Origin of the sequence: Klebsiella electrica (genome assembly GCF_006711645.1) — a bacterium.
In the GTDB taxonomy this organism is placed as follows: Bacteria; Pseudomonadota; Gammaproteobacteria; order Enterobacterales; family Enterobacteriaceae; genus Klebsiella; species Klebsiella electrica.
This window is the reverse complement of the sequence record NZ_CP041247.1, coordinates 1,035,004-1,091,943: the sequence shown is the minus strand read 5'-3', so window position 1 is coordinate 1,091,943 and position 56,940 is coordinate 1,035,004. Positions and strand designations below refer to the sequence as shown.

Annotated in this window: 57 protein-coding genes and 5 tRNA genes (2 of these 62 cut by a window edge); 33 read left to right on the top strand and 29 right to left on the bottom strand. The window is 56.9% G+C overall.

The features are described 5' to 3' along the window. The 6 genes in view from ddpX to Electrica_RS05250 are tightly spaced (at most 54 nt apart) and all read left to right on the top strand, a layout consistent with a single transcriptional unit that may run on beyond the window. On the top strand, window positions 1-573 hold the 3' portion of the coding sequence (gene ddpX / locus Electrica_RS05275) for a D-alanyl-D-alanine dipeptidase (RefSeq protein WP_100685836.1). 12 nt of this gene lie to the left of the window's left edge; the window shows 573 of its 585 coding nt (coding positions 13-585); the start codon falls outside the window, past its left edge; it ends in the stop codon at window positions 571-573. A gap of 2 nt (window positions 574-575) precedes the next feature. Then, window positions 576-2,132, top strand: coding sequence for an ABC transporter substrate-binding protein (locus Electrica_RS05270; protein WP_407081251.1), 1,557 nt, complete (start codon window positions 576-578; stop codon window positions 2,130-2,132). Window positions 2,133-2,186: 54 nt separating this feature from the next. Then, window positions 2,187-3,206 (top strand): ABC transporter permease, encoded by a 1,020-nt coding sequence (locus Electrica_RS05265; protein WP_131048891.1) that lies wholly within the window; start codon window positions 2,187-2,189, stop codon window positions 3,204-3,206. Continuing rightward, complete coding sequence (gene ddpC, locus Electrica_RS05260; RefSeq protein WP_141963786.1) at window positions 3,207-4,103, top strand: D,D-dipeptide ABC transporter permease; 897 nt, start codon at window positions 3,207-3,209, stop codon at window positions 4,101-4,103. Further along, window positions 4,100-5,086 (top strand): ABC transporter ATP-binding protein, encoded by a 987-nt coding sequence (locus Electrica_RS05255; RefSeq protein WP_141963784.1) that lies wholly within the window; start codon window positions 4,100-4,102, stop codon window positions 5,084-5,086. The genes ddpC and Electrica_RS05255 overlap by 4 nt, the downstream gene beginning before the upstream one ends. Then, on the top strand, window positions 5,079-6,044 hold the full coding sequence (locus Electrica_RS05250; RefSeq protein ID WP_141963782.1) for an ABC transporter ATP-binding protein: 966 nt from the start codon (window positions 5,079-5,081) through the stop codon (window positions 6,042-6,044). The genes Electrica_RS05255 and Electrica_RS05250 overlap by 8 nt, the downstream gene beginning before the upstream one ends. Here the strand turns inward: Electrica_RS05250 and Electrica_RS05245 are convergent. The 5 genes from Electrica_RS05245 to exaC all read right to left on the bottom strand — a co-directional run bounded on the left by Electrica_RS05245 (window position 6,041) and on the right by exaC (window position 13,361). Beyond that, window positions 6,041-7,147, bottom strand: coding sequence for a fimbrial protein (locus tag Electrica_RS05245; protein WP_141963780.1), 1,107 nt, complete (start codon window positions 7,145-7,147; stop codon window positions 6,041-6,043). The genes Electrica_RS05250 and Electrica_RS05245 overlap by 4 nt on opposite strands. 17 nt (window positions 7,148-7,164) lie before the next feature. Then, on the bottom strand, window positions 7,165-9,624 hold the full coding sequence (locus tag Electrica_RS05240; protein ID WP_228267391.1) for a fimbria/pilus outer membrane usher protein: 2,460 nt from the start codon (window positions 9,622-9,624) through the stop codon (window positions 7,165-7,167). Window positions 9,625-9,737: 113 nt separating this feature from the next. Beyond that, complete coding sequence (locus tag Electrica_RS05235; protein WP_141963775.1) at window positions 9,738-10,403, bottom strand: fimbrial biogenesis chaperone; 666 nt, start codon at window positions 10,401-10,403, stop codon at window positions 9,738-9,740. An 89-nt stretch (window positions 10,404-10,492) separates the two neighbouring features. Then, a complete protein-coding gene (locus Electrica_RS05230) occupies window positions 10,493-11,089 on the bottom strand; it encodes a fimbrial protein (RefSeq protein WP_141963773.1) in 597 nt (198 codons plus the stop codon). 751 nt (window positions 11,090-11,840) lie between these two features. Beyond that, complete coding sequence (exaC, locus tag Electrica_RS05225; RefSeq protein ID WP_100685830.1) at window positions 11,841-13,361, bottom strand: acetaldehyde dehydrogenase ExaC; 1,521 nt, start codon at window positions 13,359-13,361, stop codon at window positions 11,841-11,843. Window positions 13,362-13,611: 250 nt separating this feature from the next. Here exaC and Electrica_RS05220 point away from each other — a divergent pair, with 250 nt between their 5' ends. After that, entirely contained in the window at window positions 13,612-15,402 is a 1,791-nt protein-coding gene (locus Electrica_RS05220) for a sigma-54-dependent Fis family transcriptional regulator (RefSeq protein WP_141963771.1), read from the top strand. Window positions 15,403-15,409: 7 nt separating this feature from the next. On the opposite strand, the gene Electrica_RS05215 is transcribed toward Electrica_RS05220, so the two are convergent. Further along, window positions 15,410-16,006 carry an undecaprenyl-diphosphatase gene (locus Electrica_RS05215; protein ID WP_141963769.1) on the bottom strand — a complete coding sequence of 199 codons (597 nt, stop codon included), beginning with the start codon at window positions 16,004-16,006 and terminating at the stop codon, window positions 15,410-15,412. 242 nt (window positions 16,007-16,248) lie between these two features. Between Electrica_RS05215 and Electrica_RS05210 the strand changes: the two genes are divergently transcribed. From Electrica_RS05210 to Electrica_RS05200, 3 genes are all read left to right on the top strand, one after another. Further along, on the top strand, window positions 16,249-16,548 hold the full coding sequence (locus Electrica_RS05210) for an ArsR/SmtB family transcription factor (RefSeq protein WP_100685827.1): 300 nt from the start codon (window positions 16,249-16,251) through the stop codon (window positions 16,546-16,548). A gap of 9 nt (window positions 16,549-16,557) precedes the next feature. Continuing rightward, window positions 16,558-17,079: a rhodanese family protein gene (locus Electrica_RS05205; RefSeq protein ID WP_141963767.1), complete on the top strand. Its 522-nt coding sequence runs from the start codon at window positions 16,558-16,560 to the stop codon at window positions 17,077-17,079. 93 nt (window positions 17,080-17,172) lie between these two features. After that, complete coding sequence (locus tag Electrica_RS05200; RefSeq protein WP_015585895.1) at window positions 17,173-17,352, top strand: hypothetical protein; 180 nt, start codon at window positions 17,173-17,175, stop codon at window positions 17,350-17,352. An 84-nt stretch (window positions 17,353-17,436) separates the two neighbouring features. Here Electrica_RS05200 and stpA read toward each other — a convergent pair whose 3' ends face one another. After that, window positions 17,437-17,838, bottom strand: a complete 402-nt coding sequence (gene stpA / locus Electrica_RS05195; protein ID WP_100685825.1) for a DNA-binding protein StpA — start codon at window positions 17,836-17,838, stop codon at window positions 17,437-17,439. A gap of 715 nt (window positions 17,839-18,553) precedes the next feature. Between stpA and alaE the strand changes: the two genes are divergently transcribed. Further along, on the top strand, window positions 18,554-19,003 hold the full coding sequence (alaE, locus tag Electrica_RS05185; protein ID WP_100685824.1) for an L-alanine exporter AlaE: 450 nt from the start codon (window positions 18,554-18,556) through the stop codon (window positions 19,001-19,003). Between the two features lie 88 nt (window positions 19,004-19,091). Here alaE and Electrica_RS05180 read toward each other — a convergent pair whose 3' ends face one another. Then, the gene (locus Electrica_RS05180; protein ID WP_100685823.1) at window positions 19,092-19,454 is read right to left on the bottom strand and encodes a DUF2002 family protein; all 363 of its coding nucleotides are present in this window, start codon (window positions 19,452-19,454) and stop codon (window positions 19,092-19,094) included. Between the two features lie 150 nt (window positions 19,455-19,604). Here Electrica_RS05180 and Electrica_RS05175 point away from each other — a divergent pair, with 150 nt between their 5' ends. Further along, entirely contained in the window at window positions 19,605-19,931 is a 327-nt protein-coding gene (locus tag Electrica_RS05175) for a DUF883 family protein (RefSeq protein ID WP_100685822.1), read from the top strand. 142 nt (window positions 19,932-20,073) lie between these two features. Here Electrica_RS05175 and pdxR read toward each other — a convergent pair whose 3' ends face one another. Further along, the gene (gene pdxR / locus Electrica_RS05170; RefSeq protein ID WP_141963765.1) at window positions 20,074-21,435 is read right to left on the bottom strand and encodes a MocR-like pyridoxine biosynthesis transcription factor PdxR; all 1,362 of its coding nucleotides are present in this window, start codon (window positions 21,433-21,435) and stop codon (window positions 20,074-20,076) included. 111 nt (window positions 21,436-21,546) lie between these two features. Between pdxR and Electrica_RS05165 the strand changes: the two genes are divergently transcribed. The 14 genes from Electrica_RS05165 (at window position 21,547) to leuA (ending at window position 36,147) form a co-directional block, all read left to right on the top strand. After that, a complete protein-coding gene (locus Electrica_RS05165; RefSeq protein ID WP_142255843.1) occupies window positions 21,547-21,978 on the top strand; it encodes a carboxymuconolactone decarboxylase family protein in 432 nt (143 codons plus the stop codon). 183 nt (window positions 21,979-22,161) lie between these two features. Further along, window positions 22,162-22,404, top strand: a complete 243-nt coding sequence (gene nrdH / locus Electrica_RS05160) for a glutaredoxin-like protein NrdH (protein ID WP_100685819.1) — start codon at window positions 22,162-22,164, stop codon at window positions 22,402-22,404. Continuing rightward, a complete protein-coding gene (gene nrdI / locus Electrica_RS05155; RefSeq protein ID WP_141963763.1) occupies window positions 22,401-22,811 on the top strand; it encodes a class Ib ribonucleoside-diphosphate reductase assembly flavoprotein NrdI in 411 nt (136 codons plus the stop codon). Before nrdH ends, nrdI begins: the two co-directional genes overlap by 4 nt. After that, window positions 22,784-24,928, top strand: coding sequence for a class 1b ribonucleoside-diphosphate reductase subunit alpha (nrdE, locus tag Electrica_RS05150; protein ID WP_141963761.1), 2,145 nt, complete (start codon window positions 22,784-22,786; stop codon window positions 24,926-24,928). Before nrdI ends, nrdE begins: the two co-directional genes overlap by 28 nt. A 10-nt stretch (window positions 24,929-24,938) precedes the next feature. Continuing rightward, complete coding sequence (gene nrdF, locus Electrica_RS05145; RefSeq protein ID WP_100685816.1) at window positions 24,939-25,901, top strand: class 1b ribonucleoside-diphosphate reductase subunit beta; 963 nt, start codon at window positions 24,939-24,941, stop codon at window positions 25,899-25,901. A gap of 355 nt (window positions 25,902-26,256) precedes the next feature. Then, window positions 26,257-27,468, top strand: coding sequence for a glycine betaine/L-proline ABC transporter ATP-binding protein ProV (proV, locus tag Electrica_RS05140; protein WP_100685815.1), 1,212 nt, complete (start codon window positions 26,257-26,259; stop codon window positions 27,466-27,468). Continuing rightward, a complete protein-coding gene (gene proW / locus Electrica_RS05135) occupies window positions 27,452-28,516 on the top strand; it encodes a glycine betaine/L-proline ABC transporter permease ProW (protein ID WP_131048906.1) in 1,065 nt (354 codons plus the stop codon). Before proV ends, proW begins: the two co-directional genes overlap by 17 nt. Window positions 28,517-28,587: 71 nt before the next feature. Next, entirely contained in the window at window positions 28,588-29,586 is a 999-nt protein-coding gene (proX, locus tag Electrica_RS05130) for a glycine betaine/L-proline ABC transporter substrate-binding protein ProX (protein WP_141963759.1), read from the top strand. 207 nt (window positions 29,587-29,793) lie between these two features. After that, complete coding sequence (locus tag Electrica_RS05125; protein ID WP_141963757.1) at window positions 29,794-30,522, top strand: AzlC family ABC transporter permease; 729 nt, start codon at window positions 29,794-29,796, stop codon at window positions 30,520-30,522. Then, the gene (gene ygaH, locus Electrica_RS05120; protein ID WP_131048908.1) at window positions 30,512-30,853 is read left to right on the top strand and encodes an L-valine transporter subunit YgaH; all 342 of its coding nucleotides are present in this window, start codon (window positions 30,512-30,514) and stop codon (window positions 30,851-30,853) included. Before Electrica_RS05125 ends, ygaH begins: the two co-directional genes overlap by 11 nt. An 84-nt stretch (window positions 30,854-30,937) precedes the next feature. After that, window positions 30,938-31,468 (top strand): transcriptional repressor MprA, encoded by a 531-nt coding sequence (mprA, locus tag Electrica_RS05115; RefSeq protein ID WP_100685810.1) that lies wholly within the window; start codon window positions 30,938-30,940, stop codon window positions 31,466-31,468. A 129-nt stretch (window positions 31,469-31,597) separates the two neighbouring features. Continuing rightward, on the top strand, window positions 31,598-32,770 hold the full coding sequence (emrA, locus tag Electrica_RS05110; RefSeq protein WP_141963754.1) for a multidrug efflux MFS transporter periplasmic adaptor subunit EmrA: 1,173 nt from the start codon (window positions 31,598-31,600) through the stop codon (window positions 32,768-32,770). A 15-nt stretch (window positions 32,771-32,785) separates the two neighbouring features. Then, on the top strand, window positions 32,786-34,324 hold the full coding sequence (gene emrB, locus Electrica_RS05105) for a multidrug efflux MFS transporter permease subunit EmrB (protein ID WP_142255842.1): 1,539 nt from the start codon (window positions 32,786-32,788) through the stop codon (window positions 34,322-34,324). Between the two features lie 146 nt (window positions 34,325-34,470). Continuing rightward, the gene (gene leuA / locus Electrica_RS05100; protein ID WP_141963752.1) at window positions 34,471-36,147 is read left to right on the top strand and encodes a 2-isopropylmalate synthase; all 1,677 of its coding nucleotides are present in this window, start codon (window positions 34,471-34,473) and stop codon (window positions 36,145-36,147) included. On the opposite strand, the gene Electrica_RS05095 is transcribed toward leuA, so the two are convergent. From Electrica_RS05095 to mltB, 20 genes are all read right to left on the bottom strand, one after another. Then, entirely contained in the window at window positions 36,126-36,893 is a 768-nt protein-coding gene (locus tag Electrica_RS05095; protein WP_141963750.1) for an AraC family transcriptional regulator, read from the bottom strand. The genes leuA and Electrica_RS05095 overlap by 22 nt on opposite strands. Window positions 36,894-36,942: 49 nt before the next feature. Next, window positions 36,943-37,458, bottom strand: a complete 516-nt coding sequence (gene luxS / locus Electrica_RS05090) for an S-ribosylhomocysteine lyase (protein ID WP_004866815.1) — start codon at window positions 37,456-37,458, stop codon at window positions 36,943-36,945. Between the two features lie 166 nt (window positions 37,459-37,624). Next, window positions 37,625-39,181, bottom strand: a complete 1,557-nt coding sequence (gshA, locus tag Electrica_RS05085) for a glutamate--cysteine ligase (protein WP_141963748.1) — start codon at window positions 39,179-39,181, stop codon at window positions 37,625-37,627. Window positions 39,182-39,379: 198 nt separating this feature from the next. Next, window positions 39,380-39,808: a YqaA family protein gene (locus tag Electrica_RS05080; RefSeq protein ID WP_100685805.1), complete on the bottom strand. Its 429-nt coding sequence runs from the start codon at window positions 39,806-39,808 to the stop codon at window positions 39,380-39,382. Continuing rightward, window positions 39,805-40,371 (bottom strand): fructose-1-phosphate/6-phosphogluconate phosphatase, encoded by a 567-nt coding sequence (yqaB, locus tag Electrica_RS05075; protein ID WP_100685804.1) that lies wholly within the window; start codon window positions 40,369-40,371, stop codon window positions 39,805-39,807. The genes Electrica_RS05080 and yqaB overlap by 4 nt, the downstream gene beginning before the upstream one ends. Window positions 40,372-40,491: 120 nt before the next feature. Further along, complete coding sequence (locus Electrica_RS05070; protein ID WP_100685803.1) at window positions 40,492-40,806, bottom strand: BON domain-containing protein; 315 nt, start codon at window positions 40,804-40,806, stop codon at window positions 40,492-40,494. A gap of 328 nt (window positions 40,807-41,134) precedes the next feature. Then, window positions 41,135-41,211, bottom strand: a tRNA-Arg gene (locus Electrica_RS05065). A gap of 63 nt (window positions 41,212-41,274) precedes the next feature. Continuing rightward, a tRNA-Arg gene (locus Electrica_RS05060) sits at window positions 41,275-41,351 on the bottom strand. A gap of 226 nt (window positions 41,352-41,577) precedes the next feature. Then, window positions 41,578-41,654: transfer RNA gene (locus Electrica_RS05055), tRNA-Arg, on the bottom strand. 197 nt (window positions 41,655-41,851) lie between these two features. Further along, window positions 41,852-41,928, bottom strand: a tRNA-Arg gene (locus tag Electrica_RS05050). A gap of 4 nt (window positions 41,929-41,932) precedes the next feature. After that, window positions 41,933-42,025: transfer RNA gene (locus Electrica_RS05045), tRNA-Ser, on the bottom strand. A gap of 324 nt (window positions 42,026-42,349) precedes the next feature. Then, complete coding sequence (gene csrA, locus Electrica_RS05040; protein ID WP_000906486.1) at window positions 42,350-42,535, bottom strand: carbon storage regulator CsrA; 186 nt, start codon at window positions 42,533-42,535, stop codon at window positions 42,350-42,352. A gap of 238 nt (window positions 42,536-42,773) precedes the next feature. Continuing rightward, entirely contained in the window at window positions 42,774-45,401 is a 2,628-nt protein-coding gene (gene alaS / locus Electrica_RS05035) for an alanine--tRNA ligase (RefSeq protein WP_141963746.1), read from the bottom strand. A gap of 254 nt (window positions 45,402-45,655) precedes the next feature. Beyond that, a complete protein-coding gene (recX, locus tag Electrica_RS05030) occupies window positions 45,656-46,156 on the bottom strand; it encodes a recombination regulator RecX (protein ID WP_141963744.1) in 501 nt (166 codons plus the stop codon). A 69-nt stretch (window positions 46,157-46,225) separates the two neighbouring features. Next, window positions 46,226-47,290 carry a recombinase RecA gene (gene recA, locus Electrica_RS05025; protein WP_100686504.1) on the bottom strand — a complete coding sequence of 355 codons (1,065 nt, stop codon included), beginning with the start codon at window positions 47,288-47,290 and terminating at the stop codon, window positions 46,226-46,228. Between the two features lie 80 nt (window positions 47,291-47,370). Continuing rightward, on the bottom strand, window positions 47,371-47,868 hold the full coding sequence (gene pncC / locus Electrica_RS05020) for a nicotinamide-nucleotide amidase (RefSeq protein WP_100686503.1): 498 nt from the start codon (window positions 47,866-47,868) through the stop codon (window positions 47,371-47,373). Window positions 47,869-48,006: 138 nt separating this feature from the next. After that, window positions 48,007-48,885: a metal ABC transporter substrate-binding protein gene (locus Electrica_RS05015; RefSeq protein ID WP_142255841.1), complete on the bottom strand. Its 879-nt coding sequence runs from the start codon at window positions 48,883-48,885 to the stop codon at window positions 48,007-48,009. Between the two features lie 9 nt (window positions 48,886-48,894). Beyond that, window positions 48,895-49,758 (bottom strand): metal ABC transporter permease, encoded by an 864-nt coding sequence (locus Electrica_RS05010; RefSeq protein ID WP_032691010.1) that lies wholly within the window; start codon window positions 49,756-49,758, stop codon window positions 48,895-48,897. Continuing rightward, entirely contained in the window at window positions 49,755-50,465 is a 711-nt protein-coding gene (locus Electrica_RS05005; RefSeq protein WP_167686219.1) for a metal ABC transporter ATP-binding protein, read from the bottom strand. Before Electrica_RS05005 ends, Electrica_RS05010 begins: the two co-directional genes overlap by 4 nt. A gap of 201 nt (window positions 50,466-50,666) precedes the next feature. After that, entirely contained in the window at window positions 50,667-51,740 is a 1,074-nt protein-coding gene (mltB, locus tag Electrica_RS04995) for a lytic murein transglycosylase B (protein ID WP_167686218.1), read from the bottom strand. Between the two features lie 299 nt (window positions 51,741-52,039). Between mltB and srlA the strand changes: the two genes are divergently transcribed. The 7 genes from srlA to gutQ form a co-directional block, all read left to right on the top strand. Further along, entirely contained in the window at window positions 52,040-52,603 is a 564-nt protein-coding gene (gene srlA, locus Electrica_RS04990) for a PTS glucitol/sorbitol transporter subunit IIC (RefSeq protein WP_004866844.1), read from the top strand. Continuing rightward, on the top strand, window positions 52,600-53,577 hold the full coding sequence (gene srlE, locus Electrica_RS04985; RefSeq protein WP_004866845.1) for a PTS glucitol/sorbitol transporter subunit IIB: 978 nt from the start codon (window positions 52,600-52,602) through the stop codon (window positions 53,575-53,577). Before srlA ends, srlE begins: the two co-directional genes overlap by 4 nt. A gap of 13 nt (window positions 53,578-53,590) precedes the next feature. Further along, window positions 53,591-53,953, top strand: a complete 363-nt coding sequence (srlB, locus tag Electrica_RS04980; RefSeq protein ID WP_141963738.1) for a PTS glucitol/sorbitol transporter subunit IIA — start codon at window positions 53,591-53,593, stop codon at window positions 53,951-53,953. 17 nt (window positions 53,954-53,970) lie between these two features. Beyond that, window positions 53,971-54,750, top strand: a complete 780-nt coding sequence (srlD, locus tag Electrica_RS04975; protein ID WP_032691005.1) for a sorbitol-6-phosphate dehydrogenase — start codon at window positions 53,971-53,973, stop codon at window positions 54,748-54,750. A 163-nt stretch (window positions 54,751-54,913) separates the two neighbouring features. Continuing rightward, the gene (gutM, locus tag Electrica_RS04970) at window positions 54,914-55,273 is read left to right on the top strand and encodes a transcriptional regulator GutM (RefSeq protein ID WP_141963735.1); all 360 of its coding nucleotides are present in this window, start codon (window positions 54,914-54,916) and stop codon (window positions 55,271-55,273) included. Window positions 55,274-55,344: 71 nt separating this feature from the next. Beyond that, window positions 55,345-56,118 (top strand): glucitol operon DNA-binding transcriptional repressor SrlR, encoded by a 774-nt coding sequence (srlR, locus tag Electrica_RS04965; RefSeq protein ID WP_131048921.1) that lies wholly within the window; start codon window positions 55,345-55,347, stop codon window positions 56,116-56,118. Then, window positions 56,111-56,940, top strand: the 5' portion of a protein-coding gene (gene gutQ, locus Electrica_RS04960; RefSeq protein WP_141963733.1) for an arabinose-5-phosphate isomerase GutQ. 136 nt of this gene lie beyond the right edge of the window; only the first 830 of its 966 coding nucleotides appear in the window; the start codon lies at window positions 56,111-56,113; the stop codon falls past the right edge of the window. The genes srlR and gutQ overlap by 8 nt, the downstream gene beginning before the upstream one ends.

Genomic DNA, 56,940 nt, shown 5'->3' with positions numbered 1-56,940 from the left:
CTCACCCTGGTCGATATCAGCGCGCGCTTTCCGGCTCTGCCTGTCGATCTCAAATATGCCAGCGCCGATAACATTACCGGCCAGCCCATTTATAGCGAAGCCCGCTGCCTGTTGCACCCGGATGCGGCGGCGGCGCTGGAGAAGTCGCTGCGCATCGCGCAGCTGGCGGGTCTGAACCTGCTGGTGTTCGATGCCTATCGTCCGCAGCAGGCGCAGCAGCGCCTGTGGGACGCCTGTCCGAACCAGGACTACGTGGTGCCGATTGCGCTGGGTTCGAACCACAGCCGCGGTACCGCTATTGATGTGACGTTAATCGACGAAAACGGCCAGCCGCTGGATATGGGCACCGCCTTCGATGAGATGGACGATCTCTCTCACCCTTATCACCCGGCGGTTCCCCAGGCCGCCCAACGTAACCGCCTGCTGTTGAACGCCATTATGTTTGGCGGCGGCTTTAAGGGTATTTCCACGGAATGGTGGCACTTCGAATTACCGGATGCGGCCGGTTATCCGCTCCTTGATGATGTTTTCACCTGCCTGTCCCCCGCTCACCCTGACGGAGTCATGCCATGAATATGAGTCGCACTTCTCTCACCGGTTTTCGCCCGCTGCTGCTGGCCGTTGCGCTGGCGGCAGCTATCGCCCCGGCTTATGCTGCCGTGCCCAAAGATATGCTGGTCATCGGTAAAGCCGCCGATCCGCAGACGCTCGACCCGGCCGTCACCATTGATAATAACGACTGGACGGTCACCTACCCGGCCTATCAGCGGCTGGTCAAATACAAAACCCAGGACGGGAAAGGCTCAACGGACGTCGAGGGCGACCTGGCCGAAAGCTGGCAGGTCTCTGATGACGGCAAAACCTGGACCTTTTCGCTGCGCAAAAACATGCTGTTTGACGACGGTACGCCGGTCACCGCCGAAGCGGTAAAGCTCTCTTTCGAACGCCTGATGCGCATTAAGCAGGGGCCTTCCGAAGCCTTCCCGAGCGGGCTGAAAATTGAGGCCGTGGATCCCGCCACGGTGCGCTTCACCCTGCCGGACTCATTCGCCCCGTTCCTCCACACCCTGGCCAATGACGGCGCGTCGATTATCAACCCGGCGGTCCTGAAGGCCAACGCCGGCGATGACGCCCGCGCCTGGCTGGCGGAACACACCGCCGGCTCGGGGGCCTATATGTTACAGCGCTGGCAGAAAGGCCAGCAGCTGGTGCTGGTACCCAACCCGCACTTCAGCGGCGCGAAACCGGCCTTTAAGCGGGTGACGGTGAAGATTATTGGCGAAAGCGCCGCCCGCCGTCTGCAACTGACCAAGGGCGATCTGGATATTGCCGATGCGCTGCCGGTCGACCAGTTTGCGGCCCTGAAGAAACAGGATAACGTGGCGGTGTATGACTATCCGGCGCTGCGCGTGACCTACCTGTATCTCAATAACAGCAAGGCGCCGATGAATCAGGTCGATTTACGTCGCGCCGTCTCCTGGGCCACCGATTATCAAGGGATGGTCAGCGGCATTCTCGGCGGCAACGGCAAACAGATGCGTGGCCCGATCCCCGACGGCATGTGGGGCTTTGACCCGAGCGCAATGCAGTATTCCCTTGATCTGGATAAAGCCAAAGCCGCGCTGGCGAAAGTCAGCGATAAGCCGAAAACCCTGTCGTTCCTCTACTCGGATAACGACCCGAACTGGGAGCCGATCGCGCTCTCCACCCAGGCGAATCTGCAAACCCTCGGCATCCAGGTGAAGCTGGAAAAACTGGCCAACGCCACCATGCGCGAGCGCGTTGGTAAAGGGGATTACGATATCGCCATCGGCAACTGGAGCCCGGATTTCGCCGACCCCTATATGTTCATGAACTACTGGTTCGAGTCGGATAAGAAAGGGCTGCCGGGCAACCGTTCGTTCTATGCCAATCCGCAGGTTGACGCGCTGCTCAAACAGGCGGTCGCCACTACCGACCAGACAGAACGCACCCGGGATTATCAGGCGGCGCAGAAAACCGTTATCGATGAGGCCGCCTACGTCTATCTGTTCCAGAAAAACTACCAGGTGGCGATGAACAAAGAGGTCAAGGGCTTCGTCTTCAACCCGATGCTTGAGCAGATTTTCAATATTGCCGATATGCATAAGTAGCGCATCTTAACCTTGTCATGCCGGGCCGTCGCGGGCCCGGCTGAGGGCGTCATCATGAGTTTCTGGGGTTTAATTCGACAACGCAGTTGGGGGCTGGTCCTCGTCGTCGCCGGCGTCTGCGTGATCACCTTTATTATTTCGCACCTCATTCCCGGCGATCCGGCGCGCCTGCTGGCAGGCGATCGCGCGAGCGACGAAATCGTCCGCCATATCCGCCAGCAGCTGGGGCTGGATTTACCGTTATGGCAGCAGTTTTTTCATTATGTCAACGCCCTGCTGCACGGCGATCTCGGGACCTCTATCCGCACCGGTCGCCCGGTACTGGAAGATTTAAAGACCTTTTTCCCGGCGACCCTCGAACTGGCGATCTGCGCCCTGTTTATCGCGCTGGTGGTCGGCATTCCGCTGGGAGTGCTCTCGGCGGTATATCGCAACCGCTGGACCGATCACCTGGTTCGCCTGATGGCGCTGACCGGAATCTCTACCCCGGCGTTCTGGCTGGGGCTGGGAGTGATTGTCCTGTTTTACGGCAAGCTGGACTGGCTGCCCGGCAGCGGACGTCTTGACGACTGGTTTGATCCGCCGACCCGCGTGACCGGCTTCTATCTGATCGACGCGCTGCTGGAAGGCAACATCGACGTGTTCTTTAACGCGTTGCAGCATCTGATTTTGCCGGCGACCACCCTGGCCTTCGTCCATCTGGGAATTGTCGCCCGGCAAATTCGCTCCGCGATGCTGGAGCAGCTGAGTGAAGATTACATCCGCACCGCGCTGGCCAGCGGCCTGACGAAATGGACCATCGTGATGCGCTATGCGCTGCCTAACGCGCTGATTCCGTCGGTCACGGTGCTGGGGCTGGCGCTGGGCGATCTGCTGTACGGCGCGGTGCTGACCGAAACCGTCTTTGCCTGGCCCGGAATGGGCGCCTACGTCGTCTCTTCTATTCAGGCGCTCGATTTCCCCGCGGTGATGGGCTTCGCCGTGGTGGTGTCCTTTGCTTACGTGCTGGTCAACCTGCTCGTCGACCTGCTCTATTTATGGATAGACCCGCGCATGGGTCGGGGAGAAAACTAAGTGATGATGACCCAGGAACGCCCCGGCGCTATCGAAAAAAACCGCCGCAACACCGTGTGGAAGCGCCGTCTGTGGCTGGTGCGCAAAAGCCCGCTGACGCTGATCGGCGGCGCCATTATGCTGATCATGCTGTTTCTGATGATCTTCTCGCCGTGGCTGGTACCGCACGATCCCAACGCTATCGATCTCACCGCCCGCCTGCAGGCGCCGTCGCTGTTCCACTGGTTCGGTACCGACGAGGTCGGTCGCGATCTGTTCAGTCGGGTGCTGATCGGTAGCCGGCAATCGATCGCCGCCGGTCTGGCGGTGGTGCTGATCGCCGGGATCAGCGGTTCGCTGCTGGGCTGCCTTTCCGGCGTACTCGGCGGGCGCAGCGATGCGCTGATCATGCGGCTGATGGATATCATGCTGTCGATCCCTTCGCTGGTGCTGACGATGGCGCTGGCCGCCGCGTTAGGCCCGAGCTTATTCAACGCCATGCTGGCGATCGCTATTGTGCGCATTCCGTTTTATGTCCGCCTGGCGCGGGGACAGACGCTGGTGGTGCGCCAGCACAGCTTCGTCGAAGCTTCGCTGACCTTCGGCGCCTCCCGCTGGCACCTGATCAGCTGGCATATTTTACGCAACGCCCTGCCGCCGCTGGTGGTGCAGGCATCGCTGGATATCGGCAGCGCCATTCTGATGGCGGCGACGCTAGGGTTTATCGGCCTCGGCGCGCAGCAGCCCACCGCCGAGTGGGGCGCGATGGTGGCGAACGGCCGCAACTACGTTCTCGATCAGTGGTGGTACTGTGCCTTTCCGGGGGCGGCGATCCTGATCACCGCCGTCGGTTTTAATCTGTTTGGCGATGGGATCCAGGATTTACTGGATCCGAAGTCCGGAGGACGCAACGCATGAGTAACCGGGTTCTGACAATCGACAATGTCCGTTTGAGCTTCCCGGTCTACCAGGGGGAAGTACATGTACTGAACGCGGTCTCTCTGCATATCGACCGCGGCGAAATTGTGGGTGTGGTGGGCGAGTCGGGGTCCGGCAAATCCGTCACCGCCATGCTGGCGATGCGTCTGCTGCCGCCGGGAAGCTATCAGATTCACAGCGGCCAGGTGACGCTGATGGGTCACGATATTCTCAAAGCATCGGAAAAAGAGATGCGCGACATCCGCGGTCGGCGGGTGGCGATGATTTTTCAGGAGCCGATGACCGCGCTGAATCCAACGCGGCGGATCGGCAAGCAGATGGTCGACGTGATTCGTCAGCATCGCCCCCTCTCCGCCCGCGAAGCGCGCGCCAGGGCGGTGGCGCTGCTGGCGGATATGCAGATAGCCGATCCGCAGCGGGTGATGGAACGCTACCCTTTCGAACTGTCCGGCGGGATGCGCCAGCGGGTGATGATCGCCATCGCCTTTTCCTGCGAGCCCGACCTGCTGATTGCCGATGAACCGACCACCGCGCTGGACGTGACCGTTCAGCGCCAGGTACTGCGCCTGCTAAAACAGAAAGCGCTGGCGACGGGCACCGCGGTACTGTTTATCAGCCACGATATGGCGGTGGTTTCACAGGTCTGCGATCGGCTGTACGTCATGTATGCCGGCGCGGTGATTGAAAGCGGATTAACTCAGCAGGTGCTGCACCATCCTCTGCATCCCTACTCCGTTGGCCTGCTCGACAGCGCCCCGGATAACGGCGAGCCGCGATCGCAGCTGCGATCGATTCCCGGCACGGTGCCGAATCTGGCGCGATTACCGGGCGGCTGCGCCTTTCGCGAACGCTGCTTTGCCGCTGGCGAGGGCTGCGGCATCACCCCGGTGCTCCGCCCGATAGAACAGACCGGGCTGCAGGCGGCCTGCTGGTACCCGCAACGGGAGAAAACGCATGTCTGAGATGTTGCTGAAACTGCACGATGTTCATCTTAACTTCCCGGCGCGCAAGAACTGGCGCGGCAAGGTCGTCGAACGCGTCTATGCGCTGAACGGTCTGGATATGGCGGCCTGGCGCGGCGAAACGCTGGGCATCGTCGGCGAATCCGGCTGCGGAAAAAGCACCCTCGCTAAGCTGCTGATGGGCATGCTTAAACCCTCTCACGGCCAGTTTGAACGCGCGACGGCGTCCGGCGGCGGGCGTATGCAGATGGTGTTTCAGGATCCGCTCTCCTCGCTGGATCCGCGGCTCCCGGTGTGGCGCACCATCACCGAGCCGGTGTGGATCCAGTCGCGCCCCAGTGAACAGGCCCGGCGCCTTCTGGCGGAGCAGCTGGCGTTGCAGGTCGGTATCCGCCCGGAGTATCTCGACCGCTTACCGCACGAGTTTTCCGGCGGCCAGCGCCAGCGCATCGCAATTGCCCGCGCGCTGTCGGCAAAGCCGGATATTATCGTGCTGGATGAGCCGACCTCGGCGCTGGATATTTCGGTACAGGCGCAGATCCTCAATCTGCTGGTCGAGCTGCAAAAGCAGCAGAACCTGACCTATATCCTGATTTCGCATAACGTTTCCGTAGTACGCCACATGAGCGATCGCGTCGCCGTGATGTATCTCGGGCAAATCGTCGAGACGGGCGAGGCGCGTCAGGTCCTCGATAACCCGGCCCATCCCTATACCCGGCTTTTGATGGACTCGGTGCCGCGTATCGGCTCGGCGCTGGGCGAAGCGCCGCGCAACACGGAATTACCCGGCAACCGCCATCTGCCCGAGGGCTGTTACTTCCGCGATCGCTGCCCGTTCGCCGGTGCGGGTTGTGAGAAACCGCAGCCGCTACGCCCGCTCGGCAACGGGAGCGTCACCCGCTGCTGGCAGGCAGAAGCGCTGGCCGGTCAGCCGCTTACCGCCGGGGAGGCCCGCTAGTTGTATTCAAGCGCGAAGGTCGCCAGAGCGTTAGCCCGCCCGGGCGTCACGGTATCTCCCGTTTGCACGTATCGGGCGGTGAAGTTGATGCTTTCGGCCGCGGCGGCGCTACTGGCGGTAATGTGTTTCAGCACCGGCAGATTACTGGAGACATTCATTTTCACATCGCTGCCGGCGGACGGCGCCGGGGGCGGATTATTACCATAGCTCAGCTTTATCCCCACCCCGCTGGCAGCGCCGTCTACCTGGGACAGCGCCAGGGCATCGCCGGTGCCAGAGTCGGTGGTGACGCCAAAAAAACCAATCCGGATGTCGGTCGGCGTGCTGCAATACACCGGAATGCTAAAGGTCTGCGCCGCGCCGGCGGTCGCGCTCTTGCCTTTGAACTCCGCTTTATTCACCGTTCCCATATTGACGCCGATAGAGGCGCGGGTCACCTGACAGCTGCCGCTGGCGCCAATATCAACGTTGAGGGCGGCAAGATCGATACTGACCGGCGCGCTCGCCACGCGGGAGGCATGACTCCCCTCCTGGGTCTCAATAGATAAGTTGCCCACCTGCGGCTGCGCCGAAACGCTGGTATGGTTGCCGCTGGTTAGCGGCACATCGCCGGTTTTATAAAAGATGATATACGCTTTGACCACTATCTCGCGCTGGGTCAGTAACGCCGGGAGCTGAGTACTGTCGCAGACCGTCATTGATTCGCTTCCGGCGGGTGCATCGCTACCGTCAATGTAGCGAATCGGGCCGCCGCCGCACTGAAAGCCCAACGCATAGCCCATTCCGCTCAGCGCGGAGGCATACACATGCTGGCCGTTAATCATCTGCGGCGAACCGGTGGTGACGCGCTGTTGATAGACGATGCGTTTCCAGTCCGCGCTCGGCAGTTGTAAATCGCAGACAAAATGAATGCCGCTGCCGTTATCCACCAGCGCGTTGCTCATTTGCGTATTGGTTCGCAGCGTGGGCAGATAGTTAATATTCGGCACGTTAATCGTCATCTGCCCGACGCTGCCGCCGCAGCTCTCGGCCCAGCCATGTTGGCTATACATCCCTGCGATCAGCAGGAACACAAACTGTAATAAGCGAAAACCACGATGCATCGCTCCTTCTCCTCGGTTTACAGGCAAAGACCCGCCGCAGTTTTCACCGCATTCTGCTGCTGACGATCGGTAAGATGAAAATGCAGTGAACATTTGCGTGAAATATTGTTATCGACCCAGGTCGCGTCGAGCGTCCCCTCTTGCGGTATCCCGCTGAGGTACACCTGACCGCCATCGGCGACCATCCCTCCCGCTGCCGTAGCGGCTTCGTCCCCCGCCTGGCGCAGATGAACACTGGCGCCAAACGGAATCGCCCCGTCCCTGTCGCGCAGGGCAAACAGCACGCGGTAGCCGATATGGGTCTGGTAATTCGCCAGTACCACCGCGCCGCCGCCGGGGATGACGGTTTGACCTTGTAGCTCCACGTCGGTGTCATTGCTCATCGATTCGGTATCCAGCGTGATGGTGTTTTTGCGGTATACCGTTAAGGCCGGTACCACGGCATAGCCGCGCCGGTCGGTATGTACGTTAGTTCCGTCCTCGATAGCCACGTCCGCCGCCCCCGGCGCGCGGACGATGGCGAAACTGTCGCCAACGGGTTGCCCGAGCGTGACGCCATGCGGGTGCGCCACCACCGAGCCCGAGGCTCCCCAGGTCAGCTGGTTGCTGGCGCTATCGTGACGATAACCCAGCTGGGCGCTGCCATATCCGCCGTGATAATCGAGCGCTGCGCTGCTGTTGCTCCCCTGCCCGGCGTTAGCATGGCCCTGCTGCAGTGAATAATCGAGGTTGGTACGCCCAGGCACCGCGCCGTACAGCGACATCTGCTGCGATGAGCGGCCGTGATTATCGGAGGTGGTGCTGTAGCTGACCGAGTTCTCCGCCAGCCCGCCGCCCAGCGGGATGTTGAGGTTAAATGACCACGAGCGATCGGCTTTTTCCCGGTCAGAAGATTGGGTGTAGTAATAGCCCACGCCCCACGACACGCTTTTCCAGGCGCTATAGAACCCAAGATGTACCGTTTCATCATTGCTGTTGCTGCGCCAGTACGTTTGCGAATAAGCGGAAATCGCCAGGCTGCTGGCGCTGCCAAAGGACTGCGCGACAGAGATCTCTTCGCGCTGACGCTTGTTGTCCAACCGCTCGCCCGGGCTTTGCAGGGCGTTAGCCTCGCTGAAGCTATAATAGTTGCCGGAGGAGTAGCGATAGCTGGCGAGGCTGAACGAGGTCCCCGTCGAGGTAAAATCCTTTTGATACTGCACGCGCAATGAATGCCCCACATTGTGTCTGTCAGGGAGCGTCGCGGTATTGGCCCAGGTCACATCGCTGCCCAACGACCCCAGCTCGCCAAAACCACGCCCAATGCCCAGCGACCAGGCCTGATAATCCTGCGCCAGCTGGGCGCCGCCATAGAGGGTGAACTCTGCAGGCAAACCGTAGAACAGCGATCCCTGGACAAACTGCGGCGATCTGACCTGACGCTGGCTCGCATGAAAACGCCCTGCGCTAAGGCTAAATTTGTTCCGCCCTTCGCGGAGCATAAAAGGGACGGTGGAGTATGGCTGGATAAAAGAGCGTACCGATCCATCGCTCTCTTTAACCTGTACCTCAAGATCGCCGCTCTGCGCCGTAGGATAGAGATCGCTTATCGCAAACGCCCCCGGAGAGACAAAGGTTTCGTAGATGACGTAGCCGTGCTGCGAGACCGTCACTTTGGCGTTGCTGTGCGCCATGCCGCGAATCACCGGGGCAAAACCGCGCTGGCTGTCGGGCAGCATTTCATCATCGGACATCAGCTGAACGCCGCGAAACTGCACGCTATCGAAGACCTCGCCGCTGGTGAAAGTGTCGCCAATCCGCAGCAGGCTTTTAACGGATTTGACATCGCGCTGTAGCCAGGTGCTTTGCGAATGCCAGCGGTAATGCTGGTCATACTGCATGGATGAAATATTACGCAAACGCCAGGGCCCGAGATTGGCCCCGTTGCGTAAATTCAGGTAGCTGGAGCGACTTTGCGTTTCCGACTGGCGGGTCTGTTCGCCGGTCAGGTTGTAGTTGATAAATGCCGCCGGGATCCCGTCGTCCCAGCGCGCCGGATCGACGTAACCGCGGCTTTGCACATTCATCGCCGCCTGCGGAATGCTTAAGTCCAGACGCTGGGTAGCAAAATCGAAACGGCTGCTGGCATCCGGAATAAATTGTTCAATCCGGGTAAAAGTTTCCCCGTCATCCAGCCGGGTCAATGCGGAAAAAGCGCTAACGTTGACCCCATATTCCGCCAGCTTCGCTGAGGTTAACGCCGGCCGCAGTACCCCGCGATCGTCGACGAATACCATTGGCTCCTCGGCGACCTGCTGGTTATTAACCCAGATACTCACCGAATAGGTTCCCGGCTGCTGCCCGCCGGATTTGGCAAAATAATGCAAATCCGCCATCTTTTGCTGTGGGTTGGCAAACTCTAAGGCCGCAGGATCGAAGTAGTCATCAGCCCGCGACGTACCGCTCTGGCAGAGAAAAAACAGCAGCACAGGAAACATCGCCGCGCCTGAGGTGCCCCGGAGGGAGACAGGCATTGCGCAATAGGGATGAAGGAAAACCGGGGCCTTTCTGTTCACAATGTTCTGACCGACGAAGGCAAAAATAGCAACAATTACTGCTGCGCGTAATCGGTAATGCCGCCAAAATCATTGATGGCGCGCCATTTCACCGCCCCCGCGCCGTTGACCGGCCACTCTTTACGCGTCAAAGGGCCAATCATTCCCGGTTCATCAATCTCGTGCCCGCCGACCGAGAGGGTAAAAAAGGAAACAAAGTAGGGCGTTGGGTTCTGCGCCACCAGCCGGTTGCCAACAATCTTAAACGTTAACATCTGCCAGGCTTTCGCCGGATCGCCCGTCAGACCGTTCGGCCGGTAGAAAATTTTAAATTTAGATTTAATATTGACCTGTAATTTATTCACATCGCCTTTTTGCGTCGGGGAGATACTTTTCACATTCAGCCAAAAAACGGATTCACGATCGCGGGGCAGAGCGGCACCAATAAAATTAATTCGCAATACGTTTTCCTGTTCCGGGTCGAGGCGGAACAGCGGCGGCGTGACAATAAAAGGCACCTTACCTTTATCATTTTCGGCATAGTTCTCTATCCATGACTGCACTAAATAAGGTGAATGAACATCAGCATTGGTGACAGAAATTGAGGCCTCGCGCTTCCCTTCCTGATAAATAACACGGGTTCCGCCCATAACAATACCGGCCTGTACCGTGGTAGATAACAGTAAAAAGGCAGCCGCTGCCGCGGCGATAATATGTTTCATAATCGCAACCGTCATGTAATATCTGGAATATAACTGAAGGAGAAAGACATACCAATAATAATGAGCAGGTTATCCTGCTCATTTATTTCTTAGTTGTAAATCATATTGAAGTTTGCCGTGCCGTTTGCCGCACCGGCGGATACCGCACTGGTAGAGATATAATCAGCGAAGAACTCCAGATCCGCCGTCCCGCTGTTGCTGGCGCTGGTACCGGCAATGACCGTCTGATCATGAGATTCTGTACCGATGTTAATCGGCGTTGCTTTATCATCTTCATACAGTTTAATCGCCACCCCCTGCGCCCCGCCATTTACCGCCAGCAGGTTGCTGTTGTTGCTGTCCCGGGCGCCATCAAACAATACCGATACTTTCGTCACGGTGGCAGGGCAATCTTTCACTTTAATATGGAAAGCGGTTTTGGTCGTTTCAGAACCGGCTCCCGTAAAGTAGCTGTTCGCCCATTTCCCCAGATCGACAATCTGGTTGGCGCTGGTGCTATCAATATCGCAGGAAGTATCGGTAATCGAACCGGAGAATTCAATCTGGCCACCGGTGCTTTGCACACCCGCACTGGTGCCCGGATTAACGCTTAAGGTAGAACGGGCGGGTTGTGAAGGCGCGGCTACGACGGCGCCGGATAGCAGAATACCGACAATAGTTGCCATAATACGAAACTGGGTTTTCATTACTTATCTCATCTCTGACATAGATTGATGACAGATTAATCTCAGGGTCATAATGAGCCTGAAGGAATCTGCTGACCTTCCTCCTTGTGAATAATATTCGCGTTCCATCCGCAGGATATTAAACGCATAACAGGAAACTCCGGCTGATTGCTTGCGTGCATCGGCGGCAACGTTTTCTCAGGCGGGAACTTATTCACAGCATTTAATATTAAAATGAATAATATTCCTGGACCAAATCAAACGCAATGATTTATTTTGTTAATGAAATAATGTTTTAATTTACACACCAGGTAAATCCTATAAATCACAATAAAATTATTCATTCTAAATGCAAAGAAAAACAACTCATCAATAACAAACCACAATAAGATTTTATATTATTTAACAAATTTAATGAAAAAATATCATTCCGGGTGGAATGACTGACCCAGCGGGCGTCCGATGACTCGACAAAAACTAAGATTTTTCTCGATTATTTTTATTTTCTTTTTGTCACCCCCGAAATAATCACCCTACTGAGCAATGAAAAATAACCTTATCATGGCGAAATGATTTTCAAATGAAAGTTATTATTGAATAAATTTCATGTTTGTCGACAGAATAAAAAAGAGGCTTCAGGCATATCTCATTTTTATTAAAAAAGTACAGTGCAAAAAATAACCCCATCGTCAATCAGCGAAAAAAAACCGCGACCTTATTGCTGAGGTCGCGGTTCTGTCAGACGGACAGGGGCGGATAATGGCGCGCCCGGTTAAAACAGTCCTAACGGCGCGGTACCGTAGCTCACCAGCAGGTTTTTCGTCTGTTGATAAGCATCAAGGGCCATTTTATGGGTTTCGCGGCCGACGCCTGACTGTTTATAGCCGCCGAACGCGGCATGGGCCGGGTAGATGTGATAGCAGTTGGTCCACACGCGACCGGCTTTAATTCCGCGCCCCATTCGGTACGCCAGATTGCTGTCGCGGGTCCAGACGCCGGCGCCGAGCCCAAACTGGGTCTGGTTGGCTATTTCCAGCGCTTCCGCCTCATCTTTAAAGGTGGTGACGCCGATGACCGGGCCAAAAATCTCTTCCTGGAAGCTGCGCATATCATTGCGCCCCTTAATCAGGGTCGGCTGAATGTAGTAACCATTATCCAGTTCGGCCGCGATACTGGCACGCTCTCCGCCGGTCAGGATCTGTCCCCCCTCTTCGCGGGCAATCTTAATGTACGACAGGATCTTATCAAACTGCTGGCGTGACGCCTGCGCTCCGATCATGGTGTCGGTGTCAAAGGGATCGCCGCGGCGAATCTGGGCGACCTTCGCCATGACCCGCTCCATAAACGGCTCGTAGATGGATTCATGAATCAGAGCGCGCGATGGGCAGGTACACACCTCGCCCTGGTTGAAGAAGCCCAGCACCAGCCCCTCGACCGCCTTCTCAATAAACTCCTCTTCTCCGTCCATCACATCGGCAAAATAGATATTTGGCGACTTGCCGCCCAGCTCAACGGTGGCGGGGATAATGTTCTCCGCCGCGCAGGCCAGAATATGCCGCCCGACGGGCGTTGAACCGGTAAAGGCGATTTTGGCGATACGCTTGCTGGTTGCCAGCGCTTCACCGGCCTCTTTCCCGAAGCCCTGCACCACGTTCAGGACGCCCGGCGGGAAGAGGTCACCAATAATTTCCAGCAGCAGCGTGATGCTCAGCGGCGTCTGCTCCGCTGGCTTGAGCACCACGCAGTTCCCCGCCGCCAGCGCCGGCGCCAGCTTCCACGCCGCCATCAGCAGCGGAAAGTTCCACGGGATAATTTGCCCGACCACGCCCAGCGGTTCATGGAAATGATAGGCCACGGTGGTTTCATCAATCTCCGCCGTGCTCCCCTCCTGCGCCCGCAGGCAGCCGGCAAAATAGCGGAAGTGATCGGCCGCCAGCGGCAGATCGGCATTCAGCGTTTCGCGCACCGGTTTACCGTTGTCCCAGCTTTCAGCCACCGCCAGATATTCCAGGTTCTCCTGAATCCGGTCGGCGACCTGGAGCAGCAGGTTGGAACGCTGCTGGACCGATGTTTTCCCCCAGGCTTCGGCGGCGCGGTGCGCGGCATCAAGAGCAAAGTCGATATCTTTGGCATCGGAGCGGGGAAATTGTGCAATGTCGCTCCCGTCCACAGGGGAGGTATTCATAAAGTATTCGCCGCCGATCGGTTTGACGAATTGGCCGTCAATATAGTTACCGTATGCGGACTTGAATGAAACTAAGGCGCCCGGGGTGCCAGGATGTGCATAACGCATTGCAATCTCCTTCTGTAGGGTTGAGGCGCAGCGGCGTATTGGTTTTTTGCTGTTGCCTGCTGCACAGAGGCTTATGCAGAGGTTATGCCAGATTTTTCGCAGGAATAAATAAACAACTAATTCAATATCTTAATATATAAACCTGTCTCACAGGGGGCGCTAATTTTGCTTATGTGTCGCACATCGCAACACATAAGAAACTATAAAGCTACAATATTGCAACATCATCCATCCGACCACGAGGTGCTCCGTGCAAGGCAATTCGTTTACCCTCGATCCCGAGGTAAAAACCAGCCCGTTGCTCAGCGATTCCTGGTTTCGTAGCCAGCAGTACGGCCTGGATCCCGCGACGGATGATTTCCCGCGCCTGGGTTCCGGCGAACTGGCGGATGCGCTGGCCAGCCATACCCGGTTACAGCAGCTGACCCAGCCGGTGGTGAATACCCTGTCGCGCAAAGTGAGCGATCTCCAGTCGGTGGTTATCCTCTCTGATGCCAGCGGTCTGGTGCTGCAAACCTTCGGCAACATGCACGCGATGCAGAAAGCGCAAAGCTTCGCGCTGGCTCCCGGAAACCTGTGGAGCGAGAGCGGGCGTGGCACCAACGCCATCGGTACCGCGCTGGCCATTGACGACAGCTGCGAAATCGACGGCCGCCAGCACTTCCTCACCCGCAATCAGGATCTCTATTGCGCCGCGATGCCGGTCCAGAGCCCGGACGGAAAAATTGCCGGCGTGCTGGATATTTCCGGCCCGGCCCACTTCCCCCATCCCCACACCCTGGCGTGGGTCAAAGAGGCCGCGAAGCAGATTGAATATCTGTGGGTAAAACAGAGTCTCCATCCGCAGCAGTGGCTGATGAGCCTGCACCTTCACCCCCATAAACTCGACAGCGTTGAAGAGCTGCTTCTGGTCTTTTCCGATAACGTGCTGACCGCCGGAAACCGCCTGGCGATGCGCGATCTGGGTCTGGATAGCGGACAACTTGGCCACATCACCTTTCAGCAGCTGTTTCCTCAGCTGACGCAAACGGCGGTCAATGTTCCGCTGCCGCTCTCCCTCCAGCAGCAAACCTATTACTACCGTTTACGCGCGCCGACCCGTACCCACGTCACGGTACCGGCCCCGGCTCCGACGCCGCCGGCTATCGAGCTGCCTTTCGCCAGCCAGCGCGAGGGGGAAAAGATGGTACGTCTGCTGAATGCCGGCATTGCCCTGTGTATCGAGGGCGAAACCGGATGCGGCAAAGAGTTTGTCAGCCGCACGCTGCACCGTCACAGCCGCTGGCGTCACGGTAAATTCGTGGCTATCAACTGCGCGGCGATCCCTGAATCGCTGATTGAATCGGAGCTGTTTGGCTACCAGCCTGGCGCCTTTACCGGCGCCAGTAAAAATGGCTATATCGGTAAAATTCGCGAGGCGGACGGCGGCGTGCTGTTTCTCGATGAGATTGGCGATATGCCGATGCTGCTTCAGACCCGGCTGCTGCGGGTGCTACAGGAAAAAGAGGTTACGCCGCTCGGCGCCAGCCAGAGCGCCCCGGTGAGCTTTGCGCTGATTTGCGCCACCCACCGTAACCTGACGCAGCATGTTGCCGACGGTACGTTTCGCGAGGACCTGCTCTATCGCCTGCGCGAATTCGCTCTCACTATTCCGCCGCTGCGGAAGTGGCCCCGGCTGCCGGCGTTTCTTCAGCAACTATGGCACACCCTCGGCGCCAGAGCGCGACGCGTACAGCTCTCGCCCGCGCTCCTGGCGCACCTCTGTACCCTTCCCTGGCCGGGCAACGTGCGCCAGCTACAAAGCCTGATGAAGGTGCTGCTGGCGCTGGCTGACGAAGGAGAGCAACTGGAAGTGGCGGATTTACCGGCGGAGTATCAGTCGGCCCCGGCTCCGACACCGGCGCGTGGGTTGCAGCAGCACGATGCGCAGCTGATTGCCGATACGCTGTCGACGTATAACGGTAACGTCAGTAAAGCGGCACAGGCTCTGGGAGTCGCGCGCAGCACGCTCTACCGGCGTGCCGCGCGGACAAGAAACTAAACCTTAGCTACGGCGTAAAACGGGCCGGCAGCCAGCAAAACATGCGCTGGCTGATGGCTTCACACATCCGCACCATTGCCGGTCCACAGACCTGCCAGACCCCTTTGTTCACCCAGACGGCCGCCGCCGCGACCGCCGCCGCCCCCACCATATCCAGCGGGAAATGGACCCCGAGGAAAATGCGTGACCAGGCCACCGGCAGCGATGCGAGCAGGACAAACAGCCCCAGGCCGCGCAGGCGCAGCGTAAGCAGCGCAAACGCCGCGCTGAACATCACCAGGCCGTGATCGCTCGGGAAGCCGTTATCCGCCGGATGGCTGATCCAGGTATGGCCCAGCGGCATCATAAATGGCCGCGGATGGAACCACAGCGAGCCGCAGAGATAGCCCAGCGCAAGCGCTATCAGAATATTCAGCGTACAAAACAGCGCCTGCCGGTGCCCCTCGCGGCCGCCTAAAAACCACAGAGCGAGCAAAATAACCGGCACGATAAAGATCGTTCCGCTGGCGCAGAAGCGGGCCAACGCCAGGAGGATATCCGGCGTCCCCGGCTGAGCATTCAGCGCCAGAAAAGCGCTTTGGTTAACCGTTTCGAGTATGTTCATTGCGAGGGCCCATGCCAGTCATATTACTGTCATTATCGCGATGTTCTCTTAAGTTACGCTTAACCCCGCGCCGAAAAGAGAACTTGCTTGATTGACGAGCCCCGGTCAGGCGCATCCGGTGCGGCGAGCAGCGCATCAATAGTGGCCCGAATTTTCTGCGCGACCGGCAACGGCATTTTCTGCGCTGGCGTCGCACCGCTTTTTATTTTAGACTTATCTAAATTTAGAAAAGACTAAAATATATGAATACACCAGAACAACTGCAGTCCAGCGCCGGGGAAGCCGCCGCCCTGTTGAAAGCCATGAGTAATCCGCACCGGCTGATGATTCTGTGCATGCTGTGCGAGACGCCGCGCACCAGCGCAGGCGAACTGGCGCGGATCACCGGCCTGAGTCCTTCTGCCACCTCGCAGCATCTGGCGCGCATGCGCGAGGAGGGCCTGATTGGCTGCGAGCGCGAGGCGCAACGCATCCACTACTTCATCGCCCACCCAGCGGTTCAGCAAATCATCGCCACGCTGAAGACCATTTATTGCCCATAAGGAGCCGTCATGACTATCGCCACCCTTTCTCCTGAAGAGGCCCGGGCGCAAATCGCGCAAGGGGCCAGATTAATCGATATTCGCGATGCCGATGAATACGCCCGCGAGCACATCCCCGATGCCGAACTGGTGCCGCTTGCCGCCCTGAATAACGGCGCGACGCTGCATGCAGCGGCGGATCAAACGGTGATTTTTCATTGTCAGGCCGGATCGCGTACGCAAAATAATGCCATTCGTCTGCTGGCGGCGGCAGCTCCGGCACAGGTCAAACTGCTGGCCGGCGGTATTCAGGCCTGGAAAGCGGCGGGGCTGCCAGTCAAAGAGGATAAAACGCAGCCGCTGCCGTTAATGCGTCAGGTGCAAATCGCCGCGGGCATACTCATTTTGTCAGGCGTGGTACTGGGCTATGGCGTCAGTAGCGGCTTTTTCCTGCTCAGCGCTTTCGTCGGCGCCGGCTTAACTTTCGCCGGTATCACCGGTTTTTGTGGGATGGCGCGCCTGTTGGCCGTCATGCCGTGGAACCGACGCTGATGCCTGCGGCATCAGGCACGTTGTATGCTGATGTTCAGCTACGCTAAAGTGAAGGCGAACAGCGGCATTTATCCATGCCAGAGGAGAAAAACGATGTATTCAGTAGGCGATCTGGTTCAGCCCCGCATGGGCGGACCAAAACTCAAGATTGTGGCCGTCGGTGAAGATCATATTGTCGCCGTGCAGGCCAGTAATGAACAGGGTGAGAAATATACGCTGAAGCCCGCCGACGTCACACCTTATAAAGAAGAAGGTGATTTTGGCGTTTGCTAATACCTACGGTGGGATTCCCCACCGTTATTTTTTCGCTATCCGGCAGTCGCCTGAACGCCTGCCGGATCTCATTTTCGCTAACGCTTAAATCAGAAAACTTTCCAGCGTCGCACCAGCCTTAATCGCACGGGCGATCGGCTTCGGCATACGCCCCTGGCCGGTCCAGGTTTTCTGCGCGCCGGAAAAATCGCTAAACCGGTATTTTGCCGGCCGCGGCTGGCGTTTTTTCACCGCCTTCGACGGCCCCGCATTCTGCGTGACCAGTTCATCAGGCGTAATGCCGTCGGCAATCATCAATTCCAGCCAGGTATTAATTTTTTCCTGGTATTCTGCTTGCTGTTGCAGGGTAGAGTGCTGCTCTGAGCGTTTTTCTTCAGTGACGACCCTGAGTTTTTCCAGCATTTCTTCAAGTACGTCAATGGAGAATTCACGCGACATTGCCCGCAGCGAGCGGATATTATTCAATTTTTGTAACATTAAAGACATAAATTATTAAACGATCCTGAATTATATATAAGCAATACTAGCGGGGTACTTTAATATATTAAACCATTTATTACCACCTTTAATGATGCCTGATAAATATATTCAGGCCACGATGTTAATACTTTATTTAAAATAACCCCAAAAGTCATTCAGTTCGGGACGGAAATTAATTCACGGCTATTTTGAATAAGATAAAAAAACCGCAAAATTATCGTCAGTCTGTATATTACCTGGATGGTCAACAGGTTAGCGGGATACGCCCGGCGGATGGACGAGAGCACAACCGGCCACCAGTGAATGAACATGCATGAAAACAGAATATACACCAACAAAGAAAAACAGGATCTAATGCTAACTAAATCGCCTTTATGGCATAAATTATTCTAAAAGTGACCGTCATCACATTAAAACGTGATTTCAGGCGGCAGTCGACACAATCGCGGCTCCGCGCGCTCGTGACGCCCCGTTCACGAAAAAACATAACATATTGATAAACAATAAAAAGATAAAGCATCAGGGCAAAAGTAGCGCAGCGAAGAAAAAACCGCCTTTCGCAGAGTATTTTATCGACAAAAAGCCATTAAATAAAAATTTACAGCTAGTTGTCTCTTTTGATGCAGAGAGATAATCTACGCACATCAAAACAGGCAACCCAAAACGCTGTTAAAGAGCGCATCTTTTGGCGTATCAGACTTCATTTTCGAGGAGCACACCGATGTTCTCTGCGCAGTCCCGCTTGCGTCATGCGGTAGCAGACACCTTTGCGATGGTGGTTTACTGCACCGTTGTGAACATGTTGATCGAAATTTTTCTCTCCGGAATGACCTTTGAGCAGTCGTTATCTTCACGCCTGGTGGCGATTCCGGTGAACATTATTATTGCCGTGCCGTACGGGTTTTACCGCGACCGCGCCATGCGTCTGGCGCATCGCGTTAGCCCTTCTGCCTGGATGAAGAGTATTGCCGACGTTGTGGCTTATGTGACATTTCAGTCGCCGGTCTATGTCGCTATCTTATTTTCCGTCGGTGCGGACTGGCACCAGATTGCCGCGGCGGTGAGTTCAAATATTGCGATATCAATGCTGATGGGGGCGGTTTACGGCTACTTCCTCGATTACTGCCGACGCTTGTTCCGCGTCAGCGCTTACCAGCAGGCTAAAGCCTGAGTCCCGATGTAATCTGCGACTGACCGCTGTCAGTCGCCTGCTCGTCTATATTCCCCGCTTTACATTCCAGGCGCTGGCCATCACACGGTTAGTTATGGGACAGACTCGGCTGCGCTTCGCCATATAGTCCCTGCAGAAAACGCTCAAGCGCCATGCGTGAACTGAAGCCGTGTGGAATACCATAATGCTGCTGCACATCTCCGGCTAAATACAGCGGAAACTGTTCGTAATGATCGCAGGTTTTGATATCCGAGGCGGGTTCCGCCAGCGAATTACTGCGCTCTTTTAACGCCGGATGAATAATTAAAGCGGTCCGCCCCATGCGCGCTTCGCGGTTCACATAAACATAATTATCGCCACGGCGATAGCCGTACGCTTTTTGCGTCACAACATCCATGGTGAAGCCAGCTTTTTCAAGAACACGCGCCACCTCATCGGGTCTTAAATACATACTCATTCCTCTTTATCTTTTACCGCTCATTTACCTTACCTTATTCATCATTGATAGTGCTTTCGGAAAATTCCAGAAACGGCACGACAAAAGCATAATTCAAAATCTTGTTCTACACTTAATGACTCAACGGAATTAAGGGAGAAATCGATGGCTAACCGTCTGAACCGCAACAATGTCGATGAAAGCGCTGAAGATATTCATAACGATGTCAGCCAATTAGCAGATACGCTCGAAGAGGTGCTGAAATCATGGGGCAGTGATGCGAAAGATGAAGCTGACGCCGCACGGAAAAAAGCCCAGGCGCTGCTAAAAGAGACGCGTGCCCGTCTGAACGGCAATAACCGGGTACAGCAGGCCGCTCGCGATGCCGCAGGCTGCGCCGATAGCTATGTGCGGGATAAACCGTGGCAGAGCGTCGGTACCGCTGCCGCAGTAGGACTATTTATTGGCGTATTATTGAATTTACGTCGATAATATAGACGATAAATGAAGATAACAAATACGCGTCTGCCCCTGTGAGCCTCTGGCCCGGGGGCTTTTTGTTGTCTCAGCGCATGGGGAGGTAAATCGCTGTTTTAGAAGGATGGCCTGAATCCCCGCTTTCTCAGTCGCGACTTTATTGGTCAGCAGAAAACAGCGCGACGTTCAGCTTCCCCACCACCTCCGTCGCCATCGTCGGCGATGTCAGATTGGTAAAGCTCACCAGCAATCCTCCTTCGCCACGGCTTTGCATCCGCCAGTCGCTCAGCGCCTGTACCGACAGTCCGGCCTGCCGGGCTTTCTGAGCCAGCGCCCGATCGTCACCGTTTACCGCGATCACCAGCTGAATCCCTCCCAGTTGAGGGACAACGCGAAACCCCTGCGCCAACAGCGCAGACTCCAGCCACTGTCGGCGCTGCGCATAGCAGGTGCGCATTTTCTTCAGATGACGCCAGAAATGGCCTTCGTGGATAAAGTCAGCCAGCGTCTGCTGCCACAGCGTCGGTACGCTACAGCTCATCCATTCGGCCTGCTGGCGAAAGGCGGCGACCTGCGGCAACGGCACCACCAGCCAGGCGGCGCGTAATGCCGGAAAAAGCGATTTACTGAAGGTGCCGGCGTAAATCACCCGCTGCGGGGCATCAAGGCTTTTCAGCGGCGGCAACGGCTTGCCCCGGTAGCGAAACTCGCTATCGTAATCATCTTCAATAATCCAGGCGTCGCGGCGGGCAGCCCATGCCAGCAGTTGCCTGCGTCGGGCCAGCGACAGCGCCACGCCCAGCGGACTCTGGTGCGCGGGAGTGAGGAGCGCAAAATGCGCATCAGGGTAATGGCGCTGCGCCCACGCCACATCCATCCCCTCGTCATCAACGGGAACCGGATCGATAACCCCGCCTTCCTGGGTTATCACCGGCCGAATCAGCGGGAAACCCGGATCCTCCATCCACATATGCTGACCTGGCCGCGCCAGAGTGCGGAGCAGCAGCCTCATTGAGGCGGCATAGCTGCCGGTCACCAGCACCTGTTCGGGCAGGCACTCAATACTGCGGGAAAGCCGCAGATAATCGACAATGGCCCGACGCAGGATCATCTCGCCGCACGGATCGCCGGGCGCCAGATCAAAACGCGTTTGCGTTCGCAGTCGCCGCCCCATCACCCGCGCCCACAGGCCGCGGGGAAAAAGATCCAGCGCCGGTAGCCCCAGTTGAAACGGCTGCGGCGCCGTCGGTTCGATGCCCGCCGGGAGACGCGGCGCTTCCCCCCGTAGCGGACTCAGGCGCTCGCTGACGAAGGTGCCCGCCTGCCCTCGCCGCTCCAGCCAGCCCTGGGCCACCAGCTCACCCCAGGCATTCTCCACGGTTGCGCGGGAGACGCCCAGCTCCTGCGCATACACCCGGCTGGCGGGCAGGCGGCTGCCCGGCGCGAGTTCGCCGTGTTCAATCGCAGATTTGAGCTGTCTGGCAATACGCTGATAGTGCGGGACTTTTTTGAGTTCCATTATGGTCTGCTTTTTTCATCAAAATATGGCTATCTTTTGCAGTCCATTATAGTGCTATTTTGCTGCGGTCTTAGAACCCATTCCCCGCAATTTATCATTGAGGAAAACATGATGAGCACACTCCGTCAGCCCTATAACGAACTGAGCCCGGAAGTCTATCACGCGCTGGTACAGGCCAGGATTGCGCTGGAGAAAAGCGAACTGGACGGTGCCCTGCTGGAACTGGTTTACCTGCGGGTATCACAGATTAATGGCTGCGCCTTCTGCCTGGAAATGCACAGCCAAGCGCTGCGTAAATCGGGCGTGGCGCAGACTAAACTGGATGCGCTGGCAGGCTGGCGGGTAAGCGGGCATTTCAGCGCCGCAGAGCAGGCGGCGCTGGCGTGGGCGGAATCGGTGACGCATATTGCCAGCACCCATGCAGAAGATGACGTTTACCTGCCGCTGCTGGAGCATTTCAGCGCGCGTCAGATCAGCGATCTGACCTTCGCCATCAGCCTGATGAACGCATTTAATCGCCTTGCGGTCAGCATGCGCCTGTAATTTCAGGCATACGCGTCCTGCCCTCACGGCAGTGTTCCGTGAGGGTTCCCCTTATCTAAAAACGCTATATATTGCGTGGTTGAACTTTTAGATAACTACATCTAGTATTTCCTGAACAGTTAACCGATAGCGGCCGTCGCACTTTTTTGCGCCGTCCCGCCATCTTAAATGGAAATACGAATCATGCGCATTACTATTTACACTAAAAATGACTGCATCCAGTGCCATGCCACTAAGCGGGCCATGGAAAGCCGCGGGTTTGCCTTCGAGATGGTGAATGTCGAGCATCATCCGGACGCCGCTGACATGCTGCGCGAGCAGGGCTTTCGTCAGCTGCCGGTCGTGATAGCCGGTGAAACCCGCTGGTCCGGTTTTCGCCCGGATATGATTAACCGCCTGCGGCCTGAACCGGTGGCCAACGCATGAGCCTTTTCGTCTACTTCTCCAGCAGTTCCGAAAATACGCATCGGTTCGTCCAGCGTCTGGGGCTGCCCGCGGTGCGTATTCCGCTTAACGAGCGGGAACGCATCCAGGTAGACGCTCCCTACATTCTCATTGTCCCCAGCTACGGCGGCGGCGGTACGGCTGGCGCGGTGCCGCGACAGGCGATCCGCTTTTTAAACGACCCGCATAACCGTCAACTGATACGCGGCGTGATTGCCGCCGGTAACCGTAACTTCGGCGACGCCTATGGCCGGGCCGGCGACGTCATCGCGCAAAAATGCGGCGTACCGTATCTGTATCGCTTTGAGCTGATGGGCACCCCTACCGATGTCGATAATGTGCGTAAAGGAGTAAGCGAATTTTGGCAACGACAACCGCAGAACGTCTGACCACCGGGGCGGCGGATTTCCACGCCCTCAATGCGATGCTGAATTTGTATGACAGCAATGGCCGTATTCCGTTTGAAAAAGACCACCAGGCGGTAGACGCCTTTATGGCGACGCACGTGCTGACCCATACCGTCTCTTTCACATCGCAGAATGAAAAACTGGAATGGCTGATCGCCGAAGGCTATTACGATGCCAGCGTGCTGGCACGCTACGATCGCCGTTTTGTGCTGGCGCTGTTTGACCACGCGCAGGGCTACCCGTTCCGCTTCCGGACCTTTCTCGGTGCCTGGAAATTCTATACCAGCTATACGCTGAAGACCTTTGACGGCAAACGCTACCTTGAGCATTTTGCCGATCGCACCTGCATGGTCGCCCTCACCCTCGCGCAGGGCGATGAAGCGCTGGCCCGGCAACTGACCGATGAGATCCTCAGCGGGCGCTTTCAGCCGGCGACGCCCACCTTCCTCAACGCCGGTAAACAGCAGCGGGGCGAGCTGGTTTCCTGTTTCCTGTTGCGTATTGAAGACAATATGGAGTCGATTGGCCGGGCGGTGAACTCGGCGCTGCAACTGTCAAAACGCGGCGGCGGCGTGGCGTTTTTGCTGTCCAATCTGCGTGAAGCCGGTGCGCCGATTAAGCGCATTGAAAATCAATCTTCCGGCGTGGTGCCGGTGATGAAAATGCTCGAGGACGCCTTCTCTTACGCCAACCAGCTCGGCGCGCGCCAGGGAGCCGGGGCGGTCTACCTGCACGCCCATCACCCGGATATTCTGCGTTTCCTCGATACCAAACGGGAAAACGCCGATGAGAAAATCCGCATCAAAACCCTGTCGCTTGGCGTCGTTATCCCGGACATCACCTTCCAGCTGGCGAAAGACGACGCGCAGATGGCGCTGTTCTCGCCCTATGACGTCGAGCGTCTGTACGGTAAACCGTTTGGCGATGTCGCCATCAGCGAGATGTACGCGCAGCTGGTCGCCGACGAGCGGGTCCGCAAACGCTGGATCCGCGCCCGCGATCTGTTCCAGCGGCTGGCGGAAATTCAGTTCGAGTCCGGTTATCCCTACATCATGTTTGAAGATACCGTTAACCGCGCCAACCCGATTGCCGGGCGCATTAACATGAGTAACCTGTGTTCGGAAATTTTGCAGGTCAACACCCCGTCGACCTTTGATGAAAATCTGGATTATGCCAGCGTGGGCCAGGATATCTCCTGCAACCTCGGGTCGCTGAATATTGCGCATACTATGGATTCGCCGGATTTTGCCCGCACGATTGCCGTCGCGGTACGCGGCCTGACGGCGGTGTCCGACATGAGCGATATACGCTCGGTGCCATCGGTGGCGGCGGGCAATGCCGCCTCCCGTGCCATCGGTCTGGGCCAGATGAACCTGCATGGCTATCTGGCCCGGGAAGGCATCGCCTACGGCAGCCCGGAAGGGCTGGACTTTACCAACCTCTATTTTTATACCGTCACCTGGCACGCGCTGCACACGTCGATGCAGATAGCCCGCGAGCGCGGTGAGCATTTTGCCGGATTTGAACAATCGCGCTATGCCAGCGGCGAATACTTCGAACGCTATCTGCAGGGCGACTGGCAGCCGAAAACGGCAACAGTGCGTGCGCTATTCGCCCGCGCCGGGATCCGCCTGCCCGACCGCGAGATGTGGCTGAAGCTCCGCGATGACGTGATGCGCTACGGCATCTATAACCGTAATTTGCAGGCCATCCCGCCCACCGGTTCTATCTCCTATATCAACCATGCGACGTCGAGTATCCACCCGATTGTCTCGAAGATAGAGATCCGCAAGGAGGGGAAAACCGGGCGGGTTTACTATCCCGCGCCATTTATGACCAATGACAACCTGGCGCTGTATCAGGATGCCTGGGAAATCGGCCCGCAAAAGATTATCGACACCTACGCCGAAGCCACGCGGCACGTCGATCAGGGGCTGTCGCTGACGCTCTTTTTCCCCGATACCGCCACCACCCGCGATATCAACAAGGCGCAGATCTACGCGTGGAAAAAGGGCATCAAGACACTGTATTACATCCGCCTGCGCCAGCTGGCGCTGGAAGGTACCGAAATCGAAGGCTGCGTATCCTGCGCGCTGTAAGGAGAACAGGATGACCCATTTATCACGTATCAGCGCTATCAACTGGAATAAAATCGAGGACGATAAGGACCTTGAGGTCTGGAACCGTCTGACCAGCAACTTCTGGCTGCCGGAGAAAGTGCCGTTGTCCAACGACATTCCCGCCTGGCAGACGCTGACCGCGGCGGAACAGCGGCTCACTATTCGCGTGTTCACCGGACTGACGCTGCTCGATACGATTCAGAACACCATCGGCGCGCCGGCGCTGATGGCGGATGCCCTGACCGCGCACGAAGAGGCGGTGCTCTCCAACATCAGCTTTATGGAGGCGGTGCACGCCCGCTCCTACAGCTCGATTTTCTCCACCTTGTGCCAGACCAAAGATGTCGATGCCGCCTACGCCTGGAGCGAAGAGAACGCGCCGCTCCAGCACAAAGCCCGGCTGATGCTGGAGTATTATCAGGCGGATAATCCGCTGAAGAAGAAAATCGCCAGCGTGTTTCTCGAATCCTTCCTCTTCTATTCCGGATTCTGGCTGCCGATGTATTTTTCAAGTCGCGGCAAAATGACCAATACCGCCGATCTGATTCGCTTGATTATCCGTGATGAAGCGGTACACGGTTATTACATCGGCTATAAGTATCAAAAGGGGCTGGCCAACATCGCCGCCGACGAGCGGGAGCAACTGAAGAATTTCGCCTTCGATCTGCTGATGGATTTGTACGATAACGAACTGGCCTATACCCGGGATCTGTACGCCGACAGCGGCTGGATTGAGGAGGTGAACGCCTTCCTGTGCTACAACGCCAACAAAGCGCTGATGAACCTCGGCTACGAGGCGCTGTTTCCGGCAGAGATGGCCGCCGTTAACCCGGCAATTCTGGCGGCGCTTTCGCCAAACGCCGATGAAAACCACGACTTTTTCTCCGGCTCCGGTTCCTCGTATGTGATGGGCAAAACGGAAGAAACCGCCGACGACGATTGGGATTTTTAACCTTACTTTCACCAGGAAAATATTGCCTGTTTTCCTGGTGATCTATTTCACATTAATGACTTTCATCACACAAAAAAACCACCTGATATTTTTCTGACATCTTGCCGTAATATTTAGCGGGAATCGCGTGGTTCACCAATTATTTTCCCGCCATCAGCAAAAAATATTACCTGCCAATTATCAAGGCCCAGCCCTTCTATCATGGGGAATACGTCGAAGATGCCCCCTCTCATTTCACCGCCAGCGGGACATTGAGGGTTGTCACAGAATCTGAGTATGTTAGGGTGTAAAAAGGCAATTATCTCCACCAGGTACTATATTGACAGAATACAAATAACAGGAAACCCTCTATTGCATGGCAATTAAATTAGAAATCAAGAATCTCTATAAGATATTTGGCGAGCATCCGCAGCGAGCGTTCAAATATATTGAAAAAGGATTTACTAAAGAACAACTACTGGAAAAAACGGGACTTTCGCTTGGCGTAAAAGACGCCAGTCTGGCCATTGAAGAAGGCGAGATATTCGTCATCATGGGGCTTTCCGGCTCAGGAAAATCCACCATGGTTCGCCTTCTCAATCGCCTGATTGAACCCACCCGCGGGCAGGTGCTGATAGATGGCGTCGATATCGCCAAAATCTCAGAGGCCGAGTTGCGTGAGGTGCGCAGAAAAAAGATCGCTATGGTATTTCAGTCATTTGCGCTGATGCCGCATATGACTGTGCTCGATAATGCCGCCTTTGGCATGGAGCTGGCGGGTATCCCGACCCAGCAGCGCCAGCAGAAAGCGCTGGAGGCGCTGCGTCAGGTCGGCCTGGAGAATTACGCGCATGCTTACCCGGATGAGCTCTCCGGCGGAATGCGCCAGCGCGTCGGCCTCGCCCGCGCGCTGGCCATCAACCCTGATATCTTATTAATGGACGAAGCCTTTTCGGCCCTTGACCCATTAATTCGCACGGAGATGCAGGATGAGCTGACAAAATTACAGGCGCAACATCAGCGTACCGTGGTGTTTATTTCACACGATCTTGATGAAGCCATGCGCATTGGCGATCGGATTGCCATCATGCAAAATGGCGAAGTCATTCAGGTCGGAACCCCGGATGAAATACTGAATAATCCGGCTAATGATTATGTCAAAACCTTCTTCCGCGGCGTCGATATTAGCCAGGTATTCAGCGCTAAAGATATTGCCCGTCGAAGCCCGGTGGGCTTAATTCGTAAAACGCCAGGTTTCGGTCCGCGTTCGGCATTGAAATTATTGCAGGACGAAGACCGTGAATATGGTTATGTGATTGAACGTGGTAATAAGTTTGTCGGTATTGTCTCTATTGATTCACTGAAATCCGCCTTGAGCGAAGGTCAGGGAATTGATGCGGCGTTACTCGCCTCCCCGCAGGCGATAGATGCGCAAACATCGCTCAGCGACCTGCTCTCCCACGTCGGCCTGGCACCGTGCGCGGTCCCGGTTGTGGATGAAGGGCACCAGTACATCGGTATTATTTCTAAAGGCATGCTGCTGAAAGCTTTAGATCGCGAGGGGGCAAACAATGACCGATCAATCTAACCCGTGGGATAGCGCTCCGGCGGCGGATAGCGCCGCGCAATCTGCCGATGCCTGGGGCTCCCCGCCATCCGCGCCGACCGATGGCGGTAGTACCGACTGGCTCAACAGCGCGCCGGCGCCGCAGCCGGAACATTTCAACATCCTGGATCCGTTCCATAAAACGCTGATTCCGCTCGACAGCTGGGTGACGCACGGTATCGACTGGATCGTGGTGCACTTCCGCCCGCTGTTTCAGGGTATCCGCGTGCCGGTGGACTATATCCTCAGCGCCTTCCAGCAACTACTGCTCGGTATGCCGGCACCGGTCGCCATTGTGCTGTTCGCGCTTATCGCCTGGCAAATCTCCAGCGTGGGGATGGGCGCGGCAACGCTTCTCTCTCTGGTTGCCATCGGCGCCATCGGCGCGTGGTCGCAGGCGATGGTGACCCTGGCGCTGGTCCTGACCGCACTGCTGTTCTGTATGCTGATCGGCCTGCCGCTGGGGATCTGGCTGGCGCGTAGCCCACGGGCGGCGAAAATTATTCGCCCGCTGCTGGATGCCATGCAGACCACGCCAGCGTTCGTCTACCTGGTGCCGATTGTGATGCTGTTCGGGATTGGTAACGTGCCAGGCGTGGTGGTGACCATTATCTTCGCCCTGCCGCCTATCGTCCGTTTGACCATCCTCGGGATTAACCAGGTGCCCGCGGACCTGATTGAGGCTTCGCGCTCGTTCGGCGCCAGCCCGCGTCAGCTGCTCTTTAAAGTGCAGCTCCCGCTGGCGATGCCGACCATCATGGCCGGGGTTAACCAGACGCTGATGCTGGCGCTGTCGATGGTAGTGATAGCCTCGATGATCGCCGTGGGCGGCCTGGGCCAGATGGTGCTGCGCGGGATCGGCCGCCTCGATATGGGGCTGGCGAGCGTCGGCGGCGTCGGGATCGTCATTCTGGCGATTATTCTCGACCGCCTGACCCAGGCCGTCGGCCGCGATTCCCGCAGCCGCGGCAACCGCCGCTGGTACGCGACCGGCCCCCTGGGGCTGATTACCCGCCCGTTCTGTAAATAAGCTTCTCATCGCCCGGCGGCACTGCGCCTGCCGGGCCCGCAGCACTCCCTTCTCATTGATAAGGAATAACGATGCGACATAACACGATTATTGCCACAACGTTTGCCACGCTTCTCGCCACCAGCGCCGCCTGGGCAGCCGACCTGCCGGGAAAAGACATTACCGTTAAACCCATTCAAAGCACCATTACGGAAGAGACCTTCCAGACCCTGCTGGTAAGCCGCGCGCTGGAAAAACTGGGCTACACCGTCGATAAACCCAGCGAAGTGGACTACAACGTCGGCTATACCTCGCTTGCCTCCGGCGACGCGACCTTTACCGCCGTCAACTGGCAACCGCTGCACGACGATATGTACGCCGCCGCCGGGGGCGACAAAAGCTTCTACCGCGAAGGCGTTTATGTGAATGGCGCGGCGCAGGGCTACCTGATCGACAAAAAAACCGCCGAACAGTATCACATCAAATCCATCGATCGGCTCAAAGACCCGAAAATCGCCAGACTGTTTGACACCAACGGCGACGGCAAAGCCGATCTGACCGGCTGTACGCCGGGCTGGGGCTGCGAAGCGGTCATTAATCATCAGATTGATGCCTATGGCCTGAGCAAAACGGTGGAGCACAATCAGGGGAACTATGCGGCGATGATGGCCGATACCATTGCCCGCTTTAAAGAAGGTAAGCCGGTTATCTACTACACCTGGACACCGTACTGGGTCAGCGACGTGCTGAAGCCGGGCAAAGATGTGGTCTGGCTGCAGGTTCCGTTCTCCTCCCTGCCGGGGGTGCAGAAAAATATCGATACCAAACTGGCGAACGGCGCGAACTATGGCTTCCCGGTAAGCACGATGCACATCGTGGCCAACAAAGCCTGGGCTGAGAAAAACCCGGCGGCGGCAAAACTGTTTAGCATCATGAAACTACCGATTGCCGACATTAACGCCGAAAACGCCATGATGCATGAAGGTCACGCCTCGGAAGCGGATATTCAGGGTCACGTTGATGGCTGGATCAAAGCCCACCAGCAGCAGTTTGACGGCTGGGTGAAAGAAGCGCTGGCCGCGCAGAAGTAATCTTCCCTCAGACCCGGATAGTGGCGCTATCCGGGTGTCCGATCGCGCCACGTTGTTGCTCCGGCACTGTTCGGGGCAACATGCAGACGCTTTCGCCCGCCAGGCCCGCGCCGCTTAACAGGGTGTCAAAGCCCCCGGTCTCTGCTAAGGTAATCTCACCTGTTCAATCATGTGATATTCACGTGAATTATCAATAAATAACACCCTATGGAAAAACCCGCCCCCGCCAGCGAGGCCACGCTGCCTGAAGGAATTAAAGACAGCCTGCCGATTGTGATTAGCTATATTCCCGTGGCCTTCGCCTTTGGCCTGAACGCCACCCGACTCGGCTTTACGCCGCTGGAAAGCCTGTTCTTTTCCTGCATCATCTACGCCGGCGCCAGCCAGTTTGTCATCACCACGATGCTCGCCGCAGGCAGTTCGCTGTGGGTGGCGGCCCTCACCGTGATGGCGATGGATGTACGTCACGTGCTGTACGGTCCTTCGCTACGTAGCCGCCTTCATCGCGCGCTGGATAAACGCAAAACCGCGCTCTGGGCTTTTGGCCTGACCGACGAAGTGTTCGCGGCGGCCACCGCAAAGCTGGTTCGCGACAACCGCCGCTGGAGCGAAAACTGGATGCTCGGCATCGCCTTCACCTCCGGGATATCATGGGTGTTCGGCACGCTGATCGGCGCCTACTCCGGTAGCGGCCTGCTGGTCGGTTTTCCGGCGGTGGAGGCCGCGCTGAGCTTTATGCTACCCGCGCTGTTTATGAGCTTCTTACTGGCTTCATTCCAGCGTAAACAGTCTCTCAGCGTAACGGCAGCGCTGGCGGGCGCGCTGGGCGGCATGATTCTGTTCTCGATTCCGGCGGCGATCCTCGCCGGGATTGTCTGCGGCTGTCTGACTGCGCTGCTGCAGGCCAGCATTCAGGGGATGCCCGATGAACAATAACGTGCTGATTATCGGGATAGTGGTCGGCTGCGTGAACTATCTGTTTCGCTATCTGCCGCTGCGCCTGCGCGCAGGTCATTCCCGTACCGGTCGTCGCGGCCCGCTCAGCGTGCTGCTCGATACTATCGGTATCGCCTCCATCTGTGCCCTGCTGATCGTCTCCAGCGTGCCGGAAATCCTCAGCGATTCCCGGCGGCTGCTGCCGACGCTGGTCGGCTTCGCGGTGCTGGGACTGGCGTTCTGGAAGACGCGCAGCATTATTATACCGACGCTACTGAGCGCGCTGGCCTATGGCGTAGCATGGAAAATCACGGCGTTTTTATACGTCTAAAGTATCAATTTTAGTCAATAATTGATTTGATTTGTTTGTCACAATAGTTATTATATCGGCTGTAATTAATGAGGTCATACCCAAATGGATAGTTCGTTTACCCCCATTGAGCAAATGCTCAAGTTCCGCGCCAGCCGTCACGAAGATTTCCCTTTCCAGGAGATTCTGCTCACCCGCCTGTGCATGCACATGCAGGGCAAGCTACTGGAAAACCGCAATAAGATGCTGAAAGCGCAGGGGATTAACGAGACATTATTTATGGCGCTGATAACCCTGGAGTCTCAGGAAAACCACAGCATTCAGCCTTCCGAGCTGAGCTGCGCGCTGGGATCGTCACGAACCAACGCAACCCGTATTGCCGATGAACTGGAAAAACGCGGCTGGATTGAGCGTCGCGAAAGCGATAACGATCGTCGCTGCCTGCATCTGCAACTCACCGACAAAGGTCATCAGTTTTTGCGCGAAGTTTTACCGCCGCAGCACAACTGCCTGCATCAGCTCTGGTCTTCCCTGAGCTCCAGCGAGAAAGACCAGCTCGAGCACATCACTCGCAAACTGCTTAGTCGCCTTGACCAGATGGAAGAGGACGGCGTACTGGCGGAGTCGCTGCGCTAAGCGCGGGAACCGCGCAAAACTTTTTCTGGATTGACAAGGAAAACAGACAGGCCAGCAGATCTTTTGCTGGCCTTTCTGATAAACAGGTCGGCTCAGCCGATGTGAAATAATAAGATCGTGGAGAATAACATGAGCGCGAATGCGCAGAGCCAAATCCCGCAGCAACCGGACAGCAAGAAGGGCAAACGCAAAGGCGCCCTGCTGTTGTTAACCTTGCTGTTTATTATTATTGCCGTGGCCTACGGAATTTATTGGTTTTTGGTACTACGTCATTATGAAGAAACCGATGACGCTTATGTGGCAGGGAACCAGGTACAAATCATGGCGCAGGTGTCCGGCAGCGTGACGAAAGTCTGGGCCGACAACACCAATTTCGTGCAGCAGGGCGACCCGCTGGTCACCCTTGACCAGACCGACGCCCGGCAGGGATTTGAAAAGGCGAAAACCCAACTCGCCGCCAGCGTTCGTCAGACGCGTCAGCAGATGATCAACAGCAAACAGCTGCAGGCCAATATCGACGTCAAGAAAACCGCGCTCTCTCAGGCGCAGACCGACCTTAACCGGCGTATCCCGCTGGGCGCCGCCAACCTGATTGGCCGCGAAGAGCTGCAGCACGCGCGCGATACGGTTGCCAGCGCGCAGGCCGAACTGGATGTCGCCATTCAGCAATTCAATGCCAACCAGGCTATCGTGCTGAACACCAGCCTGGAGCAACAGCCGGCGGTTCTGCAGGCGGCGACGGATGTCCGTAACGCCTGGCTTGCGCTGCAGCGGACGCAAATCGTCAGCCCGATTAGCGGCTACGTTTCCCGTCGCGCCGTGCAGCCCGGCGCGCAGATTAGCCCGACCACGCCGCTGATGGCGGTGGTACCGGCCACCAATCTGTGGATCGACGCCAACTTTAAAGAGACCCAGCTGGCGCATATGCGCATCGGCCAACCGGCTACCGTGATCAGCGATATTTACGGCGATGATGTGAAGTACACCGGTAAAGTGGTCGGCCTCGATATGGGCACCGGGAGCGCCTTCTCGCTGCTGCCAGCGCAGAACGCCACCGGCAACTGGATCAAGGTGGTTCAGCGCCTGCCGGTACGTATCGAACTGGATGAAAAGCAGCTGGCAGAGCACCCTCTGCGCATCGGTCTTTCAACGCTGGTTGAGGTGAACACCACCAACCGCGACGGCGAGATGCTGGCTAACCAGACGCGCAAATCCCCGGTTTATGAAAGCAATGCCCGTGAAATCGCCCTGGAGCCGGTGAACAAACTGATCGAGGGTATCATCCAGGCTAACGCGGGATAATTCGGAGTGAGCGTAATGCAACAGCAAAAACCGCTGGAAGGCGCGCAACTGGTCATCATGACCATTGCGCTGTCGCTTGCGACCTTCATGCAGGTGCTGGACTCCACTATCGCCAACGTGGCCATTCCGACCATTGCCGGTAACCTTGGCTCATCATTGAGCCAGGGGACCTGGGTTATCACCTCATTCGGGGTGGCGAATGCCATCTCTATTCCGATCACCGGCTGGCTGGCAAAACGCGTCGGGGAAGTGAAGCTGTTCCTGTGGTCGACGGTGGCGTTCGCCATCGCCTCCTGGGCCTGCGGGATGTCCAACAGCCTGACGATGCTGATTTTCTTCCGCGTGATTCAGGGGATCGTCGCCGGTCCGTTGATTCCGCTGTCGCAAAGTCTGCTGCTCAGCAACTATCCGCCGGCAAAACGTTCTATCGCGCTGGCGCTGTGGTCGATGACGGTGATCGTCGCGCCGATTTGCGGCCCTATTCTCGGCGGCTATATCAGCGACAACTACCACTGGGGCTGGATCTTCTTCATCAACGTGCCGATTGGCATCGCGGTGGTGGTGATGACGCTGCAAACCCTGCGCAGCCGTGAAACCCGTACCGAACAGCGGCGAATCGATGGCGTTGGCCTGGCGCTGCTGATCATCGGTATCGGCAGTCTGCAGGTGATGCTCGACCGCGGTAAAGAGCTGGACTGGTTCGCCTCCAACGAGATTATTGTGCTGACAATCGTGGCGGTGATCGCCATCAGTTTCCTGATCGTCTGGGAACTGACCGACGATAACCCGATAGTCGACCTCTCGCTCTTTAAATCGCGAAACTTCACCATCGGCTGTCTTTGTATCAGCCTCGCCTATATGCTCTACTTCGGCGCCATCGTGCTGCTGCCGCAGCTGCTGCAGGAGGTATACGGTTATACCGCCACCTGGGCCGGTCTGGCTTCCGCACCGGTGGGGGTTATCCCGGTTATCCTGTCGCCGATTATCGGTCGCTTCGCCCATAAGCTGGATATGCGCCGATTGGTCACCTTCAGCTTTATTATGTACGCGGTGTGTTTCTACTGGCGCGCCTGGACCTTCGAACCCGGCATGGACTTCGGCGCTTCGGCGTGGCCGCAGTTTATCCAGGGCTTCGCGGTGGCCTGCTTCTTTATGCCGCTGACCACCATCACCCTGTCCGGTCTGCCGCCGGAACGGCTGGCGGCGGCCTCGAGCCTGTCGAACTTCACCCGTACGCTGGCGGGCTCCATCGGCACCTCGATTACCACCACCATGTGGACGAACCGCGAGGCGCTGCACCATGCGCAGCTCACCGAGTCGGTGAACCCCTATAATCCCAACGCCCAGCAGATGTATGACCAGCTGCAGGGATTAGGGATGACTCAACAGCAGGCGTCCGGCTGGATAGCGCAGCAGATAACTAACCAGGGGCTGATTATCTCCGCCAACGAAATTTTCTGGTTATCGGCGGCGATATTTATCCTGTTGCTGGGGCTGGTGTGGTTTGCCAGACCGCCGTTTAGCGCCGGGGGCGGGGGCGGCGGCGCGCACTAAAGTTTGACCTGAAGGGATCTGCGGATCCCTTTTTTATTGCCGGCGCTACACCAGCCTTGTCCAGTTCTCGCTAGTTTCTGTCCAGTTTGCTAAAGCAGGCCGCTCTGCGCTTCGGCAGGATAAAGATCCGACACAAGGAGAGAACTATGCTGACAAATCCCGGTGAAAAATATCGCCCCTGGCCGCCCATTTCCCTGCCCGACCGCCGCTGGCCGGACAACCCGATAACCCACGCGCCGCGCTGGCTCTCCACCGACCTGCGCGACGGCAACCAGGCGCTGGCCGAGCCGATGGACGGCGCACGTAAGCTGCAGTTCTGGGAGCTGCTGCTGGAGTGCGGATTTAAAGAGATTGAAGTCGCCTTCCCCGCAGCATCGCAGACCGACTTCAACTTCGTCCGCCAGCTGATTGAGGAACAGCGCATTCCACAAGATGTCACCATTCAGGTGCTGACCCAGGCGCGGGAAGATCTTATCCTGCGGACCTTTGAGTCGCTGCGCGGCGCCCATCGCGCCACCGTCCATCTGTACAACGCCACCGCTCCGCTGTTCCGCAAGCTGGTTTTCGGAATGGAGAAAGCGCAGGTCATTGAGCTGGCGACCCGCGCCACTCGCCTGATTCGCCAGCAGTGCGAAGCGCAGCCGCAGACGCTCTGGCAGTATGAATACTCCCCGGAAACCTTCTGTTTTACCGAGCCGGAGTTTGCTCTTGAGATCTGTGAAGCGGTGGCGGACATCTGGCAGCCCTGCGCACAACGCCCGATGATTATTAATCTGCCCACCACCGTTGAGGTCAACACGCCGAACGTGTACGCCGATCAGATTGAATTTTTCTGCCGCCATTTCTCCCGCCGCGCCGATGTTTGCATCAGCGTGCATCCGCACAACGATCGGGGAACCGGCGTTGCCAGCGCCGAACTGGCGGTGATGGCTGGCGCCGACCGCGTAGAGGGCTGTCTGTTCGGTAACGGTGAGCGTACCGGTAATGTCTGTCTGGTCACCCTGGCCATGAACCTCTACAGCCAGGGGATTACGCCGCGACTCAGCTTCCCGGAGATGAAACGGGTGGTGGAAGTGGTGGAGAATTGCAATCAGCTGCCGGTTCACCCGCGCCATCCGTGGGCCGGCAGCCTCGCCTACACCGCCTTTTCCGGTTCTCATCAGGATGCCATTAAGAAGGGATTCGATGCCCGCCAGCCCGGCGATCGTTGGGAGATGCCCTACCTGCCCGTCGACCCGCAGGACATCGGCTGTAGCTATGAAGCGGTTATCCGCGTCAACAGCCAGTCCGGTAAGAGCGGCAGCGCCTGGTTAATCGAACAGAATCACGGACTGAAACTGCCCCGCGCGCTGCAGCAGGATTTCAGCCAGCACGTTCAGCAGGAAACCGATACGCATGGCAAAGAGATGACGCAGAATGCGCTCTGGCAGCTGTTCCGTTCCCGCTACGGGCTGGTCGCTCAGCCGCCGCTGGCGCTGCTGGAGTATAAAACCGACAGCCGGCAGGACGGCCAACTGGCGTTGGAAGGTACGCTGCGGGTCAACGGCGAGACGCGTCGCCTACAGGGGCATGGCAATGGCCTGCTCTCCGCCGCCGCCAACGGTCTCAGCGCGCTGCTAAAGCAAGCGTTTGTCATAAAGGACTACCATGAGCACACTCTCGGTGAACGCAGCGACAGCCGCTCGGTGGCCTATATTCGCTGTATCTTCCCCGATGGCAGCAGCCGCTGGGGCGTCGGCATAGATAACGACGTCGCGCGCGCCTCGTTACAGGCGCTGTGCAATGCGCTCAGCGCAGGCGATCACTCCGGCGAGCGGAAATAATCGCTGGGAGCCATCCCGATAACCCGACGAAACATGGCGCTGAAGGCACTATGGCTACCATAGCCCAGATCCAGCGCCACCCGCAGTACCGACTGCCCCTGCGCCAGGCGAACCAGCGCTTCCATCAGCTTCGCCCGGCGCACCCATTCACTCCAGGTGAGCGTGGTCTGCTGCTGAAAGTGGCGGTTGAGCGTGCGTTCGCTCATATTGCTCTCTTTCGCCGCCTGCTGGCTACTCCAGACTTCCCCCGGCATTTCCCGCACCTTGTGACATAAACGGCGCAGCGTCTCGCTCCGGGGCTCCGGCAGGCCAAAAGGCAGCACCGCCATACCGCGAATCTCATCGAGAATGAGTTCATAAATGCGCTCATCGCGACTGCCGGGTTCATAGCGCTCGGCGAGGGCCAGCGAGGTGACGATCAGCTCACGCAGCAGCGGCGTGATCTGCACGATCTGGCACGCAGACGGCAGATCGGCGCGGGCGAGCGGATCGATAAACAGCGTGCGGGCCGCGACCTGTCCGGTGATACGCAGCGCGTGAGGCGTGCCAGCCGGTAGCCAGACGCCGCGTCCGGGCGGGACAACCCAGTAGCCCACCGGCGTGTCAACCCGCACCACGCCGCTGAGAATATGCAGCAGTTGGGCGCAGTCATGCTGATGCCACGCTTCGCTATCGCCGTGAGCGTAATCATGGGCGAACGGCACCAGGGCGCGGTGTTGAAACGAGAAGGTTAAGGTCGTCGACATGGCGGCGCAGAATAGCGGCCCGGCGAAGATAGCCGGGCCGACAGAAGAACTAGATATGCAGTTCTTGCAGGGTTTCTTTCGGCAGGGCCAGCTCATCGTTGCTGTTGATGCGCACATCGCGCTCGATGATATGGCGCGCGATCTCCTGAGCTTCTTCCAGCGAGTGCATGGTATAGGTACCGCACTGGTAGACGTTCAGTTCCGGGATCTGCTTCTGATCTTTCACTTTCAGCACATCGGCCATCGCCGCTTTCCAGGCGTCGGCTACGCGCTGCTCATCCGGCGTACCAATCAGGCTCATATAGAAGCCCGTACGGCAGCCCATCGGAGAGATGTCGATAATTTCCACACCATTGCCGTTCAGGTGGTCGCGCATAAAGCCCGCGAACAGGTGCTCAAGAGTATGAATCCCTCTTTCCGGCATCACTTCCTGATTTGGTACGCAAAAACGCAGATCGAAAACGGTAATTTCATCGCCGTGCGGCGTGTTCATTTTCTTCGCAACGCGCACCGCCGGTGCTTCCATGCGGGTATGGTCGACTGTGAAACTATCTAACAACGGCATTCTTCACCTCCGATAGTGATTTTTTTTAAAATAAAATGAACTCTTCTTATACCCGCGAGTCTGAGTATATGAAAGACGCGCATTTATTATCATCATCATCATCCCTGAATCAGAGATGAAAGTTTGGCCACATTGATGTGGCCTTTTTCTTTTGTATCGCTTTTTGCTACGCGTGTCTTGCTAACAGGGCTTCAAACGGCTCGCTATCTTCCGCTTCCACCTTCTGCTGACGCATCACTGAAGCTTCACGTTCGGCGATAAAATCGTCTTCACGCAAAATTTCCAGCGGCTCTTCGCGCAGCATCGTACGATATCGATCGGCCAGCTCCCTACCGGTGCCGCCAATCCCTTCTTCAAGCATAGAACGCAGAATGCGGGCTGAGAAAGTTAATTCCGGATCGTCGAAGCTGGCGACCAGCTCATCGCACACCTGCTGGTAGGCTTCGCCGCCGTGGATGCTATCTAACGTCTGCGCCACGCGGCGCAAATCACGGAACAGATCTTTACCCACTTTAGCCAGCGGGAACTGCGCGCTTGCGCAGCCGATACCCAGCGTCAGCCCCGGCTTACGGCCTTCCAGAATCACGCGATTCCAGTTGGTGCGCGTACACAGTAGCTCGTCGCTGCTCATTTCCGGCGCATCAGCCAGTACGCACCAGACCATAAACAGATCGAGGAAACGTACCTGCTGCTCATCAACGCCAATCGGTGAGAACGGGTTGATATCCAGAGAGCGGACTTCGATGTATTCAATGCCGCCGCGCAGCAGCGCGTCGGAAGGCGTCTCGCCGCTGCGGGTCACCCGCTTCGGCCGAATTGGCGCGTAGAGCTCGTTCTCAATCTGCAGAATATTGCTGTTGATTTGCAGATGTTTACCGTCTTTCTCAATGCCAATCCGGGCATACTCTTCCGACGGCGTTTTAATCGCCCGCTTCAATCCCGCCACATACTCGTGGAGATCGTTAAACGTAATCCCGAGATTGCTTTGCGACTTATTGGTATACCCCAGGTCGCTCAGGCGCAGAGAGGTCGCATAAGGCAGGTAGTACATCCCATTTTCCGCTTTCTCAAACGGCAGCGTCGTCGGTTTCCCCTGCAGGAACGAAGAGCAGATGGCCGGAGAAGCGCCGAACAGGTAGGGGATCACCCAGCCGAAGCGGTAATAGTTACGAATTGAACGGAAATAGCCGGCGGAAATCGCCTCTTTGCCGCTTTCCGCATCGTCAACGCCGCACTTCGCCTGCCAGAAGGCCATCGGCAGCGAGAAGTTATAGTGCACGCCGGAGATGGTTTGCATCAGCGCGCCATAGCGGTTCTTCAGCCCCTCGCGGTACAGCGTTTTCAGACGGCCAATATTCGAGGTGCCATACTGCGCCAGTTCGATGTCCTGACCAGGGGCAATGTAGCAAGGCATACTCAGTGGCCACATCCGCCCATCGCCCAAGTGACGTGCGGTATAGCGATGAACATCGCGCATAAAGGTGAGCATATGCTGAATGTCGCCATCAACCGGCGTAATAAACTCCAGCAGCGCTTCAGCGAAGTCGGTAGTAATCCATTTGTGGGTCAGCGCCGAGCCAAGGGCCAGAGGGTGACCGGTCGTCGCCAGTGAACCATCGGCATTGACGCGCAGCGTTTCGCGCTCAAGACCACGTTGGATACCCTGTAGAGCCTGTGGATTTTTTTCCAGCCAGGCCAGCGCCTGTGATACATCCGGGATCAATTTGACCTCCCGCCTGTCAAAATCGTTTGAATAAGCATAATTGTAATGGTGACCATACAAGTTATCCCAGAAGACGTTACTGTTGCCGGTTCCGCGCACGAAAACCGGAGCGCACTGGCAGTACGCGCGGATTTCGGGCACAGCCCAGGTGCAAAATAACCGGTAACACGGCCTGCCGGGATAGTCTTAGTTCCACAATTAGTGCCACCACGTCATGCCTTGAAGCGTTACCACCGCAATGACGATATAGCGTAACGCTTTGCCAAGGCATAAGAAAAAAAGTACCGGCCCCCAGGAGATGCGCATCCATCCCGCCAGCAGACACAGTAAATCGCCGATGACCGGCGCCCAGCTTAATAATAATGTGACCGCGCCGTAGCGCTTTAACCAGCCGGTTGCTTTTTCCTGCCAGCGCGATGTTTTGCGCAGCGGAAACAGACGCCCCAGAATAACGTTAGTTACCCCTCCAAGGCTATTGCCGATTGTTGCTATTAATACCAGGGCCCACGGTTGGCTTACCCCCGACAGTAGCATCGCAACCAGCACAACTTCCGAATTGCCGGGAAGTAATGTGGCGCTCAAAAAACTACTGGCAAACAGCGATATCAGCGACAGCGCGTCGCTCACAGCAGCCGAACATCCACGGCATCCATTCCCGCGCGCTGCGCCGCCTGCAGACCAAAATCCGCATCTTCAAAAACGACGCATGTTTCCGGCGCGACGCCCATGCGCTCCGCGCACAGCAGGAAGGTATCGGGCGCCGGTTTATGATTCTGGACATGATCGGCGGCAACCACCGCCGTAAAGTAGTGCCGCAGGCCGAGATGCGCCAGCAGCGCTTCAGCGACGGCGCTTTCGCTCCCGGTACCGACCGACATCGGACGACGCCCGTGCCATGCCTTCACAACCTCTATCAGCGGTAAGGGACGCACGCTGTCCAGCAGCATGGCCTTCACGGCCACGGTTTTTTCTTCCGCCAGGCGGTGAGGATCTAAATCAGCGTGATTCAGTTCGATAATCGCCTGGGCTATACGCCAGGTCGGAGAACCATTGAGCGCGACCATCGCCTGCTCGTCGAAACGCATTGCGTAACGACCCAGAACCTCATGCCACGCCTTACGATGCGTCGGTTCGGTATCCAGGATAGTGCCATCCATATCAAAGATCAGTCCTGCGTAACGTTCGTACATCGAGTTCTCACAAACCGGGTAAGAAAACGTTACTTTATCGCAAAAGGCGCATGTTGTCGCGGCCAGCGCCTCAGGCAATAAAGGCGCCTTCGGGCGCCTTTATCTGAGTCATATCGTGGTTTATTTGATTCTTAAATCATTCTCAACCACACGAACGCCCTGCACTCTGCGGGTGACTTCCACCGCGCGGCTGGCGTCCTTCGCTGATGAGACAAAACCACTTAACTGAACGCGCCCTTTAAAGGTCTGTACGCTGATTTCAGAAGATTTAATGTCTTTTTCGTTAAACAGCGCCGTTTTAACCTTCGTGGTGACGACGGTATCATCAATATAGCCACCGGTACTTTCCTTCGTGGGCGATCCCGCACAGCCAGCTAATGATACGGCGACCAGAAGCGTCGCACAAAACGCAGGTATTGCTTTGAACCATTTCATGGATTTCTCTCCTTGCACTCATCTCACCCAAATCAGGCCGACACATACGGGTAAATTATAGTGGAAAGAATCACTTGCTAATAAAAAAGTTTGAGACGCGTCGGTGAAAAGTCTTCAACACGGGAAGGGGCTAAACGGACTTTGCCAGAAAGACAGAAAGAGAAAGCGGAGATGATACAAGTTTGGGTTTGGAGCAGATGGTGCATCCGGGAGGATGACTCACTTTGCTCGCCCTACGGGCCGTTGCTTACGCAACGTTATCCTCCCTGGTGCTGGCGATAATTTCACAGACCATGAAGCGATAAATTTGATGTGAATCTGGAGAAGATGGTGCATCCGGGAGGATTCGAACCTCCGACCGCTCGGTTCGTAGCCGAGTACTCTATCCAGCTGAGCTACGGATGCATCAGGGAGAACTGCTTTACTACGCGTCAGTGTCACATTTAACACTTGCCACACTGAGTAAGATGGTGCATCCGGGAGGATTCGAACCTCCGACCGCTCGGTTCGTAGCCGAGTACTCTATCCAGCTGAGCTACGGATGCATCAGGGAAAACTGCTTTACTACATTATCTTTCCTGGCTCTGGCGATTATCTCGCAGACCATGAAACAACAGTTTTGCTGTTATCTCGGAGAAGATGGTGCATCCGGGAGGATGACTCACTTCGCTCGCCCTACGGGCCGTTGCTTACGCAACGTTATCCTCCCTGGTTCTGGCGATTATCTCGCAGACCATGAAACAACAGTCTTGCTGTTATCTCAGAGAGAGATGGTGCATCCGGGAGGATTCGAACCTCCGACCGCTCGGTTCGTAGCCGAGTACTCTATCCAGCTGAGCTACGGATGCATCAGGGAGAACTGTTTTACTACGCGTCAGTGTCACATCTAACACTTGCCACACTGAGTAAGATGGTGCATCCGGGAGGATGACTCGGCTTTCGCCTCGCCCTGCGGGCCGTTGCTAATGCAACGTTATCCTTCCTGGTGCTTGCGGTTATCACCGCTACCTCAACCACCCCTTCATTGCTGAAGTAATGGATAATATGGTGCATCCGGGAGGATTCGAACCTCCGACCGCTCGGTTCGTAGCCGAGTACTCTATCCAGCTGAGCTACGGATGCAAAATGGCGGTGAGGCGGGGATTCGAACCCCGGATGCAGCTTTTGACCGCATACTCCCTTAGCAGGGGAGCGCCTTCAGCCTCTCGGCCACCTCACCACACGCCTCTTACGAGTGCTTCGAAGAACTTGTTTCTGCTCTTCGTCGCTGCGATGGCGCACATATTACTTTCTGGTACTTATAAGTCAAACAATTTTTCGAGACCTTTTTCCGTTTGCACACTTACCGCGCAATTAGCCTGCAAAAACGGCAAAAAGAGTGTTTTATCAACAGGAATTCAGGGATTTCGGCCAGCGGCAGGCAAAAGATAAATGTTGCGCACAATGAGCGATAAACAGAAAAACGAGGTAACAGAAGAAGAAAAGCCAGAAAAAAGGACGGGAACGGGGGATGCGCCTCACGGAATCGCGAGGCGCGAAAACATTAGTAACTGGACTGCTGGGATTTTTCAGCCTGGATACGCTGGTAGATCTCTTCACGATGCACGGAGACTTCTTTAGGGGCATTCACGCCAATACGTACCTGGTTACCCTTAACCCCTAAAACTGTCACAGTGACCTCATCTCCAATCATGAGGGTCTCACCAACTCGACGAGTCAGAATCAGCATTCTTTGCTCCTTGAAAGATTAAAAGAGTCGGGTCTCTCGTATCCCGGCATTATCCATCATATAACGCCAAAAAGTAAGCGATGACAAACACCTTGCGGTGTAAGCAGTCACGGCATCACATTCTGTTAAACCTAAGTTTAGCCGATATACACAACTTCAACCCGACTTTATCGTTATCAGTGCTTCTCTCGCAAGCTACCGTTATCCGGGGATAGCGGTAGCTATGCATTTATAGTTATTACAGTTTTGCGCTGACCCAGCCTTTCACACTGGCTAACGCTGCAGGGAGAGCTGACGCATCGGTACCGCCGGCCTGAGCCATATCCGGACGACCGCCCCCTTTGCCACCCACCTGCTGGGCGACCATTCCAACCAGCTCCCCTGCTTTCACGCGATCTGTCACATCCTTAGACACACCGGCAATCAGAGAAACCTTACCATCCGCCACCGTAGCTAACACAACGACCGTAGAACCCAGTTGGTTTTTCAGGTCATCAACCATGGTACGCAGCATTTTCGGTTCAACGCCGGCCAGCTCGCTGACCAGCAATTTGACGCCGTTAATCTCTTCCGCTTTGCTGGAGAGGTTTGCGCTCTCCTGCGCTGCCGCCTGCTCTTTCAGCTGCTGCAGCTCTTTTTCCAGCACCCGGGTACGTTCCAGCGCGGCACGCACTTTATCGCCAAGGTTATGGCTATCGCCCTTCAGCAGTTGTGCAATATCGCCCAGCAGATCGCTCTGCGCATGCAGATACGCAATGGCGCCTTCGCCAGTCACCGCCTCAATACGGCGAACGCCCGCAGCGGTACCGGATTCAGAGGTAATACGGAACAGGCCAATATCACCGGTACGTGAGGCGTGAGTACCGCCGCACAGCTCGGTGGAGAAATCGCCCATGCTCAGTACGCGAACGCGATCGTCATATTTCTCGCCGAACAGCGCCATAGCGCCCTTCTCTCTTGCCGCATCCAAATCCATGATATTGGTTTCAACCGGCAGGTTACGGCGGATCTGAGCGTTGACCAGATCTTCCACCGCGCGAATCTCTTCCGGCTTCATGGCTTCGAAGTGAGAGAAGTCAAAACGCAGCGCTTTGTCATTCACCAGCGAGCCTTTCTGCGCCACATGCGTCCCCAGAACCTGACGTAATGCCGCATGCATCAGGTGAGTCGCCGAGTGGTTCAGACGAATACGCTGACGGCGAGCCCGATCGACATCAGCCTCCAGCGCATCGCCCACATTCAGCGCACCGTGGGTCAGTTTACCGATATGACCAATGGCCTGGCCGTACTTCTGCGTATCGTTAACCGCGAAGGAGAAGCCGGCGCCTTTCAGCTCGCCTTTATCGCCCACCTGGCCGCCGGATTCCGCATAGAATGGCGTTTGATCCAGAATAACCACCGCTTCCTGGCCTGCGGCCACGGTATCAACGGCTTTGCCGTCGATAAACAGCGCGGTCACTTTCGCGTTCAGTTCCAGATGGTCATAGCCTTTAAATTCAGAAGCGCTGTCAATGCGAATCATCGCATTGTAGTCTGCGCCAAAGCCGCTGGACTCACGCGCACGACGGCGCTGCTCTTCCATTGCAGCTTCAAAGCCCGCTTCGTCGACCTTAATATCGCGCTCACGGCAAACGTCAGCGGTCAGGTCAACCGGGAAACCATAGGTATCGTACAGACGGAAAGCGGTTTCGCCATCCAGCGTGTCGCCCTTCAGCTTGCTCAGCTCTTCATCCAGCAGCGCCAGACCGCGCTCCAGCGTACGCGCGAACTGCTCTTCTTCGGTTTTCAGCACATGCTCAACCTGAGCCTGCTGCTGCTTCAGCTCTTCACCGGCGGCGCCCATCACGTCAATCAACGGAGCAACCAGTTTCCAGAAGAAGGTCTCTTTCGCGCCCAGCATGTTGCCATGACGCACGGCACGGCGAATGATACGACGCAGCACGTAGCCACGGTTTTCATTCGACGGGATGACGCCATCGGCAATCAGGAATGCGCAGGAACGAATATGGTCAGCGATAACGCGCAGCGATTTGTTCGTCAGGTCGGTTGCGCCGGTGACTTTCGCGACGTTCTCAATCAGAGTGCGGAACAGGTCGATATCATAGTTGGAGTTGACGTGCTGCAGAACGGCAGCAATACGCTCCAGACCCATACCGGTGTCGACGGACGGCTTCGGCAGCGGCGCCATGGTACCGTCGGCCTGACGGTTAAACTGCATGAAGACGATGTTCCAGATCTCAATGTAGCGATCGCCATCTTCTTCCGGGCTACCCGGAGGGCCGCCCCAGATGTGGTCGCCGTGGTCGAAGAAGATTTCGGTGCACGGGCCGCACGGACCGGTATCGCCCATCTGCCAGAAGTTATCAGAAGCGAACGCCGCGCCTTTATTATCGCCAATACGGATAATACGCTCACGTGGAATGCCGACTTCATTCGCCCAGATATCGAAGGCTTCGTCATCGGTTTCGTAGACGGTAACCCACAGTTTGTCTTTCGGCAGCGCGAACCAGTTTTCCCCGGTCAGCAGTTCCCATGCGTATTTGATGGCATCCTGCTTGAAGTAATCGCCGAAGCTGAAGTTACCCAGCATTTCAAAGAAGGTGTGGTGACGCGCGGTGTAACCGACGTTTTCCAGATCGTTGTGTTTACCACCCGCACGAACGCAACGCTGTGCGGTCGTCGCGCGCGAATAGTGGCGTTTGTCGAGACCCAGAAAAACATCCTTAAACTGGTTCATCCCGGCGTTGGTAAACAGTAGGGTCGGGTCGTTGTGCGGCACCAGGGAGCTGCTCGCAACGACCTGGTGTCCCTTACTATGGAAAAAATCGAGAAACGCCTGACGGATCTCAGCAGTGCTCTTGCTCATAATTATCCTGAAATCAAGCTATACACTTCACCTTTCACGCTGCCTCTGCGCGGGCTGCGCTCGTTCGCCCCGGCCACGTACCTTTGTACGCTCCAGGTCACTCACTCTCCTGCGGCCTTGACGCAGCGCGAATGATTTTGTGTATAAGGAATAATCGTCGTGGGCGCTGATTGCCTGTTAACAGCCAGCGACCGGACGGAATAAAGTGGGAATAAGATAAGTTTTCTTTACTGGGAAGTAAAATACCCGATGGGTCAATCTGCAAAATTTCGCCAGATTTCCTGAATATCTTCCATCAGGTAGCCACGATACAGCAAAAACCGCTGGATTTTGACTTTATCGGCAAATACCGTCGGGAGCGGTTCGCCATATTTACGCTGCGCCTGCTCTTTCGCCAGCGCGGCCCAGTCAATATCGCACTCGCGCATCGCGCTTTCGCTGAGGTCGCGGGGGATACCTTTCTGATTGAGTTCCTGACGGATACGCGCCGGGCCATATCCCTTGCGGCTACGGCTGGCAATAAACTGGCGAACAAAGCGGCCGTCGTCAAGGTAGCGGTTCTCAATGCACCAGGCGATAACGGTGTCTACCTCTTCCGGCGTGACGTCCAGCGTCTCCGGGCCATTTTTTCCCGGCACCGGGGCAGCGAGTTTACGCCGCAGCTCCTGTTCGCTATGGTCGCGCATCGCCAGGATACGGATTGCGCGGTCCAGCAGACGGGCATAGCCGGAACGGCGGGATGAAGATTCAGTCACAGGCACCTCGACAATCAAAAAAGCAAAAGGGCCGCATGCGCAGCCCTTCGTTATCTTTTCATGAGATTATCAGAAATCTTCGTGGGTTTCTTCCGCACCCTCGCCGTTACCGTCAACCGCGAAATCAGGAGTGGAATCCTGATTATTCAGCAGCAGCTCACGCACTTTTTTCTCAATCTCTTTTGCCGCAGCCGGGTTATCTTTCAGCCAGGAGATAGCATTGGCTTTACCCTGGCCAATCTTATCGCCGTTGTAGCTGTACCATGCGCCCGCTTTCTCAATCAGCTTCTCTTTCACGCCCAGGTCAACCAGCTCGCCGAAGAAGTTGATACCTTCGCCGTAAAGAATCTGGAATTCAGCCTGTTTGAACGGCGCAGCGATTTTGTTTTTCACGACTTTAACGCGGGTTTCGCTGCCGACAACGTTGTCGCCGTCTTTCACCGCACCGATACGACGGATATCCAGACGCACAGAGGCGTAGAATTTCAGCGCGTTACCACCGGTGGTGGTTTCCGGGTTGCCGAACATCACGCCAATTTTCATACGAATCTGGTTGATGAAGATCAGCAGCGTATTGGACTGCTTCAGGTTACCGGCCAGCTTACGCATCGCCTGGCTCATCATACGTGCCGCGAGGCCCATGTGAGAGTCGCCGATTTCGCCTTCGATTTCCGCCTTCGGCGTCAGCGCCGCTACGGAGTCGACAACGATAACATCTACGGCGCCAGAGCGCGCCAGCGCGTCACAGATTTCCAGCGCCTGTTCGCCGGTATCCGGCTGAGAGCACAGCAGGTTGTCAATATCGACGCCCAGCTTACGTGCATAAACCGGATCCAGCGCGTGTTCCGCATCGATAAAGGCACAGGTTTTACCTTCACGCTGCGCGGCGGCGATCACCTGCAGGGTCAGTGTCGTTTTACCGGACGATTCAGGCCCGTAGATTTCGACGATACGGCCCATCGGCAAACCGCCGGCGCCCAGGGCGATATCCAGTGAAAGCGAACCGGTGGAGATAGTTTCCACATCCATGGAACGGTCTTCACCCAGGCGCATGATGGAGCCTTTGCCGAACTGTTTTTCAATCTGGCCCAGTGCTGCCGCCAACGCTTTCTGTTTGTTTTCGTCGATAGCCATTTTTACTCCTGTCATGCCGGGTGAAACCGGGTGGTGAATGCTGTTCTGTTGAGGCAATTATACTGTATAGTCATACAGTATCAAGTATTTTGTAGAAATTGTTGCCAGAGGAGATTAAGCGCGTAAGCCGTTGCCTGACGACGCACCGCCTCCCGGTCTCCGGCAAAACATTCACGCCGGGTCACGCCCTGCCCGTTCGCACAGGCCACGCCAAACCACACCGTGCCGACCGGTTTTTCCGCACTGCCGCCATCCGGCCCGGCGATGCCGCTCACCGAAATAGCATAGGTGGCGCGCGCCGCGCGCAGGGCGCCAACGGCCATCTCGACCACCACCGGCTCGCTCACCGCGCCGTGGCCGAGGAGCGTGGTCTCGCTGACGCCGATCATCTGCGATTTGGCTTCGTTACTGTAGGTCACGAACCCGCGTTCAAACCACGCGGAACTGCCGGCGATGTCGGTGAGCACTTTCGCGACCCAGCCGCCGGTACAGGACTCTGCCGTGGTCACCGTCGCAGCGCGAGCTTTTAATGCCAGCCCGACCTGCTCGCTCAGTTGCTTTAATTCAGAATCTGTCATTATCGCCCCGTTTAAGCCAGATAAAGAGGCCATCAAAGATAGCACTTTCAGCACCGATATGGGGATGAGGTCACGAATTTACGAGGGAGGTTCCGAAAATGAGCGGTCCCGACGACGCCGGGACCGTCAGGACGTGTTTTACTTCATGCTGGCGGCGATCAGTTCGACGTTATGGCGCAACATCTTCACGTAGCTATCCGCCACGCCGCCCGGTTTCGAAAGCGCTTCCGGGTAAAGTTCCCCACCCGGCTGCGCCCCCGTAGCGGCCGCAATTTGTTTCACCAGACGCGGATCGAGCTGGTTTTCCATAAACCAGGTATGGACGCCGTCGGCCTTAATTTGTTGAATCAGCGCCGCCACCTGCGCCGCGCTGGCTTCGCTTTCTGACGACAGCCCCTGTGGGGCCAGGAAGGTCACGCCATAGGCGCGGCCAAAGTAGCCAAACGCATCATGGCTGGTGAGCACTTTGCGTTTGGCCTGCGGAATTGCCGTAAACTGTTTTTTTGCCCAACCGTCGATCTCCGTCAGTTGACCGATGTAGCGTTTCCCGGATGCCTCCAGCGCAGCTTTATCCTGCGGATCGGCTTTGATCAGGCCGTTGAGGATATTTTGCGCGTAAAGCGCGCCGTTAGCGGCGCTGTTCCACGCATGAGGGTCGGTAACCGTTTTGCCATCCTCATTGAGGGTGTGGGTTTTTACCCCGACAGACGCCACCACCAGCTCACCTTTAAAACCCGAAGCTTTGATTAATCTGTCGACCCAGCCTTCCAGTCCCAGACCGTTAACCACCACCACATCGGCTTTGCTCAGCAAGGCGCTATCCTGCGGCGAAGGTTCAAAGGTATGCGGATCGCCGTCCGGTCCCACCAGCGTATCAACATGGACATGTTCGCCCCCCACCTGCTGGACCATATCGCCCAGCACGGAAAAACTACTGACCACGTTAAGCGTTTTCGCCATCGCCCCCTGCGTTGCGAGGCCTAACGCCAGCGCCAGAATGACTGCGGTACGTTTCATCATATTTCCTTACCCCATTAATTTACGCCAGCTGACGACTAGTCGGCTGCGCGTGCCAAAAAACACCGAAATAAAAAAGATCCCGCTGGCGGTCAGCACGATGGACGGCCCGGCCGGTAAATTTGCCGTCCACGACAGGCTTAACCCCATCCAGGCACAAAAGCCGCCCATCAGCGCCGCCAGCAGCAAGGTACCGGGCAAGGTTCGCGCCCAGCAGCACGCTGCCACCGCCGGCAGCATCATCACGCCAACCGCCATCAACGTCCCCAGCACCTGGAATCCGGCAACCAGATTGAGCACCAGCAGCGCCAGGAACAGCCCGTGCAGCAGCGCCGGGAGCCGCGGGTGGTTAACCTGTAGCCAGGCGCTATCAAAGGCTTCGCTGACCAGCCCACGATAAAGCAGCGCGATGCAGAGCAGCGTCAGGCTGGCTACCCCGCTGACAAACAGCGCAGCGTCGTTATCCACCGCCAGAATCGAGCCAAACAGTAGATGCAGCAGATCAACGCTGGAGCCGCGCAGCGACACCAGCGTCACTCCCAGCGCCAGCGACCCGAGGTAAAACCCGGCAAAGCTGGCATCCTCTTTCAGCGGCGTGCGTCGGCTAACCCAGCCCGCCACCAGCGCCACGGCAATTCCGGCGATAAACCCGCCGATAGTCATGGCCAGCAGCGACATGCCGCTCACCAGGTAGCCCACCGCCACGCCGGGTAAAATGGCGTGCGACAGCGCGTCGCCCATCAGACTCATTCGTCGCAGCAGTAAGAAGACGCCAAGCATGGTGGTGCTCAGAGAGAGCGCGAGGCACACCAGCAGCGCACGGCGCATAAAGCCGAATTCAATAAAGGGCTGGAAAAAGGTGTGCCAGATCATGCCAGCCTCGCAGAGCCGAAGGCGGGCAGTACATCATCCGTATTCCCCCAGCGGGCGCGCTGCGGTTCCAGCAACAGCGTTTCCGGGAAATATTCAGCGACGCGCTGGTTATCATGTAGCACCGCCAGTATCGTCTGCCCGTGCTGATGCATCTCAAGGATCATCCCCATCAGCTCGCGGCTGGTCGCTTCATCAATCCCGGTAAAGGGTTCATCCAGCATCACCAGCGGCGCCTGTTGCACGATGACTCTGGCAAACAGCATGCGCTGGAACTGCCCGCCGGAGAGCGCCTCAATCGGCGTTTTCGCCATCGATGCCAGCCCCACGCGCTCCAGTGCGGCACCGACCCGCCGCCGGAACTCGCCGCGGATCCCGCTCAGCAAAGAGACATGCGGCCAGGCCCCCTGACTCACCACGTCCTGTACCGTCAGCGGAAACTGCGATTCGAGGGCATGGCGCTGCGCCAGCCAGCCAATTACCGGACGCGAAACCGTCCAGCGCAGCCTGCCGCTGACCGGAGGAATAAAGCCGGCCAGCGTTTTCAACAGCGTTGATTTACCGCAGCCGTTCAGGCCGACAATGGCCGTCATGCTGCCTGCCGCAATAACGCCGCTCAGGGCCGGCGTAATAGCCAGTTCTTCGTAACCGGCTACCAGATGATCCAGTTCAATCATGGCAGGGTTACCGCCCACCAGGTCGCCAGCCACAGGAGCGCCAGCAGCACACAGGCTATTCCTACGCGTACCGCGGCGGATGTCATAAAAAGAGAAGTCACAGCCTTATCCAATTAATATGTTATAACGTAACAATATTGGATTGACGGAAAAATGTAAATCAGCGTCAACGGCGGGAAATGCTGCAAAATGTAACAGAACTCCCCTCACGACGAGGGGAGTATCAGGGAAGGGTTACTGTCCGCGGGCCTGAGAAACGGCCAGACCCAGCTGCCAGACGGCCATCGCGTAGTGGGTACTGTGGTTATAGCGGGTAATGGTGTAGAAGTTCGGCAGACCATACCAGTACTGGTAACCGGTTCCGATGTCCAGACGCAGCAGGCTGGCCTGCTGATGGTTGCCTAGTGGTTGCGTCGGCGTCAAACCTGCCGCCGTAAGCTGCGCAATGCTGTAGTGGGTTTTGAAGCCATTCTCCAGACCCGGCGCCTGACCCAGCGCCTGTACCGCAACCGGATCGCCACTCACCCAGCCGTGCTGTTTGAAATAGTTCGCCACGCTGCCAATCGCGTCCACCGGATCCCACAGATTAATGTGCCCGTCGCCGTTAAAGTCCACCGCATACTGTTTATAAGAAGACGGCATAAACTGACCGTAACCCATGGCTCCGGCGAAAGATCCTTTCAGGTTTAACGGGTCATCTTGCTCGCTGCGCGCCATCAGCAGGAAGGTTTCCAGCTCACCGGAGAAATAGTCGGCGCGACGCGGGTAGCTAAACGACAGCGTCGCCAGGGCGTCGAGAATGCGGGTTTTGCCCATCACGCGACCCCAGCGGGTTTCTACGCCAATAATGCCGACAATAATTTCCGGCGGCACGCCGTACACCTGCCAGGCGCGGTTCAGCGCATCCTGATACTGGTTCCAGAATACGACGCCGTTCTGCACGTTATCCGGAGTAATAAACTGTTTTTTGTAACGCAGCCAGGCGCCGTTAGGCCCTGACGGCGGCAGTCCGCTCGGCGCCTGGCGGTCCATCAGGCGCAGGACGTAATCCAGGCGTTTCGCCTGGGAAAGGATCTCATGCAGCTGCTGTCTGTCGAAGCCATGCTTGCTCACCATTTTATCGATGAACTGCTCCGCCGCCGGGTTGTTAGCGAAATCGCCTCCCATCTCCATCACATTGTGCTGCGGCTCCAGCAAAAAACCGCCGCCTCCCGCCGTCTGGGGTTCTGCGGTGGTTTTAGGTTTGCTGCTACAGGCAGCGAGGAGAACACACAGGGGAAGTAAAGCCAGATAGCGACGCTTCAACATGGGACATCCGTTTAACAAATTTGGCAAAGGATAATTATGGTAAAGCATGCGGCCGTCAACAAGGAAGCGGCAATGTATTTGCGGACAAAATAGTCCCGCCAGCACCGCCCTTTCCGGTTCATTATCTACCCGTTCATCTCCCCTTTGCCTCGGTTAGCATTCCCCTTCATCACGCACAAACTTTCAAAATAAAATATTTACCTTTCATTTTGCGATCAATTTAACACTTTTAAACCTTTCAAAGTGATTAAAATGAGCTGCCAGTTAGCAAGAAAAATAACACTCTGAAGGAGAGAACAATGATTGAAGTCATTACCCACGGCGCCGAATGGTTTATCGGCCTGTTTCAGAAGGGGGGCGAGGTATTTACCGGTATGGTTACCGGGATCCTGCCGCTTCTGATCAGTCTGCTGGTGATCATGAACGCGCTGATCAACTTTATCGGTCAGCAGCGGATCGAAAAGCTGGCGCAACGCTGCGCCGGCAATCCGATCTCACGCTATCTGCTGCTGCCCTGCATCGGCACCTTTGTGTTCTGTAACCCTATGACCCTGAGCCTCGGGCGCTTTATGCCTGAGAAGTACAAGCCCAGCTACTACGCGGCAGCCTCTTACAGCTGCCACTCTATGAATGGCCTGTTTCCCCATATCAACCCCGGCGAGCTGTTTGTCTATCTCGGGATTGCCAGCGGCCTGACCACGCTTGGCCTGCCGTTAGGTCCGCTGGCGGTGAGCTATCTGCTGGTAGGACTGGTCACCAACTTCTTCCGCGGTTGGGTCACCGATCTGACCACCTCGATTTTTGAGAAAAAAATGGGCATCCAGCTTGAGCAAAAAGTCCATCTTTCCGGAGCAACCTCATGACCCGTATTCGTATTGAAAAAGGCGCCAGCGGCTGGGGCGGCCCCCTTGAGCTGGACGCCGTTGCCGGTAAAAAGATCGTCTACATTACCGCCGGTACCCGCCCGGCAATCGTCGACAAGATCGCCAGTCTGACCGGCTGGCAGGCCGTCGACGGGTTCAAAGAAGGCGAGCCGCCGGAAGAGGAGATCGGCGTTGCCATTATCGACTGCGGCGGTACCTTGCGCTGCGGCCTCTACCCAAAACGTCGTATCCCGACCGTCAATATCCACGCCACCGGCAAATCCGGCCCGCTGGCGCAATATATCGTCGAAGATATTTACGTCTCCGGGGTGAAAGAGGAGAACGTTCGCCTGTTGACCCACGATGGCGCAGCGGCACCCGAAACCAAGCCGGGCCAGTCGGCCCCGCGGGATTACGATACCAGCAAAAAAATAACCGAGCAGAGCGATGGCCTGCTGGCGAAGGTCGGTATGGGAATGGGCTCGGTGGTGGCGGTGCTGTTCCAGTCCGGACGCGACACCATCGACACAGTGCTGAAAACGATCCTGCCGTTTATGGCTTTCGTCTCGGCACTGATCGGCATCATCATGGCCTCCGGCATCGGCGACTGGATTGCCCACGGTCTGGCCCCGCTCGCCAGCCATCCTCTTGGCCTGGTCACGCTGGCCCTGATCTGCTCCTTCCCGCTGCTGTCGCCGTTCCTCGGCCCTGGCGCGGTTATCGCTCAGGTCATTGGCGTGCTGATCGGCGTGCAGATTGGCCTCGGCAATATTCCCCCGCACCTTGCGCTCCCGGCGCTGTTCGCCATTAACGCCCAGGCCGCCTGCGATTTTATTCCGGTTGGGCTGTCGCTTGCCGAAGCCCGTCAGGACACGGTGCGCGTCGGCGTTCCTTCGGTGCTGGTAGGACGTTTTCTGACCGGTGCGCCAACGGTGCTGATCGCCTGGTTTGTGTCCGGATTTATTTACCAATAAGAGGTTCCTGAAGATGACCGTGATTTACCAGACCACGATTACGCGCATCGGCGCCAGCGCGACGATGGCGCTTGAAGAACAGATGTTGATTACCTTTCGCGAAGGCGCGCCGGCGGACATTGAAGAGTATTGCTTTATTCATAACCACGGCGAATTTTCCGGCGCGCTGTCGCCGGGCGCGGAACTCCAGCTTGGCGAACAACGCTATCCGGTCACCGCCGTCGGCGATGTCGCCGAACAGAATCTGCGCGAGCTGGGCCATATCACGCTGCGCTTTGATGGTCATCGCGAAGCGGAGTTTCCGGGGACGGTCCACGTGGCTGGCCCCGTGCCGGAGGCAATCGCCCCCGGCTGTATATTGAAATTTGTTGCATGAGTTGTCAGGAGAAGACTATGAATCAGGTTGCAGTTGTCATCGGCGGTGGACAAACCTTAGGCGAGTTTCTGAGCCGGGGCCTTGCCGCTCAGGGGTATCGGGTTGCGGTTGTTGATATCCAAAGCGATAAAGCCACGCGCGTCGCGCAGGCTATCAACGACGAGTATGGCGAAGGAATGGCGTACGGCTTTGGCGCCGATGCCACCAGCGAAGCCAGCGTGATGGCCCTCGCCCGCGGCGTGGACGAAATTTTCGCCCGGGTGGATCTGTTGGTGTACAGCGCCGGGATCGCCAAAGCGGCCTTTATCAGCGATTTCGCGCTCGGCGATTTTGACCGCTCGCTGCAGGTGAATCTGGTGGGCTACTTCCTCTGCGCTCGCGAATTTTCACGGCTGATGATTCGCGATGGCATCAAGGGGCGCATTATTCAGATCAACTCTAAATCCGGCAAAGTCGGCAGCAAGCACAATTCCGGCTATAGCGCGGCGAAGTTTGGCGGCGTCGGGTTGACCCAGTCGCTGGCGTTGGATCTGGCGGAATACGGCATTACCGTTCATGCATTGATGCTGGGCAACCTGTTGAAATCGCCGATGTTCCAGTCACTGCTGCCGCAATATGCCAGCAAACTGGGCATTGCCGAGGACGAAGTCGAACAGTATTACATCGACAAGGTGCCGCTGAAGCGCGGCTGCGACTATCAGGATGTCCTGAACGTCCTGATGTTTTATGCCAGCCCACAGGCCTCCTACTGCACCGGGCAGTCGATTAACATCACCGGCGGTCAGGTGATGTTTTAAACCCAGCGCCATCGGGCCGGGATGTCGTTTTCTCCCGGTGGCGCTGCGCTGACCGGGCTACAAACAACAGGCCAGCACGGCTTGCCGACGGGTAGCCCGGGTAAGGCGCTCGCGCCGCGACCCGGGTACTTCCCGACAACATCGCTTAAGGAAGGAGACTTTGATGGTTACCGCATTAATCACCGTCGCCGCCATCGCCTGGCTGGCGCAGCTGGGGCTTGGCGGCTGGCAGATTCGCCAGTTTAACCGCGCCTTTGACCGACTTTGCCTGCAAGGACGGGTCGGCGTCGGGCGCTCTGCGGGCCTCTTCAAACCGCGCGCGATCGTCGCCATCGCCTTTGACGACCACGATCGCGTCAGTGATACGCTGCTGATGCGAGGAGTGACCGTCTTCGCCCGCCCGCAAAAAATCCCCGCAATAAACGGGCAATATCGTGAGGAATTGCAGCCAGATATGATCTTTCCCCAGGATCCGCTCTGTCAGAATGCACTATCATTAGCGCTTAAACCGAAACATGTATAATTTCGTTGTAAAAGTAAATATCTTGCGAAATTATCATTTCGAAACTTAACGCAGGATAGGATACTACCGTTATGAAACCACGTCAGCGCCAGGCAGCTATTGTTGAGCACCTGCAAGCGCAGGGTAAATGCTCGGTTGAAGAGCTGGCGCAACACTTCGACACCACCGGCACCACCATCCGCAAGGATCTGGTGATCCTCGAAAATGCCGGTACCGTTATTCGCACCTACGGCGGCGTGGTCCTCAACAAAGATGAGTCCGACCCGCCTATCGATCATAAGACGCTGATTAACACCCATAAAAAAGCGCTGATCGCCGAAACCGCGGTGCGCTACATCCACGACGGCGATTCGATCATCCTCGATGCCGGCAGTACGGTGCTGCAAATAGTGCCGCTGCTCAGCCGCTTCAATAACATCACGGTCATGACCAACAGCCTGCATATCGTCAACGCGCTGTCCGAACTGGATAATGAACAAACGATCCTGATGCCCGGCGGCACCTTCCGTAAAAAATCTGCCTCCTTCCACGGACAGCTGGCGGAAAACGCCTTCGAGCAGTTCAGCTTCGACAAACTGTTTATGGGCACCGATGGCATCGACCTGAACGCCGGCGTGACCACCTTCAACGAGGTCTATACCGTCAGTAAAGCGATGTGCAATGCCGCCAGAGAAGTGATCCTGATGGCTGACTCATCAAAATTTGGCCGTAAGAGCCCGAATATCGTCTGCGGCCTTGAGCGGGTGGACAAGCTGATTACCGATGCCGGTATTGACCCGACATTCCAGCGGGCGCTGGAAGAGCAAGGCATCGAAGTGATTATCACTGGAGAAGAACATGAGTAACTTTCTGTTAGAAGCCGGACGCCAGACTCTGATGCTGGAGCTACAGGAGGCCAGCCGTCTGCCTGAACGCCTGGGCGACGACTTCATCCGCGCGGCGGAAACCATCATCCACTGCGAAGGGAAACTGGTGGTCTCCGGTATCGGTAAGTCAGGCCATATTGGCAAAAAGCTGGCGGCCACTTTCGCCAGTACCGGCACCCCGGCCTTTTTCGTCCATCCGGCGGAAGCCCTGCACGGCGACCTCGGGATGCTGGATGGCCGCGACGTGATGCTGTTTATCTCCTACTCCGGCAGCGCCAAAGAGCTGGATCTCATCGTCCCGCGTCTGGAAGAGAAAGGGATCCCGCTGCTGGCGATGACCGGAAAATCGCAATCCCCGCTGGCGCTGGCGGCAAAAGCGGTACTGGATATCGCCGTCGAACGCGAAGCCTGCCCGATGCATCTGGCCCCCACCTCCAGCACCGTCAACACTCTGATGCTCGGCGACGCGCTGGCGATGGCGGTGATGCAGGCCCGCGGTTTCAATGAAGAAGATTTCGCCCGTTCACACCCCGCCGGTGCCCTCGGCGCGCGGCTGCTGAACAAGGTTCATCATCTGATGCGCCGCGACGACGATGTCCCGCGCGTCGATCTGGATACCCGCGTGATGGACGCGATGCTGGAGTTGAGTCGTACCGGGCTCGGTCTGGTCGCAGTCTGCGATACGCAAAACCGCGTACAGGGCGTCTTCACCGATGGCGACCTGCGCCGCTGGCTGGTCGGCGGCGGAACGCTCGACGATGCCGTTGCCCGGGCGATGACCCGCAATGGCGTCACCCTGCA

Bases quoted from the DNA above. Each gene is read 5' to 3' on its own strand.
- Electrica_RS05270 (WP_407081251.1), top strand. From the start codon at position 576: ATGAGTCGCACTTCTCTCACCGGTTTTCGCCCGCTGCTGCTGGCCGTT.
- Electrica_RS05265 (WP_131048891.1), top strand. From the start codon at position 2,187: ATGAGTTTCTGGGGTTTAATTCGACAACGCAGTTGGGGGCTGGTCCTC.
- Electrica_RS05255 (WP_141963784.1), top strand. From the start codon at position 4,100: ATGAGTAACCGGGTTCTGACAATCGACAATGTCCGTTTGAGCTTCCCG.
- Electrica_RS05250 (WP_141963782.1), top strand. From the start codon at position 5,079: ATGTCTGAGATGTTGCTGAAACTGCACGATGTTCATCTTAACTTCCCG.
- Electrica_RS05245 (WP_141963780.1), bottom strand. From the start codon at position 7,147: ATGCATCGTGGTTTTCGCTTATTACAGTTTGTGTTCCTGCTGATCGCA.
- Electrica_RS05240 (WP_228267391.1), bottom strand. From the start codon at position 9,624: ATGTTTCCTGTGCTGCTGTTTTTTCTCTGCCAGAGCGGTACGTCGCGG.
- Electrica_RS05235 (WP_141963775.1), bottom strand. From the start codon at position 10,403: ATGAAACATATTATCGCCGCGGCAGCGGCTGCCTTTTTACTGTTATCT.
- Electrica_RS05230 (WP_141963773.1), bottom strand. From the start codon at position 11,089: ATGAAAACCCAGTTTCGTATTATGGCAACTATTGTCGGTATTCTGCTA.
- exaC (WP_100685830.1), bottom strand. From the start codon at position 13,361: ATGCGTTATGCACATCCTGGCACCCCGGGCGCCTTAGTTTCATTCAAG.
- Electrica_RS05215 (WP_141963769.1), bottom strand. From the start codon at position 16,006: ATGAACATACTCGAAACGGTTAACCAAAGCGCTTTTCTGGCGCTGAAT.
- Electrica_RS05210 (WP_100685827.1), top strand. From the start codon at position 16,249: ATGAATACACCAGAACAACTGCAGTCCAGCGCCGGGGAAGCCGCCGCC.
- Electrica_RS05205 (WP_141963767.1), top strand. From the start codon at position 16,558: ATGACTATCGCCACCCTTTCTCCTGAAGAGGCCCGGGCGCAAATCGCG.
- Electrica_RS05200 (WP_015585895.1), top strand. From the start codon at position 17,173: ATGTATTCAGTAGGCGATCTGGTTCAGCCCCGCATGGGCGGACCAAAA.
- stpA (WP_100685825.1), bottom strand. From the start codon at position 17,838: ATGTCTTTAATGTTACAAAAATTGAATAATATCCGCTCGCTGCGGGCA.
- alaE (WP_100685824.1), top strand. From the start codon at position 18,554: ATGTTCTCTGCGCAGTCCCGCTTGCGTCATGCGGTAGCAGACACCTTT.
- Electrica_RS05180 (WP_100685823.1), bottom strand. From the start codon at position 19,454: ATGTATTTAAGACCCGATGAGGTGGCGCGTGTTCTTGAAAAAGCTGGC.
- Electrica_RS05175 (WP_100685822.1), top strand. From the start codon at position 19,605: ATGGCTAACCGTCTGAACCGCAACAATGTCGATGAAAGCGCTGAAGAT.
- pdxR (WP_141963765.1), bottom strand. From the start codon at position 21,435: ATGGAACTCAAAAAAGTCCCGCACTATCAGCGTATTGCCAGACAGCTC.
- Electrica_RS05165 (WP_142255843.1), top strand. From the start codon at position 21,547: ATGAGCACACTCCGTCAGCCCTATAACGAACTGAGCCCGGAAGTCTAT.
- nrdH (WP_100685819.1), top strand. From the start codon at position 22,162: ATGCGCATTACTATTTACACTAAAAATGACTGCATCCAGTGCCATGCC.
- nrdI (WP_141963763.1), top strand. From the start codon at position 22,401: ATGAGCCTTTTCGTCTACTTCTCCAGCAGTTCCGAAAATACGCATCGG.
- nrdF (WP_100685816.1), top strand. From the start codon at position 24,939: ATGACCCATTTATCACGTATCAGCGCTATCAACTGGAATAAAATCGAG.
- proV (WP_100685815.1), top strand. From the start codon at position 26,257: ATGGCAATTAAATTAGAAATCAAGAATCTCTATAAGATATTTGGCGAG.
- proW (WP_131048906.1), top strand. From the start codon at position 27,452: ATGACCGATCAATCTAACCCGTGGGATAGCGCTCCGGCGGCGGATAGC.
- proX (WP_141963759.1), top strand. From the start codon at position 28,588: ATGCGACATAACACGATTATTGCCACAACGTTTGCCACGCTTCTCGCC.
- Electrica_RS05125 (WP_141963757.1), top strand. From the start codon at position 29,794: ATGGAAAAACCCGCCCCCGCCAGCGAGGCCACGCTGCCTGAAGGAATT.
- ygaH (WP_131048908.1), top strand. From the start codon at position 30,512: ATGAACAATAACGTGCTGATTATCGGGATAGTGGTCGGCTGCGTGAAC.
- mprA (WP_100685810.1), top strand. From the start codon at position 30,938: ATGGATAGTTCGTTTACCCCCATTGAGCAAATGCTCAAGTTCCGCGCC.
- emrA (WP_141963754.1), top strand. From the start codon at position 31,598: ATGAGCGCGAATGCGCAGAGCCAAATCCCGCAGCAACCGGACAGCAAG.
- emrB (WP_142255842.1), top strand. From the start codon at position 32,786: ATGCAACAGCAAAAACCGCTGGAAGGCGCGCAACTGGTCATCATGACC.
- leuA (WP_141963752.1), top strand. From the start codon at position 34,471: ATGCTGACAAATCCCGGTGAAAAATATCGCCCCTGGCCGCCCATTTCC.
- Electrica_RS05095 (WP_141963750.1), bottom strand. From the start codon at position 36,893: ATGTCGACGACCTTAACCTTCTCGTTTCAACACCGCGCCCTGGTGCCG.
- luxS (WP_004866815.1), bottom strand. From the start codon at position 37,458: ATGCCGTTGTTAGATAGTTTCACAGTCGACCATACCCGCATGGAAGCA.
- yqaB (WP_100685804.1), bottom strand. From the start codon at position 40,371: ATGTACGAACGTTACGCAGGACTGATCTTTGATATGGATGGCACTATC.
- Electrica_RS05070 (WP_100685803.1), bottom strand. From the start codon at position 40,806: ATGAAATGGTTCAAAGCAATACCTGCGTTTTGTGCGACGCTTCTGGTC.
- csrA (WP_000906486.1), bottom strand. From the start codon at position 42,535: ATGCTGATTCTGACTCGTCGAGTTGGTGAGACCCTCATGATTGGAGAT.
- alaS (WP_141963746.1), bottom strand. From the start codon at position 45,401: ATGAGCAAGAGCACTGCTGAGATCCGTCAGGCGTTTCTCGATTTTTTC.
- recA (WP_100686504.1), bottom strand. From the start codon at position 47,290: ATGGCTATCGACGAAAACAAACAGAAAGCGTTGGCGGCAGCACTGGGC.
- pncC (WP_100686503.1), bottom strand. From the start codon at position 47,868: ATGACAGATTCTGAATTAAAGCAACTGAGCGAGCAGGTCGGGCTGGCA.
- Electrica_RS05015 (WP_142255841.1), bottom strand. From the start codon at position 48,885: ATGAAACGTACCGCAGTCATTCTGGCGCTGGCGTTAGGCCTCGCAACG.
- Electrica_RS05010 (WP_032691010.1), bottom strand. From the start codon at position 49,758: ATGATCTGGCACACCTTTTTCCAGCCCTTTATTGAATTCGGCTTTATG.
- mltB (WP_167686218.1), bottom strand. From the start codon at position 51,740: ATGTTGAAGCGTCGCTATCTGGCTTTACTTCCCCTGTGTGTTCTCCTC.
- srlA (WP_004866844.1), top strand. From the start codon at position 52,040: ATGATTGAAGTCATTACCCACGGCGCCGAATGGTTTATCGGCCTGTTT.
- srlE (WP_004866845.1), top strand. From the start codon at position 52,600: ATGACCCGTATTCGTATTGAAAAAGGCGCCAGCGGCTGGGGCGGCCCC.
- srlB (WP_141963738.1), top strand. From the start codon at position 53,591: ATGACCGTGATTTACCAGACCACGATTACGCGCATCGGCGCCAGCGCG.
- srlD (WP_032691005.1), top strand. From the start codon at position 53,971: ATGAATCAGGTTGCAGTTGTCATCGGCGGTGGACAAACCTTAGGCGAG.
- gutM (WP_141963735.1), top strand. From the start codon at position 54,914: ATGGTTACCGCATTAATCACCGTCGCCGCCATCGCCTGGCTGGCGCAG.
- srlR (WP_131048921.1), top strand. From the start codon at position 55,345: ATGAAACCACGTCAGCGCCAGGCAGCTATTGTTGAGCACCTGCAAGCG.